The organism is Thalassobaculum sp. OXR-137, assembly GCF_034377285.1.
Taxonomy (GTDB): Bacteria; Pseudomonadota; Alphaproteobacteria; order Thalassobaculales; family Thalassobaculaceae; genus Thalassobaculum.
In genome coordinates this window covers 4,134,911-4,191,132 of the sequence record NZ_CP139715.1, presented here as the reverse complement: position 1 = coordinate 4,191,132, position 56,222 = coordinate 4,134,911, and the positions used below count along the sequence as shown (strand labels likewise).

The 56,222-nt window shown below is 67.4% G+C and carries 54 protein-coding genes (2 of these 54 running past the window's edge); 25 read left to right on the top strand and 29 right to left on the bottom strand.

The window, feature by feature from the left end; translation table 11 throughout:
• Window positions 1–942, bottom strand: the 5' portion of a protein-coding gene (locus T8K17_RS19625; RefSeq protein WP_322331416.1) for an acyclic terpene utilization AtuA family protein. The gene continues 438 nt to the left of window position 1, outside the view; 942 of the gene's 1,380 nt are visible here — the first part of the coding sequence; its start codon is at window positions 940–942; its stop codon lies off the left edge, out of view.
• 272 nt (window positions 943–1,214) lie between these two features.
• Here T8K17_RS19625 and T8K17_RS19620 point away from each other — a divergent pair, with 272 nt between their 5' ends.
• Window positions 1,215–1,799, top strand: a complete 585-nt coding sequence (locus tag T8K17_RS19620; protein ID WP_322331415.1) for a cysteine dioxygenase family protein — start codon at window positions 1,215–1,217, stop codon at window positions 1,797–1,799.
• Between the two features lie 199 nt (window positions 1,800–1,998).
• Here T8K17_RS19620 and T8K17_RS19615 read toward each other — a convergent pair whose 3' ends face one another.
• Entirely contained in the window at window positions 1,999–3,534 is a 1,536-nt protein-coding gene (locus T8K17_RS19615) for a long-chain fatty acid--CoA ligase (RefSeq protein WP_322334989.1), read from the bottom strand.
• A gap of 127 nt (window positions 3,535–3,661) precedes the next feature.
• Between T8K17_RS19615 and T8K17_RS19610 the strand changes: the two genes are divergently transcribed.
• Window positions 3,662–5,779, top strand: coding sequence for a 3-hydroxyacyl-CoA dehydrogenase NAD-binding domain-containing protein (locus tag T8K17_RS19610; RefSeq protein WP_322331414.1), 2,118 nt, complete (start codon window positions 3,662–3,664; stop codon window positions 5,777–5,779).
• A gap of 132 nt (window positions 5,780–5,911) precedes the next feature.
• Here the strand turns inward: T8K17_RS19610 and T8K17_RS19605 are convergent, their stop codons facing one another.
• Window positions 5,912–7,051, bottom strand: coding sequence for a 2-methylaconitate cis-trans isomerase PrpF family protein (locus T8K17_RS19605; protein ID WP_322331413.1), 1,140 nt, complete (start codon window positions 7,049–7,051; stop codon window positions 5,912–5,914).
• Window positions 7,052–7,183: 132 nt separating this feature from the next.
• Between T8K17_RS19605 and T8K17_RS19600 the strand changes: the two genes are divergently transcribed.
• From T8K17_RS19600 to T8K17_RS19570, 7 genes are all read left to right on the top strand, one after another.
• On the top strand, window positions 7,184–7,696 hold the full coding sequence (locus T8K17_RS19600; protein WP_322331412.1) for a PAS domain-containing protein: 513 nt from the start codon (window positions 7,184–7,186) through the stop codon (window positions 7,694–7,696).
• Between the two features lie 84 nt (window positions 7,697–7,780).
• Entirely contained in the window at window positions 7,781–8,995 is a 1,215-nt protein-coding gene (locus T8K17_RS19595; protein WP_322331411.1) for a CoA transferase, read from the top strand.
• Between the two features lie 80 nt (window positions 8,996–9,075).
• On the top strand, window positions 9,076–9,492 hold the full coding sequence (gene msrB, locus T8K17_RS19590) for a peptide-methionine (R)-S-oxide reductase MsrB (RefSeq protein ID WP_322331410.1): 417 nt from the start codon (window positions 9,076–9,078) through the stop codon (window positions 9,490–9,492).
• Between the two features lie 22 nt (window positions 9,493–9,514).
• Complete coding sequence (locus T8K17_RS19585; protein WP_322331409.1) at window positions 9,515–10,468, top strand: D-2-hydroxyacid dehydrogenase family protein; 954 nt, start codon at window positions 9,515–9,517, stop codon at window positions 10,466–10,468.
• Window positions 10,469–10,487: 19 nt separating this feature from the next.
• Window positions 10,488–11,699: an MFS transporter gene (locus T8K17_RS19580; protein WP_322331408.1), complete on the top strand. Its 1,212-nt coding sequence runs from the start codon at window positions 10,488–10,490 to the stop codon at window positions 11,697–11,699.
• Window positions 11,700–11,775: 76 nt separating this feature from the next.
• Entirely contained in the window at window positions 11,776–13,305 is a 1,530-nt protein-coding gene (locus T8K17_RS19575) for an amidohydrolase family protein (RefSeq protein ID WP_322331407.1), read from the top strand.
• Window positions 13,306–13,332: 27 nt separating this feature from the next.
• Window positions 13,333–14,055 (top strand): SDR family NAD(P)-dependent oxidoreductase, encoded by a 723-nt coding sequence (locus tag T8K17_RS19570; protein WP_322331406.1) that lies wholly within the window; start codon window positions 13,333–13,335, stop codon window positions 14,053–14,055.
• Window positions 14,056–14,236: 181 nt separating this feature from the next.
• On the opposite strand, the gene T8K17_RS19565 is transcribed toward T8K17_RS19570, so the two are convergent.
• The 3 genes from T8K17_RS19565 to arsC form a co-directional block, all read right to left on the bottom strand.
• Window positions 14,237–15,466: a hypothetical protein gene (locus T8K17_RS19565; protein ID WP_322331405.1), complete on the bottom strand. Its 1,230-nt coding sequence runs from the start codon at window positions 15,464–15,466 to the stop codon at window positions 14,237–14,239.
• 244 nt (window positions 15,467–15,710) lie between these two features.
• The gene (locus tag T8K17_RS19560) at window positions 15,711–16,718 is read right to left on the bottom strand and encodes a TauD/TfdA family dioxygenase (protein WP_322331404.1); all 1,008 of its coding nucleotides are present in this window, start codon (window positions 16,716–16,718) and stop codon (window positions 15,711–15,713) included.
• A gap of 253 nt (window positions 16,719–16,971) precedes the next feature.
• The gene (gene arsC, locus T8K17_RS19555) at window positions 16,972–17,319 is read right to left on the bottom strand and encodes an arsenate reductase (glutaredoxin) (RefSeq protein WP_322331403.1); all 348 of its coding nucleotides are present in this window, start codon (window positions 17,317–17,319) and stop codon (window positions 16,972–16,974) included.
• Window positions 17,320–17,385: 66 nt separating this feature from the next.
• On the opposite strand from arsC, the gene T8K17_RS19550 reads away from it, so the two are divergent.
• Window positions 17,386–17,964: a GNAT family N-acetyltransferase gene (locus tag T8K17_RS19550; protein WP_322331402.1), complete on the top strand. Its 579-nt coding sequence runs from the start codon at window positions 17,386–17,388 to the stop codon at window positions 17,962–17,964.
• Here the strand turns inward: T8K17_RS19550 and T8K17_RS19545 are convergent.
• The 5 genes from T8K17_RS19545 to T8K17_RS19525 form a co-directional block, all read right to left on the bottom strand.
• Window positions 17,951–18,751 carry an enoyl-CoA hydratase-related protein gene (locus T8K17_RS19545; protein ID WP_322331401.1) on the bottom strand — a complete coding sequence of 267 codons (801 nt, stop codon included), beginning with the start codon at window positions 18,749–18,751 and terminating at the stop codon, window positions 17,951–17,953. The genes T8K17_RS19550 and T8K17_RS19545 overlap by 14 nt on opposite strands.
• Window positions 18,752–18,827: 76 nt before the next feature.
• Window positions 18,828–19,460, bottom strand: a complete 633-nt coding sequence (locus T8K17_RS19540; protein ID WP_322331400.1) for a hypothetical protein — start codon at window positions 19,458–19,460, stop codon at window positions 18,828–18,830.
• A 12-nt stretch (window positions 19,461–19,472) separates the two neighbouring features.
• Window positions 19,473–20,903 carry a pentapeptide repeat-containing protein gene (locus T8K17_RS19535; RefSeq protein WP_322334988.1) on the bottom strand — a complete coding sequence of 477 codons (1,431 nt, stop codon included), beginning with the start codon at window positions 20,901–20,903 and terminating at the stop codon, window positions 19,473–19,475.
• 70 nt (window positions 20,904–20,973) lie between these two features.
• Window positions 20,974–21,600 (bottom strand): class I SAM-dependent methyltransferase, encoded by a 627-nt coding sequence (locus T8K17_RS19530; RefSeq protein WP_322331399.1) that lies wholly within the window; start codon window positions 21,598–21,600, stop codon window positions 20,974–20,976.
• Between the two features lie 4 nt (window positions 21,601–21,604).
• Window positions 21,605–22,333 carry a ribonuclease activity regulator RraA gene (locus T8K17_RS19525; protein ID WP_322331398.1) on the bottom strand — a complete coding sequence of 243 codons (729 nt, stop codon included), beginning with the start codon at window positions 22,331–22,333 and terminating at the stop codon, window positions 21,605–21,607.
• Between the two features lie 139 nt (window positions 22,334–22,472).
• On the opposite strand from T8K17_RS19525, the gene T8K17_RS19520 reads away from it, so the two are divergent.
• Both T8K17_RS19520 and T8K17_RS19515 read left to right on the top strand, forming a co-directional pair.
• Complete coding sequence (locus tag T8K17_RS19520) at window positions 22,473–23,483, top strand: aldo/keto reductase (protein WP_322331397.1); 1,011 nt, start codon at window positions 22,473–22,475, stop codon at window positions 23,481–23,483.
• An 84-nt stretch (window positions 23,484–23,567) separates the two neighbouring features.
• On the top strand, window positions 23,568–24,941 hold the full coding sequence (locus T8K17_RS19515) for a serine hydrolase domain-containing protein (protein ID WP_322331396.1): 1,374 nt from the start codon (window positions 23,568–23,570) through the stop codon (window positions 24,939–24,941).
• 102 nt (window positions 24,942–25,043) lie between these two features.
• Here the strand turns inward: T8K17_RS19515 and T8K17_RS19510 are convergent, their stop codons facing one another.
• Window positions 25,044–25,697 carry a TIGR02466 family protein gene (locus T8K17_RS19510; protein ID WP_322331395.1) on the bottom strand — a complete coding sequence of 218 codons (654 nt, stop codon included), beginning with the start codon at window positions 25,695–25,697 and terminating at the stop codon, window positions 25,044–25,046.
• A gap of 165 nt (window positions 25,698–25,862) precedes the next feature.
• Between T8K17_RS19510 and istA the strand changes: the two genes are divergently transcribed.
• Window positions 25,863–27,131, top strand: a complete 1,269-nt coding sequence (istA, locus tag T8K17_RS19505; RefSeq protein ID WP_028793183.1) for an IS21 family transposase — start codon at window positions 25,863–25,865, stop codon at window positions 27,129–27,131.
• On the top strand, window positions 27,128–28,000 hold the full coding sequence (gene istB / locus T8K17_RS19500; RefSeq protein WP_028793182.1) for an IS21-like element helper ATPase IstB: 873 nt from the start codon (window positions 27,128–27,130) through the stop codon (window positions 27,998–28,000). The genes istA and istB overlap by 4 nt, the downstream gene beginning before the upstream one ends.
• 171 nt (window positions 28,001–28,171) lie before the next feature.
• Here istB and typA read toward each other — a convergent pair whose 3' ends face one another.
• The 5 genes from typA to T8K17_RS19480 form a co-directional block, all read right to left on the bottom strand.
• Complete coding sequence (gene typA, locus T8K17_RS19495) at window positions 28,172–30,001, bottom strand: translational GTPase TypA (protein WP_322331394.1); 1,830 nt, start codon at window positions 29,999–30,001, stop codon at window positions 28,172–28,174.
• A 141-nt stretch (window positions 30,002–30,142) separates the two neighbouring features.
• Window positions 30,143–30,430, bottom strand: a complete 288-nt coding sequence (locus tag T8K17_RS19490) for a hypothetical protein (RefSeq protein ID WP_322331393.1) — start codon at window positions 30,428–30,430, stop codon at window positions 30,143–30,145.
• 2 nt (window positions 30,431–30,432) lie between these two features.
• Window positions 30,433–30,966, bottom strand: coding sequence for a DUF3990 domain-containing protein (locus T8K17_RS26305; protein ID WP_416153133.1), 534 nt, complete (start codon window positions 30,964–30,966; stop codon window positions 30,433–30,435).
• Between the two features lie 7 nt (window positions 30,967–30,973).
• Entirely contained in the window at window positions 30,974–32,152 is a 1,179-nt protein-coding gene (locus tag T8K17_RS19485; protein ID WP_322331392.1) for a M24 family metallopeptidase, read from the bottom strand.
• A 3-nt stretch (window positions 32,153–32,155) separates the two neighbouring features.
• Window positions 32,156–32,932, bottom strand: coding sequence for a 5-oxoprolinase subunit PxpA (locus T8K17_RS19480; protein WP_322331391.1), 777 nt, complete (start codon window positions 32,930–32,932; stop codon window positions 32,156–32,158).
• Between the two features lie 63 nt (window positions 32,933–32,995).
• Here T8K17_RS19480 and pxpB point away from each other — a divergent pair, with 63 nt between their 5' ends.
• On the top strand, window positions 32,996–33,763 hold the full coding sequence (gene pxpB, locus T8K17_RS19475) for a 5-oxoprolinase subunit PxpB (RefSeq protein ID WP_322331390.1): 768 nt from the start codon (window positions 32,996–32,998) through the stop codon (window positions 33,761–33,763).
• A complete protein-coding gene (locus T8K17_RS19470; protein WP_322331389.1) occupies window positions 33,760–34,785 on the top strand; it encodes a biotin-dependent carboxyltransferase family protein in 1,026 nt (341 codons plus the stop codon). Before pxpB ends, T8K17_RS19470 begins: the two co-directional genes overlap by 4 nt.
• Window positions 34,786–34,954: 169 nt before the next feature.
• On the opposite strand, the gene T8K17_RS19465 is transcribed toward T8K17_RS19470, so the two are convergent.
• The 11 genes from T8K17_RS19465 to phnG all read right to left on the bottom strand — a co-directional run bounded on the left by T8K17_RS19465 (window position 34,955) and on the right by phnG (window position 46,403).
• Complete coding sequence (locus tag T8K17_RS19465; protein ID WP_322331388.1) at window positions 34,955–37,816, bottom strand: phosphoenolpyruvate carboxylase; 2,862 nt, start codon at window positions 37,814–37,816, stop codon at window positions 34,955–34,957.
• 461 nt (window positions 37,817–38,277) lie between these two features.
• Window positions 38,278–39,312 carry an MBL fold metallo-hydrolase gene (locus tag T8K17_RS19460; RefSeq protein WP_322331387.1) on the bottom strand — a complete coding sequence of 345 codons (1,035 nt, stop codon included), beginning with the start codon at window positions 39,310–39,312 and terminating at the stop codon, window positions 38,278–38,280.
• Between the two features lie 59 nt (window positions 39,313–39,371).
• Window positions 39,372–39,950 carry a phosphonate metabolism protein/1,5-bisphosphokinase (PRPP-forming) PhnN gene (phnN, locus tag T8K17_RS19455; RefSeq protein ID WP_322331386.1) on the bottom strand — a complete coding sequence of 193 codons (579 nt, stop codon included), beginning with the start codon at window positions 39,948–39,950 and terminating at the stop codon, window positions 39,372–39,374.
• Between the two features lie 7 nt (window positions 39,951–39,957).
• Entirely contained in the window at window positions 39,958–40,593 is a 636-nt protein-coding gene (locus T8K17_RS19450) for a DapH/DapD/GlmU-related protein (protein WP_322331385.1), read from the bottom strand.
• Window positions 40,593–41,738: an alpha-D-ribose 1-methylphosphonate 5-triphosphate diphosphatase gene (locus T8K17_RS19445; RefSeq protein WP_322331384.1), complete on the bottom strand. Its 1,146-nt coding sequence runs from the start codon at window positions 41,736–41,738 to the stop codon at window positions 40,593–40,595. The genes T8K17_RS19450 and T8K17_RS19445 overlap by 1 nt, the downstream gene beginning before the upstream one ends.
• A complete protein-coding gene (gene phnL / locus T8K17_RS19440) occupies window positions 41,735–42,448 on the bottom strand; it encodes a phosphonate C-P lyase system protein PhnL (RefSeq protein ID WP_322331383.1) in 714 nt (237 codons plus the stop codon). The genes T8K17_RS19445 and phnL overlap by 4 nt, the downstream gene beginning before the upstream one ends.
• A 4-nt stretch (window positions 42,449–42,452) precedes the next feature.
• Window positions 42,453–43,250 carry a phosphonate C-P lyase system protein PhnK gene (gene phnK, locus T8K17_RS19435; RefSeq protein WP_416153132.1) on the bottom strand — a complete coding sequence of 266 codons (798 nt, stop codon included), beginning with the start codon at window positions 43,248–43,250 and terminating at the stop codon, window positions 42,453–42,455.
• Window positions 43,247–44,197, bottom strand: coding sequence for an alpha-D-ribose 1-methylphosphonate 5-phosphate C-P-lyase PhnJ (locus tag T8K17_RS19430; protein WP_322331382.1), 951 nt, complete (start codon window positions 44,195–44,197; stop codon window positions 43,247–43,249). The genes phnK and T8K17_RS19430 overlap by 4 nt, the downstream gene beginning before the upstream one ends.
• An 11-nt stretch (window positions 44,198–44,208) precedes the next feature.
• A complete protein-coding gene (locus T8K17_RS19425) occupies window positions 44,209–45,318 on the bottom strand; it encodes a carbon-phosphorus lyase complex subunit PhnI (RefSeq protein ID WP_322331381.1) in 1,110 nt (369 codons plus the stop codon).
• A gap of 3 nt (window positions 45,319–45,321) precedes the next feature.
• Window positions 45,322–45,918, bottom strand: a complete 597-nt coding sequence (phnH, locus tag T8K17_RS19420; RefSeq protein ID WP_322331380.1) for a phosphonate C-P lyase system protein PhnH — start codon at window positions 45,916–45,918, stop codon at window positions 45,322–45,324.
• A 2-nt stretch (window positions 45,919–45,920) separates the two neighbouring features.
• Window positions 45,921–46,403: a phosphonate C-P lyase system protein PhnG gene (gene phnG / locus T8K17_RS19415; protein WP_322331379.1), complete on the bottom strand. Its 483-nt coding sequence runs from the start codon at window positions 46,401–46,403 to the stop codon at window positions 45,921–45,923.
• A gap of 112 nt (window positions 46,404–46,515) precedes the next feature.
• Between phnG and phnF the strand changes: the two genes are divergently transcribed.
• Window positions 46,516–47,274, top strand: coding sequence for a phosphonate metabolism transcriptional regulator PhnF (phnF, locus tag T8K17_RS19410; protein ID WP_322331378.1), 759 nt, complete (start codon window positions 46,516–46,518; stop codon window positions 47,272–47,274).
• Window positions 47,275–47,394: 120 nt separating this feature from the next.
• The gene (locus T8K17_RS19405; RefSeq protein WP_322331377.1) at window positions 47,395–48,699 is read left to right on the top strand and encodes a pentapeptide repeat-containing protein; all 1,305 of its coding nucleotides are present in this window, start codon (window positions 47,395–47,397) and stop codon (window positions 48,697–48,699) included.
• Between the two features lie 60 nt (window positions 48,700–48,759).
• On the opposite strand, the gene T8K17_RS19400 is transcribed toward T8K17_RS19405, so the two are convergent.
• Window positions 48,760–50,193 carry an aldehyde dehydrogenase family protein gene (locus tag T8K17_RS19400; protein WP_322331376.1) on the bottom strand — a complete coding sequence of 478 codons (1,434 nt, stop codon included), beginning with the start codon at window positions 50,191–50,193 and terminating at the stop codon, window positions 48,760–48,762.
• Window positions 50,194–50,411: 218 nt separating this feature from the next.
• Between T8K17_RS19400 and T8K17_RS19395 the strand changes: the two genes are divergently transcribed.
• The 7 genes from T8K17_RS19395 to T8K17_RS19365 form a co-directional block, all read left to right on the top strand.
• The gene (locus tag T8K17_RS19395; protein ID WP_322331375.1) at window positions 50,412–51,719 is read left to right on the top strand and encodes an ABC transporter substrate-binding protein; all 1,308 of its coding nucleotides are present in this window, start codon (window positions 50,412–50,414) and stop codon (window positions 51,717–51,719) included.
• Window positions 51,720–51,844: 125 nt separating this feature from the next.
• A complete protein-coding gene (locus T8K17_RS19390; protein ID WP_322331374.1) occupies window positions 51,845–52,741 on the top strand; it encodes a branched-chain amino acid ABC transporter permease in 897 nt (298 codons plus the stop codon).
• Between the two features lie 21 nt (window positions 52,742–52,762).
• Entirely contained in the window at window positions 52,763–53,746 is a 984-nt protein-coding gene (locus tag T8K17_RS19385; protein WP_322331373.1) for a branched-chain amino acid ABC transporter permease, read from the top strand.
• Complete coding sequence (locus T8K17_RS19380) at window positions 53,743–54,561, top strand: ABC transporter ATP-binding protein (RefSeq protein ID WP_322331372.1); 819 nt, start codon at window positions 53,743–53,745, stop codon at window positions 54,559–54,561. Before T8K17_RS19385 ends, T8K17_RS19380 begins: the two co-directional genes overlap by 4 nt.
• Window positions 54,554–55,198 carry an ABC transporter ATP-binding protein gene (locus tag T8K17_RS19375; protein ID WP_322331371.1) on the top strand — a complete coding sequence of 215 codons (645 nt, stop codon included), beginning with the start codon at window positions 54,554–54,556 and terminating at the stop codon, window positions 55,196–55,198. Before T8K17_RS19380 ends, T8K17_RS19375 begins: the two co-directional genes overlap by 8 nt.
• 38 nt (window positions 55,199–55,236) lie before the next feature.
• Window positions 55,237–55,908 (top strand): hypothetical protein, encoded by a 672-nt coding sequence (locus tag T8K17_RS19370; protein WP_322331370.1) that lies wholly within the window; start codon window positions 55,237–55,239, stop codon window positions 55,906–55,908.
• On the top strand, window positions 55,883–56,222 hold the 5' end (the start) of the coding sequence (locus T8K17_RS19365) for a thiamine pyrophosphate-binding protein (protein ID WP_322331369.1). It continues 1,367 nt past the right edge of the window; only the first 340 of its 1,707 coding nucleotides appear in the window; its start codon is at window positions 55,883–55,885; its stop codon lies off the right edge, out of view. Before T8K17_RS19370 ends, T8K17_RS19365 begins: the two co-directional genes overlap by 26 nt.

The window sequence follows — 56,222 nt, the reverse complement described above, 5'->3', positions numbered from 1 at the left end:
GGTCGGCGGACGCTGCTTGCCCTTCGCCCCGGTGATCTTCACCCGGTCGGGGCCGACCTCCTCGATGGCCACGCCGGTGATGTCCAGCACCACGTCGGGGGTGAGGTAGTTGGCCGGGTCGTGCATCTCGTAAAGCAGCTGTTCCTTCACCGTGCGGTGGCTGACCAGCCCGCCGGTCTTGTCGGCCTTGGTTATGGTGACGGTGCCGTCGGCCTCCACCTCGGCGATCGGGAAGCCGACATGGCCGAAATCGGGGACGTCCTTGTAGCCGGGATCGGCGAAGTAGCCGCCGGTGACCTGGGCGCCGCATTCCAGCAGATGGCCGCACATGGTGCCGGCGGCGATGCGGTCGAGATCCTCCAGGCTCCAGCCGTGCTCGTGGATCAGAGGGCCCAGCGCCAGTGCCGGATCGGCGCAGCGGCCGACCACCACCACGTCGGCGCCCATGGCAAGCGCGTCCGCGATGGCCTGCGCTCCGAGATAGACGTTGGCGGCGACCAGCTTGCCCTCGGGCATCTCCAGTCCTTCCACCGCCTTGTGGCCGCGGATGTCGCCTTCGCTCATCACCGCGGTCAGGTCGTCGCCTTCCACGACGGCGACCTTGAGGCCGTCGATGCCTTCCTCCCTGGCCATCTCCAGGATGCGCTTCGCCCCGGCGCCCGGATTGGCGGCGCCGAAATTGGAGACGACCTTGATGCGGGCCGCCTTCGCCTTGGCCAGGACCGGGCGCAGGATGCGCTCCAGATACGGCGAGTAGCCCTTCGACGGGTCCTCGATCTTGGCCTGCTGGGCCAGCGCCAGGGTGCGCTCGGCCAGGGTCTCGTACATCAGGTAACGCGGCCCCTCGCGGGTGGCGAGCGTGGCGACGACGGGAACGGCGGCGTCCCAGCGGTCTCCGGCGAAGCCGGCTCCGCAGCCGATATGGACGGTCTTGCCCGACACGGTTTCCTCACTTGTGCTTGATGGATCCTTCTTGGTTGCCGAGAGGGTAGCCCCGGCGGGCGAGGGGCGTCGAGAGGCGGAAACTCGGTGCCCCGGTGTGCGGCGACGAACGGGCGACTCGTGACTGGATATGCAGTTTCCGATGGGGCGACAGGCGCCGGACGTCGCTGGGACTGGCGTTATGTATCTTTTTATCTGGTTTCAATCGATCCGGCCCCGCAATGACCTTGGTCGGCGTTTGCGGGTTTTGCCGGCCGGGTGCCGATGGGATGATGGCTGAAACCAAGAACGGAGTACCTGCGATGATCGAGACCCTGGTCGCCGATATCCGCCGCATCCTGGGCGAGGAGCCGGCGGGTGAGCCGATGCTGGCCGCCCTGACCGACCGGCTGGCGCCCCTGGCCCGCGACACCTCATGGATCGTCGACGAGCTGTACGAGACCGACGCCAATCAGGGCTTCGGTATCTCGGTCCTGCACGAGGAGGAGGATGACGGCTTCCTGCTGGAGACCGTGTGCTGGGAGCCGGGCCGGGGCGTGGCGCCGCACGACCACCAGACCTGGGGTGTGGTGATGGGGCTGGCGGGGGAGGAGATCAATGTCGACTGGCGGCGCCTCGACGACGGGGCGGAGCCGGGCAGGGCCTCCCTGGAGCAGGCGGGGGAGACTGTGGTAACCGGCGGCGTGGTGAAGACCTTCCGGCCGGACGACATCCACTCGATCCGCAACGATTCCGACCGGCCGTCCCTGTCGCTGCACCTCTACGGCCGCAGTCTCGCCAAGACCGACCGCAGCGAGTTCAACCCGCTGGCGGGAACGGTCGTTCCGTGTCCGAAACGGGTGCGACGGACGGGATAGGGGACCCGCTGACCCACCGAGGTGAGGTGAGGAATGAGGCGGAACAATATCCCTCCTCCGTCATCCCGGCGAACTCCGGGCTCGACCCGGAGATCGGCCGGGACCCAGCCCCGTCGCCTGGTCCAGGGTCCCGGCCCATCCCCGGATCAGGTCCGGGGCTGGCCGGGATGACGGCGAAAGGGGTATGGGCAGCCGGCCGCTAACTCAGCTCCCGCTTCAGGATCTTTCCCGTCGCGTTCATCGGCAGCGCATCCCGGAACTCCACGATGCGCGGATACTTGTGCGCCCCCATCTGGTCCCGCGCCCAGGCGATGAGGCTGCTTTCGCAGACCGCCGACCCGGGCGCCCGCACGGCGACCGCCTTGACCTCTTGGCCGTGCTCCTCATGCGGCACGCCGATCACCGCGACCAGGGAGATCTCCGGGTGGGAGATCAGGATCTCCTCCACCTCGCGCGGATAGACGTTCATCCCGTTGCGGATGATCATCTCCTTCTTGCGGTCGACGATGAACAGATAGCCGTCCGCATCCAGAAGGCCGATATCGCCGGTGTGGAACCAGCCGCCACGGAACGCCTCTGCCGTCGCCTCCGGGTCGTTCAGATACCCCTTCATCACGCAGTGGCCGCGCACGACCACCTCGCCGCGTTCGCCGGTCGGCATCGGGTTACCGTCATCGTCCACGATCCGCACCTGCACGCCCCAGAGCGGGGTTCCCACCGAGCCCGGCTTGCGCGGCATGCCCGGCGCATGGGTGGTGGCCGCCGGCGAGGTCTCGCTCAGCCCGTAGCCCTCGCGGATCTCGGTGCCGAAGCGGGCGTCGAACCGGCGCATGATATCCACCGGCATGGACGCCCCGCCCGAGGTCGCGCCCCGGATGCTGGCGAAGGCCTCGGCCCCGATGCCCTCCTTTTCGGCGTGGTTCAGCATCGCCCAGTACATGGTCGGCACGCCGGAGAACCGGGTGACACCCTCGCTCCGCATCAGCCGCAGGACCGTGGCGGCATCGAACTTCGGTACCAGCACCAGGGTCGCCCCGCCGGACAGTCCGGCCGCCATCTGGCAGATCTGGCCGAAGATGTGGAAGAGGGGCAGGGCCACCAGCAGCACCTCGTCGCTGTCCCAGGTTCCGTTGTTGCGGATCATCAGCGCGTGGATCAGCAGGTTGGAATGGGTCAGCTCCGCCCCCTTGGGCCGTCCAGTCGTGCCCGATGTGTAGACCACCACGGCGGTGTCGGCGGCCGAGCGGTTGACGGTGTCGAATGCGTCCACTTCGGCCGCGAGGTCGTCCAGGGACGGATGCCCGTCCACCGGCCGGGACCCGTCTTCCGCGGCGATCCAGGCGAAGTGCGCGCAACTCTGCGTCCGCTCGAACGCCGCCAGCCCCTCCCGGCCGATCTGCGCCGTCTCGGAGCCCACATGGCACAGCAAGGCGGCGGCTTTCGAATGGCCGAGCATGTAGGCGATCTCGTCGGCCTTCAGCAGCAGGCTGACCGGCAGCACGGTGGCGCCGGTCTTCAGGATGGCGAAATAGGCGATGGGGAAGGCGGGGAGGTTGGGGCAGGCCAGCGCCACGATGCTGCCCGGACCGATGCCGCGATCCGCCAATCCGGCGGCCAGCCGGCTCGCTGCGCGGTCGAGCTCCCGGTAGGTCAGTCGACGGGGGCCACAGACCACGGCCTCGCGCGCCGGATACAGCGCCGCCGAGGCCTCCAGCGCATGGGCCAGATTGACCATTGTCACGCCCGTCTCCTCCCGGTTGTATTTTTTCGATAGCGTCGCGGGCTTCGTGTCGTCTGGCAAGGTCCGGCGCAGCCTGATATCGAAGACGCAACGGAAAAGACCAAACCCGAGAGGAAACGAGATGAGCGCCGTGATCGAAGAGCGCCGTGGGCGTATCGCGCTGCTGCGGCTGAACAATCCGCCGGTGAACGGCCTGGGCTGGCCGGTGCGCGAAGGGCTGGACGCGGCGGTCGCCAGGCTAGGTGGCGATCCGGAGGTCGACGGGATCGTGCTGACCGGCGACGGGCGGATGTTCTGCGCCGGCGCCGACATCCGCGAGTTCGGCACCACCCCTCCGGAGCATGTGCGCCGTCTGACGCCGATCCTCGACGACATGGAAGGCCTCGACAAGCCGGTGGTCGCCGCCATTCACGGCGTGGCGGCCGGCGGCGGCATGGAGCTGGCGCTGGGTTGCCACTACCGGGTCTGCGGGCCGAAGACCAAGCTCGGCCTGCCCGAGGTCACCCTCGGCATCCTGCCGGGCGCCGGCGGAACCCAGCGCATGCCGCGGGTCGCCGGGGTGTCCAAGGCGCTGGAGCTGATCGTCTCCGGCCGGCTGATCTCCGAGAAGGAGGCCTATGAGGCCGGTATAGTCGACGAACTGGTGGACGGCGACGTCGCCGCGGTGATCGATGCGGCCGTCGCCGCCGCCGAACGGCTTGCCGCGTCGGACGCGCCGCTGCCCCGCTCGGGCCAGCGCACCGACAAGCTGCAGGAGGCCAAGGACAATCCGGGGCTGTTCGACGACTTCCGCAAATCCATGGCCAAGCGGGCGCGCGGCATGAACGCGCCCTATGCCTGTGTGCGCTGCGTGGAGGCCGCGACCCGTCTCGACCTCGCCGAGGGGCTGAAGTTCGAGCGCGCCGAGTTCGAGCAACTGGTCAACGCGGTGGAGGCGCAGTCCATGCGCCACGCCTTCTTCGCCGAGCGCGAGGTGGCCAAGATCCCCGACGTGCCCAAGGACACCCCGACCCGGCCGGTGCAGAAGGTCGGCGTCGTGGGCTGCGGCACCATGGGTGGGGGGATCGCCATGGTCTTCGCCAATGCCGGCCTGCCGGTGACGGTGGTCGAGAGTGAGCAGGCGGCTCTGGACGCGGGTATCGAGAAGATCAGGAAGAACTACGCCGCCACCGTCTCCAAGGGCCGGCTGGCCCAGGCGGCAATGGACAAACGCATGGGCCTGATCACCGGCACCACCGACATGGCGGCGCTGGCGGATGTCGACATGGTGGTGGAGGCCGTGTTCGAGGACATGGCCGTGAAGAAGCAGCTGTTCGCCAGGCTCGACGGCATCTGCAAGCCTGGCGCGATCCTGGCGACGAACACGTCGACGCTCGACGTGAACGAGATCGCCGCGGCCACCCAGCGGCCGCAGGACGTGATCGGGACCCACTTCTTCAGCCCGGCCAACGTCATGCGGCTGATGGAGAACGTGCGCGGCGAGAAGACCGCTGCCGACGTGATCGCCACGGTCATGGACCTGTCCAAGACCCTGGGCAAGGTCGGCGTGCTGGTCGGGGTCTGCCACGGCTTCGTCGGCAACCGGATGCTGCACCAGTATCTGCGCGAGGCGATGTTCCTGGTGGAGGAGGGCGCGCTGCCCCAGGACGTGGACCGGGTGCTGTACGATTTCGGCATGCCCATGGGACCGTTCGCCATGTGCGATCTGGCCGGCAACGATGTCGGCTGGCGGGTGCGTCAGGAGCAGATCAAGGCCAACGGCGGCAAGCCATCCAACGGGCGCTATTCCGGCACCGTCGCCGACAAGATCTGCGATCTCGGCCGGTTCGGACAGAAGACCGGCAAGGGCTGGTTCGCCTATGCCGACGGCCGGACGCCGCAGCCCGATCCCGAGGTCGAGGCGATCATCGTCGAGACGTCAAAGGAGCTGGGCATTGAGCGCCGATCGGTGTCCGACGAGGAGATCCTGGAGCGCTGCCTCTACCCGCTGGTGAACGAGGGCGCGAAGATCCTGGACGAGGGCATCGCCCTGCGGGCCAGCGACATCGATGCGGTGTGGATGCACGGCTACGGCTTCCCGCGCTACCGCGGCGGTCCGATGTTCTGGGCCGACAAGGTGGGGCTGAAGACCATCGCGGCGAAGCTCCAGGCCTTCGAAAAGGCCCACGGCCCCTGGATGGCCCCGAGCCCGCTGCTGCTGAAGCTGGCGGAAGAGGGCAAGGGGTTCGGGGACGTCTGATCCCGGTCCCCTTGCCCGCCCTCGTAAGGTACGCTCACTCCCCGGATTTATTCCGGGGCAACGCCTGAGCCGTGCGCGCAAGCTGAAGTCTTGCCCCGGAATAAATCCGGGGAGTGGGTTAGAGAAAACGGATCACCCGTGCGGCAGACGCACCCAGCCTTCCATCAGGCGCCGCTGGGTGCGTTCCACGGAGATGGCGCGCGCCTCCCAGGTGCCGTCCGCCGCCTGTCCCACATCGGCCGCCAGCTCCACGATCCCCGAGGGCGAGGCCAGCCGGACCTTCGGGTCGCTCCCCCGGCGCAGGCGATGCGGCACAGAGCCCACCACCCCGCAGGCCGCCGACAGGCACATCGCGCCCGTCCCGGTCACCGCCTTGTGGCATTTCTCCATCGAAAGGATGCGGATCAAGATGTCGTGGTCGGCGGCGGGGACCGGCTCCCCGGCGATGGTGGTGAAATCCGCCGGTCCGGCCAGGATGGCGATCTTCGGGTTGGACAGCGGCACGTCCTGGGGCCGTTCGGCCATGCCCATGGCGACACCCGCCTGACGCCGCAGGTCGTCCATCGCCGCCATGAAGGCCTTGTCCGCGTCCAGAGCGTCCGGGTGCTCCGTGCCGGTCTTGCCGAAGGCGGCGGCATCCACGAACACGACCGGGTTGGTCGCGTCCACCAGGGAGGATTCCACCCGCCCGATCCCCGCCACCTCGAAGCTGTCGACGGCGTTGCCCGTGGGCAGGAAGGCCCGGGTCATCGCCCCGCCCGGATGCACATAGTCGAGGCGCACCAGGGCGGCACTGCCCGACACCCCGGCCAGCACGTAGTCGCCGACCTCCACCGCCCGTCCGCCGCGCACCTCGAAATGGGCGTGGTAGATCTTCGAGGTGTTGGTGTTGAACACCCGCACCACCGTCGGCCCGTCGGGCACCGACACCAGCCCTTCGTCCACCGCGAAGGGGCCGACCGCGCTGGAGAGGTTGCCGCAGGTCTGGGCGTAGTCGACCAGCGGCTTGTCCACCACCACCTGGGCGAAGGTGAAGTCCACATCGGCGTCGTCGCGCTCCGACGGGGCGATGATCACCGCCTTGGAAACCGAGGAATAGCCGCCGCCCATCCCGTCCAACTGGCGGCCGTAAGGGTCCGGGCTGCCGATCACCGTCAGGAACAGGGCGTCCCGTGCCGCCTGGTCGGCGGGCAGGTCGCGGGCGTGGAAGAAGACGCCCTTGCTGGTACCGCCTCGGATGAAGACGGCGGGGATGCGATTCGGGTCGGTCATGGATGGGCCGTTCAGTCTTGGTCAGAGAAGGGCTAGCATTCGCCGGGAAGCGGTTTGAAGTCCATGGTTAACGGTGTAGGAGTCATCGATTGGGGTGAGACTGTCCGACATCTGCGAAAGCGTGACCCTGGCATGAAGGATCTGGAAGAGCGGGCGATCTGGTTGTCGTCGCAATCGGACGGCGCGTCCCTGGACAATCCGCAGCTTCTTCGGCTGTTCGACTACTGGAAGGCGGCCGCCCGGGGCGGACCGGCGCCCCGGCGCGACGATATCGACCCGCCGATCGACTTTCCGAGCTATCTGCCGACCACCATCATGTTCGATGTCGAGCGGCCGGAAGCGGGACCGCTGCAGTTCCGATACCGGCTCATGGGCACGCAACTGGTCGATTTCGCCGGCCGGGATCTCAAGGGGCTGACGCTGGAGGAAGCCTTCGGTGCGGATTCCACCCGTGACGTCGCGATCTACCGCCAGGTCGTTGAAACCTGCAGCTGCTACAGCGGCCAGCGGATCTCGATGATCGAAAGCCGGCAGATGTTCGAGCGCTACCGCCGGATCGTCATGCCGATCCTCGGCAACGAGTCCGGCCAGGTGGATCGGATCTGGACCTGGATCACCTACACGGAATTCTCCCCGGAACCGTGAGCAGAGACCCGACGGGTCTCGGCGTCTTCCGCTTTCGCCGCCCCGCCGTTAGGCTGCACCCGCTTACCCTTCGGGAGGATATCGGTGGCGAATGAGAAGACGTCCGGCGGCACACTCGCCGGGATCAAGGTTGTCGACTGCACCCGCGTGCTCGGCGGGCCGTACTGCACCCAGATGCTGGGCGACCACGGGGCCGAGATCATCAAGATCGAGCCGCCCCAGGGCGACGAGGTCCGCGACTGGGGCCCGCCGTTCGACGACGGCAAGGACGCCAGCTACTTTCTCGGCGTGAACCGCAACAAGCGGTCGCTCGCCCTCGACCTGTCCACCGACCGCGGCAAGGAGGTTCTGCTCCGCCTGCTGGAAGAGGCGGACGTCCTGGTCGAGAACTACAAGCCGGGCTCGATGGAAAAATGGGGCCTGGGCTACGAGGAGGTGCTGAAGGAGCGCTTCCCGAAGCTGGTCCACTGCCGGATCTCCGGCTTCGGTGCCGACGGGCCCTATGGCGGGTTCCCGGGCTATGACGGGATCATCCAGGCGATGGTCGGGCATTTCTCGATCAATGGCGCACCGGAGGCCGGCCCGGTCCGTCTGGGCATTCCGATGGTCGATATCGGCACCGGCCTGTACTCGTGCAACGCCATCCTGATGGCGCTGCTGGAGCGCGGGCGGTCCGGCCACGGCCAGTATATCGACATGACCCTGTACGATTGCGGTCTGGCGCTCATGCACCCGCATGTCGCCAACTACTCGCTGTCGGGCCGGGTGCCGAAGCTGACCGGCAACCAGCATCCGAACATCAGCCCCTACGACCTGTTCAAGACCGCCACCGTCGACATCTTCGTCGCCGGCGGCAACGACCGGGCGTTCAAGAAGCTCTGCAAGGAGCTGGGCAAGCCGGAGCTGGGCGACGATCCGCGTTACGCCACCAACGGCGACCGGCTGAACAATCAGGATTCCCTGCGCGCCGAACTGCAGGCTCTGCTGGCCGAAGTCGATGGCAACGAGCTGTGCGACCGCCTGCTGGCGGCCGGCCTGCCGGTCGGGCCGATGCGCAACACCGAGGAGGTGATGACCCATCCGCATACCCTCCACCGCGCCATGGCGGCGGAGAAGGACGGCTGGAAGGGCTGGGGCATCCCGATCAAGTTCTCCCGCACCCCCGGCGAGATCAAGCGCCGCCCGCCGCGTTTCGGCGAGCATGGCCGCGAGCTGCTGGAAGAGAACGGCTTCAGCGCCGAGGAGGTCGACGGCCTGATCGCCGACGGCACCGTACTCGAGGCGCGCCGCAAGTCGTGATCGACACCCGGCTCCGCTGACGGTGACGTCAGCGGGGTCGGGCACCATCTATATCGGGACCTGAGATTGAGGAGGATATGATGGCCGACAGGATCGAAAAGACCGATGCCGAGTGGAAGGCCCAGCTCACACCCGAGCAGTACAAGGTCGCGCGCAAGCACGGCACCGAGCGGCCCTTCGCCAACGCCTATCACGACAGCAAGACGCCCGGGACCTATGTCTGCGTGTGCTGCGGTCAGCCGCTGTTTGACAGCGAGACCAAGTACGACAGCGGCACCGGCTGGCCGAGTTTCTGGGCGCCGATCAGCGAGGAGGCGGTCGGCGTCAAGACCGACCGCTCGTTCTTCATGACCCGTACCGAGGTCCATTGCAGCCGGTGCGAGGCCCATCTGGGGCACATGTTCCCGGACGGCCCGGCCCCCACCGGCCAACGTTATTGCATGAATTCGGCCAGCATGGTTCTCCATGAAAAACAAAAGGATCAGGAAGCATCCTGATCCAATATCTGAGGAAACGCCCGTGCCCAAGATTGCGATCCTGGACGACTACGCCAACGCCGCCCTGACCAGCGCCGACTGGTCGAGCCTGCCCGACGGGTTCGAGCCGGTGGTCTTCACCGACAACCTGGTGGCGGTGGAGCCCCTGGTCGAGCGGCTGAAGGAGTTCGAGATCGTCTGCGCCATGCGGGAGCGCACGCCGTTTCCGGGCGAGGTGTTCCGGCGACTGCCGAACCTGAAGCTGTTCATCACCTCGGGCATGCGGAACAACGCGGTCGACTTCGCCTCGGCCAAGGAGATGGGCGTCGTCACCTGCGGCACGGACAGCCCCGGCTCCAGCACGGTGGAGCTCACCTGGGCGCTGATCCTGGGCACCATGCGCAACGTCGCCTTCGACCACCTGACCATGAAGCAGGGCGGCTGGCAGGAGCGCACCGGCACGGCCGTGTCGGGCAAGACGCTGGGCGTGGTCGGCCTCGGCAAGCTCGGCGGCGCGGTGGCGGATATCGCGCCGAAATTCGGCCTCGACGTCATCGCCTGGTCGCCGAACCTGAAGCAGGAGCGCTGCGACGAGCTGGGCGTGGAGAAGGTGTCGAAGGAGGAGCTGTTCAGCCGCGCCGACATCGTCACCATCCACATGATCCTGTCCGACCGCTCGCGCGGCCTGATCACGGCCGAGGATCTCGGCCGGATGAAGTCCTCGGCGATCCTGGTGAACACCTCGCGCGGACCGATCGTCGAGCAGCAGGCGCTGATCGACGCGCTGACCGGCGGCAAGATCCGGGCGGCAGCGGTCGATGTCTACGACCAGGAACCGCTGCCGGCGGATCACCCGTTCCGCAAGATCGACAACCTGCTCACCACGCCCCATGTCGGCTACGTGACCCAGGAATCCTACCGGACGTTCTACAGCCAGATGGTCGAGAACATTCAGGCCTGGGCCGACGGTGCGCCCAAGAGGGTCATCGGCGGCTGACGGCCGCCGGTTCCGGACCGTGCCGTTCCGCACCAAGGGAGCCTCGCTCGCCGTTCTCGCCTATGCCGAGGTGGCGGCCATGTCCCTGTGGTTCTCCGCCTCCGCCGTCATGCCGGCGCTGCGCGAGGAGGTGGCCCTTTCGGCCTTCCAGCAATCGGCCTTCACCAGCGCGGTGCAGGCCGGCTTCGTCGCCGGCAGTCTGACCAGCGCCTTCCTGGCGCTGGCCGACCGGATCGACCCGCGGCTGTTCTTCACAATCTCGGCCCTTGTGGCGGCGACGGCGAACGCGCTGATCCTGACGGTCGATCCTACGTCGCCGGTGGTGCTGGTGCTGCGCTTCATCACCGGCGCCTGCATCGCCGGCATCTACCCGGTCGGCATGAAGATCGCGGCGAGCTGGGCCAAGGGCGATCTCGGTCTGCTCGTCGGCCTGCTGGTGTCGGCCCTCACCTTCGGGTCGGCCATGCCGCATCTGGTGAACGGCCTGATCGTGGTCGACTGGCGCTGGACCATTGCCGTCACGTCGTTGCTGGCGGTCAGCTCGGCGGTGGCGATCCGGTCCGCCGGCAGCGGTCCGCTGATGACCGTGGGCGCCCGGTTCGATCCGGGGGCCGCACTCTGGGCCTGGAAGCTGCCGGCCCTGCGCCTGGCGAATTTCGGCTATTTCGGCCACATGTGGGAGCTCTATGCCGCCTGGGCCTGGCTCGGGGTGTTCCTGGACGCCAGCTTCCGGCTGGTGATGGACGAGGGGGCGGCGATCACCTGGGCTCGACTTGCCACCTTCGCCACCATCGCCGTGGGCTCGGCCGGCGCCTTCGCCGCCGGCGTGCTGGCGGACAAGGTCGGGCGGACCATGGTCACCTCCATCGCCATGGCGGTGAGCGGGATCTGCTCGCTCACGGTCGGCTTGTTTTTCGGCGGCCCGCCGCTGCTGCTGATCGCCGTCTGCCTGCTCTGGGGGGTGAGCATCATCGCCGACAGCGCCCAGTTCTCGGCCTCGGTGGCGGAGCTGTCGAACCGCTATCTGGTCGGCACCATGATCACCCTGCAGACCGCCATCGGCTTCCTGCTGACCCTGGTCAGCATCCATCTGATGCCGGTCTTCGTGGATCTGGTCGGCTGGACCTGGGCCTTCGCGCCGCTGGCTCTGGGCCCGGCCTTCGGGATCTGGGCGATGCTCAAGCTGCGGGCGCATCCGGATTCCGTCAAACTCGCCGGCGGGCGGCGGTGAACCGGACCAGAAGAACGGGTTCGCGCCCGCCTGCCGCGTCGTATCATCTGCCGTGTCCAATGGTTGGGAGGGTGCCATGCCGATCTTGATCCAGGCCCGTTGGGTCTTCGTCCAGGACGCGTCCGATCCCGCACCCAGGCGGGTGGACGATGCCGCCGTGCTGGTGCGTCACGGCGTGATCGTGGAGGTCGCGCCCGCCGCCGATCTGCGCGCCCGGTATCCGAACGCGCCGACATTCGGCGACGGGACCCAGGCGCTGCTGCCGGGCCTGATCAACGCCCACCACCACTCCAACGCCATCACCCATATCCAGCACGGCATCGAGGACGGGGTGCTGGAGCCCTGGATCCTGGGCAACCCGCGTATGCGCTGGACCGACCCGCGGCTGCGCACCCTGGTGGCGGCGGGACGGCTGCTGCAGACCGGCGTGACCGCGGTGGTCGATATGGCGTCCGTCGGCAACGCCTACCAGTCCGGCCATGACGATCTGTCGGCCCGGCTCGACGCCTATGAAGAGAGCGGCATCCGCGGCCATCTGGCGGGTGGGGTCAGCTTCTATAGCCGGCTGGTCCACCGCGAGGACGAGGCTTTCGTCGCCTCGCTGCCGGAGGAGCTCGCCCGGCGGGCACGGGCCCATTTCCTCGACGCGGACAAGGGCAGCGAGCAGGACTATCTCGCCCTGATGGAGAGCCTGATAGACCGGGCGAAGGGTATGAAGCGGGCGCGCGCCTGGTACGGCCCGCCCGGCCCGCAATGGGTCGGGGACGACCTGATGGTCGCCATCGCCGACGGGGCCGCCCGCCACGACACCGGCATCCAGACCCATGTGCAGGAAAGCCTGTACGAGCGACTGGAAGCCGAGCGGGCGCTGGGCAAGTCGATGACCGCGCATCTGAAGGATCTGGGCGTGCTGTCGCCGCGGATGTCCTTCGCCCATGCGGTCTGGTCGTCGCAGGCGGATATCGAGATCCTGGCGGAGACCGGGGCGGCGATCTCCCACAATCCGAGCTCCAATCTGCGCCTGCGCTCCGGCGTGGCGCCGCTGAACGGGTTGCTCGCCGGCGGCGTGACGACAGGCCTCGGCATGGACGGCACGACCATCGGCGACGACGAGGACATGTTCGCGGAGATCCGGCTGGCCCACCGGCTGCACCGCACGCCCCGGATCGGATCGCCGGCACCGACGCTCGCCCAGACCTTCGGGCTCGTCACCACGGGCGGGGCGAAGCTGCTGGGCCGGGAAGACGAGGTGGGGCGCATCGCTCCGGGCATGGCCGCCGATCTGGTGCTGGTCGATCTGGACCGCCTGAGCTGGCCCTATATCGCGCCGGAGGCCGATCCCTTCGCCGTTGTCCTGCAGCGGGCCAAGCAGGGCGACGTGGACACGGTGATCATCGACGGCGAGGTCGTGCTTGAGGGCGGCTTGCCCACCCGCTTCGACCTCAAGGCGGTCGCCGCAGAGCTGGCGGAGCAGGTCTCGGCGCTGCCCTACGACCAGGACTACGCCGATCTCTACGCCGCGCTGAAACCGCATATCGAAGCCTGGTACGCCGACTGGGAGGTCCCGGAGATGGACCCCTGGATCGCGCAGAATTCGCGAACCTGACCTGAAAAACCGAAAGGGAGAAGACGCATGGAACGGGCATTGGTGACCGGAGGGTCGCGTTCGATCGGCCGCGGGATCGTCGAGCGGCTGATCGAGGACGGCTACGAGGTCGTGATCCTCGACCGGGTGGAGCCCGATCCGCCGATCCAGACCCGCTGGGTCGAGGTCGACCTGTTGAACACCGACGCCATCCATGCAGCATTGGACGACGTGCTCAAGGACGGGCCGATCACCCGGGTCTGCCACAATGTCGGCCATGTGAAGCCGGCCGATCTGGATGGCACGACGCTGGAGGATTTCGACGCGGTCATGGGGCTGAACGTGAAGCCGATCCTGACCATCACCCAGCGGCTGGTCGAGGGTATGCGCTCGGAAGGCTTCGGGCGCATCGTCTCCATCTCCTCGCGCGCCGCCATGGGCAAGGAACTGCGCACCGCCTATGCGGCGTCTAAGTCGGCAATCCACGGCATGACCCGCACCTGGGCGCTGGAGCTGGCGCGCTCGGGCATCACCGTGAACGCAATCGGCCCGGGCAGCATCGAGACGCCGCTGTGGCACGCCGCCAACCCGGCCAGCGATCCGCGTACCCAGAAGATCATCGACGGCATCCCGGTCGGCCGCCTCGGCACCCCGGCGGACATCGCCAACGGGGTGAGCTTCTTCATGGACGGGCGCTCGGGCTTCGTGACCGGGCAGGTCATGTATATCTGCGGCGGCTTCACCGTGGGTTCGGCCGCTGCCGGTTCCTGACCGGCGGACCAGCGATAGGAAAACCCGATCGCTGTCATACGGCCCTTCGATTGGAAGCCGGGCGGAGGAGAGGCGATAACGGTCCGGCGACGGTCCGATCCTCCCTCCAGAGCCGGACCCGTCGTCGGAGCGGGGTCGCCTTCGGGCGGCCCCGTTTTCGTTGGCCTCAGGTGGTTCGGCCTCAGGTGGTTCGGCGCAGCGGCGACAGCGATGGTGTCGGCGCACGCGGGGCCGCGTCCGGCTTGCTCTGCGGAACGGCGGGAACGGCGTTGGACTGTCCCTGGTCGCGCCAGCTCGGCAGGGTCGTGGAGCGCCGCTCCAGCGGGCGCATGTCTTCGGCCGAGACCCAGAAGTACAGCAGCGCGACTTCCGGATAGGTCTCGAAATAGACCAGGTTGTCGATCGCCTTCTGCAGCATCATCTCGCCCCTGGTCTGCTGCCCCATGGCGTGTAGGAGGCCGGACATGTACCAGTAGGCAGCGGTCGAGGTCGGTTGCAGGTAGATCGCGTAGTCGAGATCGCTCCTGGCTTCCAGGAGATTGCCTCGGCCCCAATGGGCGACGGCGCGCAGCACGTGGGCGGCGGACAGCAGAACCGGATCGCCCGTCATCGGCCAATAGGCCGGATCGGCGATGAAGCTGGTCTGGACGATCGCCTCGTTGTAGCGGTCGAGCTGCACCAGGGCGAGCGCCAGATTCAGCCGCACCACGTGGAAATGCGGATCGTCCTTCAGCGCGGCCTGGAACCAGGTGACCGCGCCCTCCACGTCGTTGCGGTCCAGCGCGATGATGCCCTTGAGGTTCTGGAGCTGCGCCTTGGTGTCGGGGGTCGGCAGCGTCCGCACCCGGGCCAGGACCTCGTCGAGCTCCGCCTCGACCGCCGCCAGATCGTCGGGGTTGAGCGAGAAGCGCGACAGGATGGCGGTGTAGGGGTCGAGTTCGCGGAAGGTCCGGTAGGCGGCTTCCTCGATCATCTGATCGGTGTTCTTCTCCGTCCCGTCGACCGAGATCGAGAAGCGGCCGAACAGCGGCGAGCGGCCGGTCAGCTCCAGCGTATCGGTTTCGCCGTGCCGGACCGCGGCGGCATAGAGCTTGGGTGGGGCGAAGCCGACGAGCTGCTGCGCCGCCTCAAGCGAGGCCTGAAGGTTCACCACCGAGGCCAGGGCTGCGGAGATGGACGGCGTATCGCTGGATTTGATCACCGGCGCCTTCACCAGCGACTTGGTGTCGGCGATGATCGCGAGCTCGCTGATCAGATGCTGTTCCACCACTTCGGCGGAATAGCCGGCCTCTTCGAACTTGGCGGCGACATGGGAGTCGAGGAACAGCGTGTTGGCGTTCAGCACCGTGTCGACGGACACGAGGCCGATCGCCACAAGCAGGCCGTAGATAGTCGCCAGTGAGATCTCCAAGGCCCGCCCCCGCTTGCGTCGACGACCCGATACCGAGCGCCGATCCGTGCTCCACCCGGTGGATGGATAGTGCACGGCATTCTAGCGTTTGTCGTGGTCGGCGTTCAATCGGCGCGTCGCCCTTCGACACGTCGCTTCGCGCCTGCTCAGGATGAGGTCAAAAACAAATGACTCAGAAAATTGACCTCACCATGAGCGGCGCTCCCGGACTTGGCCCGGGAGCGCGTGTCGAAGGGCGTCGGGCTCAGGCGGCCGGAAGCCAGCTCGGTGCCTCGTCCGCATATTCGGGGCCGGGGTTGCCGCGGATGGTGGTGCGCCACATCACCCGGTCGGTCGCGTCGCCGTCGAACCAGGTGGCGCTGTGGATGGTGCAGCGGTTGTCGTAGATCACCAGATCGCCGGTCCGCCATTCCTGCACATAGGCGAAGGGCTCGCTGGTGAAGTGGCTCATCAGCTCGTAGACCAGCTTGGCGCCGTCGCCGTCCACGCCCTTTTCCATGCCGACGATCGGCCCCTCGATCCAGTCGAGCTGACCGCTCTCGCAGAGATACAGCGCCTTCTGCCCGGTGACCGGATGGACGCGCACGATCGGCTGGCGCTGGGGCTGCTGCAGGGGGCCCAGAGGCTTCACCGGTTCGCCGGCCTTCACCGCCAGTTCGGCGCGCCCGGTCCCCGGCTGTACGTGCAACGCCTCCACCCCCTCGATCCGTGCCTTCATCTCGTCCGACAGCGCCTCGTAGGCGGAGATGCCGTCGGCATAGAGGGTCTGCGCCTGGTCGATCGGGGCGGGGTGGACGCAGTAGAACAGCGAGATGTCCGGCGGCGGACGGCGGTAGCTCTGATCCGTATGCCATCCCCGGCGGTGCGGGAACTGCACCGGCAGCTTGCCGTCGGCGGTGAGGGCGGGTTCCGGCCGGGCCGGCGGTTTCTGGTTCATCGGTGCGGCGTTGGAGATCACCAGGATCTCCGGCACCTCCTTGTGCACCCGGTCCAGAATCATGCCGGTCTTGGTGTAGTCTTCCACTTCCGGGCCGAACAGCCGCGACAGGCGCACGAGCTGCGACGGGTCGCGGGCCATGCTGTGCAGGCCGGTCAGCAGCATGAAGCCGTGGCCGTCGTAGAAGGCCTTGAGCAGGGTGTCGGCCTCGGCCTCCAGCGCCTCGATCACCTCCGCATCGCCGTTGGCGCCGGTGACCCGGACATGACGGCCGAAACTGGCACCGGCAAGCGGCTGGAAATCGAGCTTGGACATGGCTGGGACCCGTTGCTGGGAGAGGAGACGGGTCATCTTAGGGCAGGGCGGCTGCCCTGTTCCAGATGGGAACGGCGGCTTGCTCCAGGCTCCTTCATTCCGCAATCCCGGCCCTTCGACACGTCCCCCGGCTGAAAGCCGGGGTCCTGCTCAGGGCGAGGTCAGAGTTGTGAAAAGTTGTTTGACCTCGCCCTGAGCAGCCCCGTTCCGGACTTGATCCGGGACGGGGCGTGTCGAAGGGCCGGGGGTGAGCCTACAGAATCCCCAGCACCGCCTCCGGCGGCCGGCCCATCGCCGCTTTTCCGTCCTTGGCGACGATCGGGCGTTCGATCAGGATCGGGTTCTTCACCATCGCCTCGATCAGCGCGGCCCGGTCCAGCGCCGGGTCATCCAGGCCCAACTCCTTATACGGCGCTTCCTTGCGGCGCATCGCCTCGCGGGGCTCCAGACCCATGGCGGTCAGCAGCCCGTCCAACTCGGCGGCACTCGGCGGGGTCTTCAGGTACTCCACCACCTCCGGCTCGATCCCCTTTTCCTGCAGCAGGGCCAGGGTCTGGCGCGACTTGGAGCAGCGCGGGTTGTGATAGATGCGAACGGTCATTTCCTTCTCCACAAGATCCGGCGCCTAAGGTAGTCCGGGGGCCGTTCCCACTCCAAGGGTGTTCCCATGTCTCCCACCGGCCTGCCGATCGAAACCGAGCGCCTGATCCTGCGGCCCTGGCGGGAGTCCGATTTCGCTTCCTTCGCCGCGCTGAACGCTGATCGGCAAGTGATGGAGCATTTCCCCGACACCCTGAACCGGGCGCAGAGCGACGCGCTGGCGCTGCGTATGAAGGAGCGGATCGAGACCGAGGGCCTCGGCTTCTTCGCCGTGGAGGTGAAGGGCGGTCCGGGTTTCATCGGCATGGTCGGGCCGAGCGTGCCGGCCTACGGTGCCGAACTGCCCTGCGGTCCCTGCACCGAGGTGGGGTGGCGCCTGAGCCGGGATGCCTGGGGCAAGGGCTACGCGAGCGAGGCGGCGGTGGCCTCGCTCGATTTCGCCTTCGGGGTGCTCGGCCGCGAGGAGGTGGTGGCCTTCACCGCCGTTCAGAACGCCCGCTCCCAGGCGGTGATGCGCCGCATCGGCATGACGCGGGACGAAAGCGGCGACTTCGACCACCCGCTGCTGCCGGCAGGGCACCGGCTGCTGCGCCACGTGCTCTACCGGATCTCGCGGAAGACCTGGGAGGAGCTCAGGTCCCGGTGAATTTGGGCTCCCGCTTCTCCAGGAAGGCCCGCACCCCCTCGGCATAGTCGTTGCCGAATCCGACCTCGCGCTGGATATCGCGCTCCAGGGCGAGCTGGGTGTCCAGGTCGTTCGACATGGCCGCCCGCATCACCCGGCGGGTGCGCTGGACGACACGGGGCGACAGCTTGGCGAGCTTGGCGGCCATAGCGACCGCCTCGTCCTGCAGCTTGTCGTCGTCATGGACCTTCCAGACCAGTCCCCATTTCTCCGCCGTCTCGGCGTCGAGCGGATCGGCGGTGAGTGCCAGGGCGAGCGCCCGGTTCTCGCCGATCAGGCGGGGCAGGTGGTGGGTGACGCCGGCATCGGGGATCAGCCCGACGCGGCAGAAGCTGACCACGATCTTCGCCGACCGGGCCGCCAGGATGATGTCGCCCGCCAGGGCCACGCCGACGCCGGCGCCGGCGGCGACGCCGTTCAGGGCGGTGACCACCGGCATCTCGATCTGGCGCAGGCGGCGGATCAGGGCGTTGTAGTACATCTCCAGCCCGGCCCCGAGATCGCGGGTCGGCGGGCCGCTCTCCGGCGGCATGCGGGCGGAGAGGTCCTGGCCCGAGCAGAAAGCGCGGTCGCCGGTCCCGGTCAGGATCAGCGCCTTGGCCTTGTCGCTGCCGCCGGTGATCTCGGCCACGGCGGCGCGCATCTCCTGGTGGACCTGTTCGTTGACGGCGTTGCGCTTCTCCGGCCGGTTGATCGACAGCCGGGCCACGTCGCCGATGCGCTCCAGGGTGATGGTCTCGAAAGTCATGGGTCCTCCCAGGGACGGTTCTTACCGGTTTTCCGGCAGCTTAGAGCCTGGGGCGCCGCGAGAGAACGGCGGAGTTTCAGGACGGGGCGAGAGCGTCACCACCGCCGCCGCTTCGGCCGTGGACGAGCTGCATCAGCCGCCGGGCGGCGTCGTAGGGGGCCATGTCGCGCAGCGCACCGAAATCGACGGCCACGGTCGCGTGGCCCTGGCCCTTGCGGGCGATCCAGATATCCACCAGCGCCTCGACCCCGCTGATGGCGCCCTCGAGCTGCGCCACCCGCGCATAGGCCGGATCAGCCGCGGCCATCTCATCGCGAAGCCGTTCCGCGAAGGCCTCCGAGGCGATGACGGCGTCGTAGACGAACTGGAACTTGGCCCGCGCCTGTCGCGCCTTCTGCGCCGCCCGCTCGATCTCCACGTCTTGGCGGCGGGCTTTTTCGTACATGCGGGCCGACGCGAAGTTCGTCGTCGTGTTGCGCGGCTCGTCGGCCTGACGGCGGGTGCGCTTGGCGGCTTCCTCCAGCCCGTGGCGCCGCTTCGCCAGCTCCTTCAGCTCGTCGCCGCCGACCTCCAGGGCGATGCGGCGCTCCGTCACCGGATCGATCTTCGTCGAGACCCCGGCCAGGGCGGACAGGCGGCGCTCCCGGAGTTCGGCGATCAGCCCGCGGGCGAACTCGACGGCTTCGTCGGTGGAGACGTTTTGAACCATGCGACCTGCCGTCTATTCGGTGGGTTCCGGCAGCCCCGCGGCATTGCGGGTGTCCGCCCCGTCTAGCTTCAGCGCCCCGCTGCTGCTCCCGGTGAAATCCGATCCCTTGAGATCCGCCTCGCTCATATCGGTATTCTTCAGGGACGTGTTGCGGAATTTCGCCTCCCCCAGCTTGGCCGCCCGCAGATTGGCTTCGTCCAGGATGGCGTCGTCGAAGGTCGCGTTGCTGGCATTGGTCGGCCATTTCTGCATGGCGAAGCCGGCGATATCCACCGGTTCCATGCGCACCCGCCGCATCCGGGCGTTTTTCAGCCGGGCGCGGTGGAGGTTGGCTCCGCGCAGATCGGCGAAGGACAGGTCCGCGCCGGTCAGGTCGGCGAAGGCCATATCCGCCATGATCAGGGTCGCCCGGCTCAGTTTGGCGCCGCGCAGCACCGCGTAGCGCAGGTTGCCGGCGACCAGGGTGACCCGCTCCAGTTCCTTGTGGGACAGGTCGACCCGCTCCAGATCGGCCCGCACGCCCTCGCGCCCGCCCGTGTGGTAGAATCGCAGATGCAGCTCGAGGATCTCGCGCAGGGATTTGTCGAGGGATTCCAGCGTACGGGGCAGGGTGGCATTGGCGATGGAGGAGGCGTCCATGTCCACCGCGTCGATCAGCGCACCGGACAGGTCGGCGTCGGTCAGGTTCGCGTGGCTCAGGATCACGTCCGCCAGCATCGCCCCGTTGAGCTTTGCCCCCGTCAGGTTCGCCTCGCTGAGGTCGGAACCGCCGAGATCGACCCCGGTCAGGTCCGCATGGCTGAGGTCGGCCCGGTTGAGCTTCACGTTCCGCAGGATCGAATCCGTGAAGTCGGTCTGCTGGACGAAGGCGTTGGAGAGCTTGGCGTCGGTGAGGTCGGCGTTGCGGATGATGGCGCTGCTGGCGTTGTTCGCGTCGGTCTCGTGGGTCCAGGCGGTCAGGTTGCCGCTGCGGTCCCAATGGAACAGCGTGCCCTCGCGGAAATCGGCGTCGATCATGCTCGCGCCGCTGAGATTGGCGCCGCGCAGGCAGGATCCCCGCAGGTCGGCCCGGTCGAGCTGGGCGCTGACCAGCTTGGCGCCGCGCAGATCGGCGCAGAAGACGGTCGCCGCCCGCAGGTTCGCGCCGGACAGGCTGGCCCCGCGCAGCCGGGCGGCGGTCAGCTCCACGTGACGGAGATCGCGGCCGGACAGGTCGCGGTCGCTGAGGTTCTTGAAGGACAGGTTGGCGCGGGCGCCGCCGTTGCGGCCGTTGACGTATTTCTGGTGCGCCGCGAGCACCGCGTCGAGCTCCCGGTCGGAAATCTCCTCAAGCCGGTCCTCCATGGTGGGAGGACCTTCCTCGCGCAGTCGCGTCTTCTTCGGCGTGGCGCTCTGTTCGGTGGCCGCGTCCGGATCCGCCCCAGGGGGGAAATCGTCGTCCATCTCTGTCACGGGGGATCCTGAATCGCGGGCGCTATCCCATAACCGTAACAGATACGCGGATAATAAATGATTACGGTTTGCGCAGGACCAGTCGGACGAAGCCGGCATCCGAGCCGCCCCCGCCGCCATGCTCGGAGCGTTCCAATTCCTCGAAGCCGGCCGCGCGGAAATCGGCGGAAATCGGCTCCGGCAGCACCTCGTACATCGGCCGGTCCGCCGGGGGCGGGCCCTGGCGCAGGGCGAGGGAGACGATGCCGCCCGGCGTCAGAAGATCGGCCACGGCGGCCACGGCGGTGCCGCGGTCGGCCGGCGGGACGTGCATCCACACCGCGTTGATCAGGATGAACGCAAACCGTTCGCCCCGCGCCCGCACCACGGCGAGGTCGGGCAGCCGGTCGTCGATCCATTCGGCGTCCATGTCCGGGAACAGGGTCAGCGCCTGCGCCCGCATCCCGGCCGACGGCTCGACCGCGACCACCCGGTAGCCTGCGGCCTCGAAAGCGACCGCGTGGGCACCGCTGCCGGCGCCGATATCCAGCACCGGCCCCGGCGGCTTCGGCAGGATCGCCGCGTGCCGCTTGACCAGGCGCTCGGCGGCACCGGAGCCGGCATAGCGGGGGGCGAGGGTCCCCGCCAACCGGTCGTAATCGGCGATGGCGTCGTCGATGCTGGGCGAGGGAGTGGTCTCGGTGCTCACCGGATCAGCCGTCCCGCTTCTTGCGCCACTCGGCATAGCGCGCCTTGGCGGCCTCGTCCGGCGGGTAGGTGCCGCGCAGCGGCTTGCCGCCGGCCACTTCGGAATAGATGAACTCCTCGTGGATCTCCTGCTCGGCGGCGTCCTTCGCGACCTCGTCGGCCAGGTGGCGTGGGATGACGACCACGCCGTCGAGGTCGCCGACCAGGATGTCGCCCGGATAGACCGCGACCCCGCCGCAGGCGATCGGCTCGTTCAGGGTCTCCACCGCGTGGTGTTTGATCAGGTTGGTCGGCGGCGAGGGGTGCGAGTGATAGGAGGGGATGTCGTACTCGGCGATCTGATAGCTGTCGCGCAGGCCGCCATCCGTCACGACTCCGGCCGCGCCGCGCTTCATCAACCGGGTGATCAGGATGTTGCCGGCCGAGGCGGCGGAGGCGTCGCCGCGGCTGTCCATCACCAGCACGTGGCCTTCCGGGCAGGTCTCGATCGCCTTGCGCTGCGGGTGGTCGTAGTCCTGGAAGACCGACAGGTCGTCTAGATCCTCGCGCGCCGGGATGTAGCGCAGGGTGAAGGCGGGGCCGACCATGTTGCGGTCATGGGCGGTCGTCAGCCGTCCGACGCCCTGCATGAAGACGTTACGGAAGCCGCGCTTGTACATCTGGGTGGTCAGCGTCGCGGTGCTGACCGTCGACAGCTTCTCGCGGGTCTCGTCAGACAGGGTGTCGGTGCTCATGGTGCCCCTCCCTCGGGCGGATGGTCTTGTTGGCGCGATGCCACCACGCGGGGGCGCGGGAGGCAAGGGATCAGTCACCGGCTGGACGTGCTCTATCCGCTGCGCGAGACTGCCGCCCCGATCCGAACCGGAGGATGTCATGGATTACCGCACGATGGGCCGTTCGGGCCTGAAGGTCTCGCCGCTCTGCCTGGGGGCGATGATGTTCGGCGGGCCGACCCCGGAGGCGGAGAGCAAGGAGATCATCGCCGCCGCGCGCGATGCCGGGATCAACTTCATCGACACCGCCGACGCCTATAACGGCGGCGAGAGCGAGGCGGTGGTCGGCCGGGCGATCGCGCAAGGACGGGACTACTGGGTGCTGGCGACCAAGCTCGCCAACCCGCTGGGCGGCGATCCGAACCGGGGCGGGCTGTCGCGGCGCTGGGTCCACATGGCCTGCGACGCCTCGCTGAAGCGGCTCGGCACCGACGTGATCGACATCTACTACCTCCACAAGGAGGACCATGCGACCGACCTGCGCGAGACGGTCACGGCGCTGGGCGATCTGATGAAGGCCGGCAAGATCCGCTATTTCGGCGTGTCCAACTACCGGTCCTGGCGGGTGGCGGAGATCTGCCGGCTCTGCGACGAGATCGGCATCGACCGGCCGGTGGTGAGCCAGCCCTATTACAACGCCCTGAACCGCATGCCGGAAGTGGAACACCTGCCCGCCTGCAGCTATTACGGCCTGGGCGTCGTCCCCTACAGCCCGCTGGCCCGCGGGATCCTCACCGGGAAATACGCGCCGAACGTCACGCCGGAGGAGGGCAGCCGGGCGGCCCGCCAGGACAAGCGGATGATGCAGACCGAGTGGCGCCACGAGAGCCTGGAGATCGCGCAGAAGATCAAGGCGCATGCCGAGGCCAAGGGGGCCACGCCGATCGACCTGGCGGTGCGGTGGGTGCTGAACAACAAGCTGGTCACCGCGACCCTGGCCGGTCCGCGGACCATGGAGCATTTCCAAGGCTATCTGAAGGCGCTGGACTACGCCTTCACCGCCGAGGACGAGGCGCTGATCGACGCCCTGGTGGTGCCGGGCCACCCCTCGACCCCGGGTTACAACGATCCGCAGTATCCGATCGAGGGACGGGTCAGCCGGGTGGGGTGAGGGCGGCCAGGCCGCGGATGCGCGCTGACTTCGACCTCGAATAGAGTACCGTCCTCGGACTTTCCTCCAATAAAAGGCTCGACCATGAAGAGCTGGCTGACGGCGGCGTTGGACTACGTGCCGCGGTGGATCGACTACCAGATGCGGCTATCGGAACAGCCGGGCTGCTCGATCTCGATCGCCCATCGGGGCAAGGTGGTCCTGGAGCAGGCGTTCGGTCACGCCAGCCTGGCGAGCGGCGAAGCCCTGACCCCGCGCCATCGGCTGCGCGTCGCATCGCATTCCAAGACCTTTACGGCGGCCGGCATCATGAAGCTGCGCGAGGCGGACAAGGTCCGTCTCGACGATCCGGTCGGCCGCTACGTCGACGGGCTGCACCCGAAAATCGCCCGGGCGACCATTGGGCAATTGCTGTCGCACAGCGCCGGCATCATTCGAGACGGTCTGGATGCGGGCCAGTGGCAGGACCGGCGTCCCTATCTCGATGAGGCGGAACTGCGCGCCGCGCTGACCGAAGCGCCGATCATCCCCGCCAGCACGCGCTTCAAATACTCGAACCATGGCTTCGGCCTGCTCGGGCTGGTGATCGAAGCGGTCACCGGCATGCCGTACCGGGAATGGATCAGGCGGACCATCGTGGTCCCCTCGAAGCTCGCCGAGACTGAGCCCGACATGCCTTTGCCCGAAGGGGCGGTGATGGGGCGGGGCCATTCCGGCAAGCTGCCGCTCGGACGCCGGGTTGTCGTACCGGGGACCAACGACACCCGAGCGCTCAGCGCCGCCACCGGTTTCGTGTCGACCGCCAGCGATCTCGCCCGCTTCTTCGCAAGCCTGGACCCGGCGGCCAAGCGCAGCGTCCTGTCGCCGGAGAGCCGGCGGGAAATGATCCGGCGGCAGTGGAGCGACGCGCATTCGAGCCTCGCCCGCCACTACGGTCTCGGTGTGATTCTCGGCAATACCGGCGACTCGGAGTGGTTCGGCCACAGCGGCGGCTTCCAGAGCTGCATCAGCCGCACGACCGTAATCCCCGGCAAGGACCTGACGGTATCGATCCTGACCAATGCGGTCGACGGGTATGCCCAGCCCTGGTCCGACGGTGTGCTGCAAATCCTGCGCGGCTACGAGAGCCGCGGGGCACCGACCACGCGGACCGAGGATTGGCGCGGGCGCTGGTGGACACTCTGGGGGCCTATCGATCTCGTTCCGATGAAGGACCGTGTCCTGCTGTGCGCGCCGGGCTTGATGAACCCGTTGATGGACGCGGGCGAGATTGAGGTGACCGGTGACGATACCGGTACGATCCGGCTTGCCGGCGGCTTCGCCAATCACGGCGAGCAGGCGAAGCTGGTCCGTGGCGCGGACGGGAAGGTGGTCGAACTCGTGCTCGGCGGAAGCAGTCTGCTGCCGGAGCAGGCGATAGCGGCAGAGCTCGAAGGTCGGTACGGCAAGAACGCTTGAAGGCTGTTCAAGGGCTCCGAGGCGATAACGACGCCTGCCTCTCGACGCCCTGATCTCTCGCCAAGGGCGCGACGCCGATCGACGACCTGGTGGTGCCGGGCGTCAGCGCGTCGCCGGCCCGCCTTTCCCGATCCGCAGGATCACGTTGAAGGCGATGGTGATGCGCTCGCCCGACCCGTGGAACGGGTTGACGTAGTGGTAGAGCCAGCTCGGGAACACAAGCATCAGCCCGGGTTCCGGCTCGACCACGTGCTTGCCGGCGAAGGGCATGCCCGGCAGCTCGGCGAAGTCGACGCCCATGCGCGGGTCGAGGAACTCGATCTGCCCGTTGCCCGGAATGTCGCCCCGGCGTTCGCCCAGGCTCACGTAATAGACGCCCGACCAGGAACAGCCCGGGTGGTTGTGGATCTTGTTGTAGCCGCCGTCGCGCAGCACGTTGGCCCAGGCGCCGCCGTCGAGCTGGACGTTCAGGCCCTGCTGCTGCTTGCCGGCGGTAACCTCTGTCATGCGCTGGATGGCGCGGCCGATCCAGCTCTTCAGCGCGCCGACCTCGGGCCCCGGCCAGTCGAGCAGGTCGTCGTTGGAATGCCAGCCGCCGACATTGGAGCGGACCTGGCCGGGCTCGCTTCGTTCGCGGTCGAGGATCTGGGAGCGTAGGCCAGGATTGATCTGGGCGGCTTCGGGCACGCGGATCTTGAGGATCGGCGTGGGGAAGGCCATCACGAGGTCCTGGGCGACCTGGAATTCGAGGGGCATGGGGGGACCCGTCCGTTCAGCCTGTTGATACCGGAGTGAATCTCCCCAGAACCGCCGTTTGAAAATTCCCCAGTTGGCGTGTCGCCGGTCATCCGGGGCGCGCCCCGGATGACCGGCGGCGGCGAGTTGCCGATGCTCCTCTCGGTCGGCGAGAGGAGTTCGGCGGTGATCAAACTGGGAGAGATGCTCATGATCTTGGAACTGCATCGGCAGGGGCTGTCTATATCGGCGATCGCACGGGAGAGCGGGTTCGACCGCAAGACCGTTCGTCGCTACATCGAGCGCGGCCTGGAGCCACCGAGCTATGGCCCACGCAGGCCACGGTCACGTCTGCTGGATCCGTACACCCCCTATCTGCGCGAACGCGTGATGACGTGGCCTGGCCTGACCGGCGCCCGGCTGCTGCGAGAATTGCGGGACCTCGGCTATAGCGGCGGCTATACGGCGGTGACGGATTATCTGCGTGATATCCGTCCCGCGCCGACACCGGGTTATGAGATCCGCTTCGAGACACCTCCCGGTCAGCAAGGACAGGTCGACTTTGCTCAGTTCCAGGTGGTGTTCACCGATGAGCCGGAACAGCCGCGGATCGTGTGGCTGTTCTCGCTGGTCCTGGGGCATAGCCGCCTGATCTGGGCACGGTTCGTCGCCCATCAGGACCTAGCGACAGTGCTGCGCTGCCACGTCGCCGCCTTCGACGCGATCGGCGGCGTGCCACGCGAGCTTCTCTACGACCGCATGAAGACGGCGGTGATCGGCGAAGCTGCTGACGGGGAGCCGCGCGGCATCGTCTACAACAGGGCCCTTGTGGATCTGGCCCGCCACTATGGCTTCCACCCGCGCGCGTGCCAGCCCTACCGGGCCAAGACCAAGGGCAAGGTCGAGCGGCCGTTCCGATACATCCGCGAGGACTTCTTCTTGGCCCGTTCGTTCCGCAACCTGGACGATCTGAACGAGCAGCTGCGGCGCTGGCTGGACAGTGTCGCCAATCCCAGGGTGCATGCCACAACCCGGCGGGTCGTGAACGAGGCGTTCGCCGAGGAGAAGCCGCACCTGCTGGTTCTGCCTCTGGCGCCGTTCCGCTCCGTACTACGTCTGGAGCGACGGATCTCCCGGGAAGGGATGGTAAGCGTCGGTGGCAACTTCTACAGCGTTCCGGATGCCACCCGGCGGCGCACGGTCGAGGTGCACACGCTCGCCCAGGAGATCAGGATCTTCGAGGACGGCACGTTGATCGCGACCCATCCGGTCCTGGAAGGCCGCCACCAGCGCCGGGTGGCTCCTGGACACCGAAAAGGAGGGGGCTCCACAGGACGAAGACGTGGAGCCGACGGAGATGTGGTCGTCAGCCGAACCGGCGACGTGGTCGCTCAGCGCTCCCTGGAGTTCTACGACGCTGTCGCTCGCCGTCTTGCCCGGGAGTGCCGGTCATGAGCGCTCCAGGTGATCTGACCCCGTCGACCCTGGAGCGGATCCGCCACGATCTGGTCGGTCTGAAAATGCCACGCGCCCTGGAAGCCCTCGATCAGGTCGTGCGCCGCCTCGAGCACGGGGAGATCGGTGCTCTGGAGGCCATCGACATGCTGCTCGCCGAGGAACTGACCCTGCGCGAGAACAGCCGCATCAAGACGGCCCTGCGCATGGGCCGACTGGCGACCATCAAGACGCTCTCAGGGTTCGACTTCTCCTTCCAGCCGTCGCTCGACCGCGATCGTATCCTCACCCTCGCACAACTCGGCTTTATCGGTCGCTGCGAGGTCGTCCACTTCCTCGGCCCGCCCGGCACCGGCAAGAGCCATCTGGCCATCGCCCTCGGCGTCGAGGCGGTGAAGGCAGGGCGCAGTGTCTACTTTTGCACACTCGCCGACCTGCTCGGGCAACTCGCCCGCGCCGAGCGCGAGGGACGGCTGACGGAACGCATACGCTTCTTCTGTCGACCGGCTCTGCTGATCGTTGACGAGATCGGCTACCTGCCCGTCGTTCCTGGGGGTGGCAACCTGTTCTTCCAGCTGGTCAACGCCCGATACGAGCGTGGTGCGATGGTCCTGACCTCCAACCGCGGCTTTGCCGAATGGGGCGAGGTGTTCGGAGACCCGGTCGTCGCCACCGCACTCCTCGACCGCCTGCTGCATCATGCTCTGGTCATCCAGATCGAAGGCTCCAGCTACCGGTTGCGCCAGCACGCCGACCTCATGCCCGAGCACGTCCGCTCCAAGGCTACCATCACACCGCCGACCCCAGCACCGCTACGACGGCCAAGGGGACGGCCGCCCAAAAACGACCACATCACCGCGACAACCTGACCGGCGAAACTGGGGAAATTTACTTCGGCGCTTCTGGGGAAATTACGGGCGGCATTGACACAGCCTGCGCGAGACCCGGCAGATATCAGGTGCCGGTCGGCGCGTCGACCACCTAAAGAAGCAGGGGACAGGATTGGAGGGGCGCCCGAACCGGTCGGACGCCCCGTTATCTCAGGCGCTCTGCTGGACGCTCTTCTTGAGCATGCGCTTGCGCTCGTTCGGATCCAGATAACGCTTGCGCAGGCGGATGCTCTGCGGCGTCACCTCGACCAGCTCGTCGTCCTCGATATAGGCGATCGCCTTCTCCAGGGTCATCCGGATCGGCGGGGTCAGGTCGACGTTCTCGTCCTTGCCGGACGCACGGAAGTTGGTGAGCTGCTTCGACTTCAGCGGGTTCACTTCCAGGTCCTGGCCCTTGTTGTTCTCGCCCAGGATCATGCCGGAATAGACCTTGTCGCCCGGCGACACCATCAGCGGGCCGCGCTCTTCCAGGTTCTGCAGGGCATAGGCCATGGCCTCGCCCTGTTCCATGGAGACCATGACGCCGGCGCGGCGGCCGGGGATCGGCCCCTTGTAGGGAGCGTAGCCCTGGAACACCCGGTTCATGATGCCGGTGCCGCGCGTGGCGGTCAGGAAATCGCCGTGATAGCCGATCAGGCCACGGGACGGCGCGTTGAACACCAGACGCTGCTTGCCGCCGCCCGACGGCTTCATCTCCAGCAGTTCGCCCTTGCGCATGGTGATCGCCTCGATCACCGCGCCGGAGAACTCCTCGTCCACGTCGACATAAACCTCGTCGATCGGCTCCTGGCGCTGGCCGGTCTCGGGATCGGTCTTCAGCAGCACGCGGGGCCGGCTGATCGACAGCTCGAAGCCTTCCCGGCGCATCTGCTCGATCAGCACGGCGAGCTGGAGCTCGCCCCGACCGGAGACCTCGTAGGCGTCCTTGTCTTCGGTTTCCTTGACCCGGATGGCGACGTTGCCCTCGGCCTCGCGGAACAGACGGTCGCGGATCAGGCGCGAGGTGACCTTGTCGCCCTCGCGGCCGGACAACGGGCTGTCGTTCACCGCGAAGGTCACGGCGATGGTCGACGGATCGATCGGGTTGGCGGGCAGGGGCACCGCCACTTCCGGCGCGCAGAGCGTGTCGGCGACGGTGGCCTCGGAGAAGCCGGCCAGCGCGACGATGTCGCCGGCCGACGCCTCTTCGAGCGGGGTGCGCTCCAGGCCACGGAAGGCCAGGATCTTGGACACGCGGGCGCGCTCCAGTTCCTTGCCGGTGCGCGACAGGGCCTTCAGGCTGGTGTTCGGCTTGATCCGGCCGGACTGGATGCGGCCGGTCAGGATGCGGCCGAGATACGGATCGGCCTCCACCGTGGTCGCCAGCATGGAGAACGGCTCGTCCGGCTGAACGGTCGGCTCCGGCACATGGGCGACGATCCGCTCGAACAGCACCGCCATGTCGGTGCCCTTCTCGTCCGGGGTCTCTGATGCCCAGCCCATCTTCGCGGAAGCGAAGATCGTCGGGAAGTCGAGCTGCTTCTCGTCGGCACCGAGCGCGCCGAACAGGTCGAAGACCTCGTCCTGCACCTCGTAGGCGCGCTGCTCCGGCTTATCGACCTTGTTGACCACGACGATCGGACGCAGGCCCAGGGCCAGCGCCTTGCCGAGCACGAACTTGGTCTGCGGCATCGGACCTTCCGACGCGTCCACCAGGAGGAGGGCGCCGTCGACCATGGTCAGGATGCGCTCGACCTCGCCGCCGAAATCGGCGTGGCCCGGCGTGTCGACGATGTTGACCCGCGTGCCCTTCCAGTCGACGGAGGTGCACTTGGCGAGAATGGTGATGCCACGCTCGCGTTCGATGTCGTTGCTGTCCATCATCCGCTCAGCGGTCTGCTGGTTTTCGCGGAAGGTACCGGACTGCTTCAGCAGGACATCCACGAGGGTTGTCTTGCCATGATCGACGTGCGCGATGATCGCGATATTGCGGAGCGACATTTTGGGGGCCACCAACGTTGGGATGGCCGGAAAATAGCGATCTTTTGTTGCACTGCAAGATTTACTGACGACTATATGAAAGAATTAGCTGCTGTGTGTCGTCCAGGCACGCCTGCGAGAGCAGTTTGTTAAAGCCGTGAATTAGGAATAGCCCATTGGCGGGCCGTCGAGTTCCAGATCTGGCTGATGCTTTTCTGCCATCGTTTCGGCCATCCACCGCGCCACTTCCTCCGGGCCATCGTGGAGGAGGGCCAAAACCACGCCAGGCGGCATCCGGTGCCTCGTCTCTTCCACGAAGGCCCTGTAGGTCATGCGCTGCTGGCCATGGGTATCAATGTCGACTTCTGACGCTGCCTGCCACGCCTGCAATAAGACCATCTCACCCAGGTGAGTAAGGTCCTGTATGTCCTTCTCAGAGATCTGCGCCATAGCTAAAGGTTCACATATCGCGAGAGTGAAGGAAACGATAACACATCTATGATTTTGGGTGACATTGCCTGGGATGCAACGTGTCCGGCGTTCGGTGTGTGGAAACTGATCTGGTCCACATTGGCGATCGTATGCTTCTGGCGCCAAAGAGATACGGGCCCCATCACCACATCATAGTAAGATTGGTGTGGACGGCCGTGGCCCCGAATCCCGGCGCGGCAATGGGCGACAAAGTCCCAATAGTCGCTATCGGGATCTTCCATCACGAAAACCAAACCGTCCAACGCGGCAAGCTTCTCCCGATCTATTTCAAAATAGACCAGAGCCGGCCTCCTCGACGGTCGAACATGAGGATAGTTTGCCTTCCGCAGGGCCCAATTCATTGCCTGTTGGAGCGAGGTTGTGACGTAGAAGCCTTGTCCGAAATCGGTAGTGGGCCGACCCTTGGTAGGGTCGACCCCGTTTGCCACGATGGCCGACGCAGAGGCAGCGTCCGTGCCGTGGAATGCCTTCAGAGGGCCATTGGTCCACGGCATGGCGCTTCTAGTCCTTCACCACCATCGGCCGCGGGAAGTCGTAGAAGCATTCCGCGCCTTTCTCGGTGATCAGGAAGCATTCCGAGATCTCGATGCCGCAATCGTCGAGCATCAGGCCGGGAATCATGTGGAACGTCATGTTCGGCTGGATCACGGTCTTGTCGCCCGGGCGCAGGCTCATGGTGTGCTCGCCCCAGTCCGGCGGATAGTTCAGCCCGACCGAGTAGCCGATCCGGCTTTCCTTCTCGAACCCGGACTTGGCCAGTTCGCGGCGCCAGGCCGCTTCCACCTCCTCGCAGGTCGCGCCGGGCTTGGCGGCGTCCAGGGCCGCGGCGATGCCGTCGCAGATCACCGCACTGGCATCGGCCAGCTTCTGCGGCGGCTTGCCGAGCGAGACGGTGCGGGCCATCGGGCAGTGATAGCGCCGGCGCACCCCTGCCAGTTCCAGGATCGTCGCCTCGCCGGATTTGAACGGCGCGTCTGACCAGGTCAGGTGCGGGGTCGAAGCGCCGATGCCCGAGGGCAGCATCGGCACGATCGCGGGATAGTCGCCGCCGATCCCGTCCACGCCGCGGATCGCGGTGTCGTAGATCTTTGCCACCGCATCGCATTGCCGCACGCCAGGCTGAACCGCCTCGATGCCGACCCGCATGGTCTCGGCGATGATCTTGGCGGCCTCGCGCATATAGGCGAGTTCGGCCGGCGATTTGATCGAGCGCACCCAGTTCACGACGTTGTTGCCGTTGGCGATCTTGGCGTTCGGCAGACCCTTCTTGATGTGCTCGTAGGCCATCGGGGAGAAGTAGTAGCTGTCCATCTCCAGACCGACGGTGCCGCCGTCGATGCCGCGGCGCCCCATCTCCTCGGCCACCCAGTCCATCGGGTGGCGGTCCGGCTGCTGCACGTAGTGGTCCGGGAAGCCCAGGATGTTCTCGTGCCGGAGATGGGTGGTGACCTTGCCGGCATTGGCGTCCATGCCGCGCACGATCAGTACCGGCTCGTCCAGTTTCAACGCCACCAGCAGGCATTGCGGCGTGTAGAACGACCAGCCGTCATAGCCGGTCAGGTAGCACATGTTCGCCGGTTCGGTGACGACCAGGGTATCGATGCCCGCCTTCTCCATGGAGCGCCGAACGGCGTCCTGACGGGCGGTGTATTCGGCGTGGGAGAAGGCGGGTGAGGTCATGGGTCAGCCAAGCTCCATCTCGGGAAGGGGAACGATGTCGATGCCGGCGGCTTCGATGCCGGCGCGGACCTTGGTCGCGACGGCGACCGCGGTCGGCCCGTCGCCATGCACGCAGATGCTGTGCACCACCGCCGGCACATGCTTGCCGGAGGTCGAGACGATCTCCTGGTTCTGGATCATGTGAATGACCCGCTCCGCCGCCTCGTCCGGGTCGTGAACCATGGCGTTGGGCTGGCTGCGCGGGGTCAGGTTGCCGTCGTCGTCATAGGTGCGGTCGGCGAAGACCTCCGAGGCGAAGGTCAGGCCCATGTCCTGGGCGACCTCGATCATCTTGCAACCGGTCGGTGCGAGGAAGATCAGCGACGGGTCGACCGCCTTGATCGCCCGGCCGATGGCCTGGGCCCAGTCGAGCTCGACGGCGCAGATGTTGCCGAGCGCGCCGTGGGTCTTCACATGGGTGACCTTCATGCCGTTGGCCGCCGCCATCGCCTGCAGGGCGCCGATCTGGTAGCAGACCATCCGCTCCACATCGTCGGTCGCCATCTGGATCTTGCGGCGCCCGAAGCCCCAGAGATCGTTGAAGCCCGGATGGGCGCCGACGGACACGCCGCGCTCCTTGGACTGCTTGCAGACCCGGTCCATCACGTTCCAGTCGCCGCCGTGGAAGCCGCAGGCAACATTGGCCGATTTGATGATCTTCAGCATCTCGGTGTCGTTGCCGATGTCGTAATCGCCGAAACCTTCACCCATATCGGCGTTCAAATTGACCTTGCGAGCCATTGCGACTTCATCCTACGGAGGTGGGAACTGCTCTGAGTAAACACCTCACGAACGGACAGGTCCATGCCTCCAGCCACGGCAGACGAAACGTCAACGGCCCCGCGCTTCCTGGCGGCGGGCGATACGGCCGTGGTGGTCGAGTTCGGCACCGTCGTCGACCGGGCGGTGAACCGGCGGGTGACGAGCCTCGGCCGGGCGCTGCGGGAAGCGGAAATGGCGGGGATCGTCGACCTGGTCCCGACCTTCCGCTCGCTGATGGTGCATTACGATCCGACCGTGATCCGCCGGGCCGAGATCGAGGAGAAGGTCAACGCCCTGCTGCCCGATCTCAGCGACGAGGCCACCGGCGGCCGGCTCTGGCGGGTGCCCACGCTCTATGGCGGGGACTACGGCCCGGATCTGGAGGAGGTCGCCGAGCGGACGGGCATGAGTCCGCAGAAGGTCGTGGAGATCCATTCCGGCGGCACCTACGAGTGCTACATGATGGGGTTCATGCCGGGGCTGGGCTATCTCGGCACGCTGCCGGACGAACTCGCCCTGCCGCGCCGCACCGAGCCGCGGGTGCGGGTGCCGGGCGGTTCGGTGGCCATCGCCACCAACCTGACCAACATCTACACCAAGGAATCGCCCGGCGGCTGGCACCTGCTGGGCCGCACGCCGATCGAGCTGTTCGACCTGCGCCGCGACGAGCCGATCCTGCTGAATGCCGGCGACAGCGTGCAGTTCTACGAGATCGACGAGGCCACCTATAAAGAGATGCGGGCCCGGGCCGACGAGGGCGATCCGGTCATCGAACCCCAGGAAATCGACCAGGCGGGAGACGGCGCATGAGCGGGCTTCGCGTCGTCAATGCCGGTTTCGCGCCGACGATCCAGGATCTCGGTCGTCCCCATGTGCAGCATCTGGGCGTGCCGCCCTCGGGCGCGCTGGATCCGGTGGCGCTGGCCATCGCCAACGCGCTGGTCGGCAACGAACCGGGTGCCGCCGCGCTGGAACTGCGGGTGATGGGGCCGACCCTGGAGGTTGAGGCGGAGTCCGTGCGCGTCGCCCTGGTCGGCACCGTGGCTGCCCTGGAGGTGCAGGGCGAGCGGGGCGGGCCGGTGGACGCCAACCGCTCGGTGCGCTTCGGCCGCGGCACCAAGTTCCGGATCGGCGGGCTATCCGACACCGGGGTCGCCTATCTCGCCGTGGAGGGCGGGATCGACGTGCCGGAGATCTACGGCTCGCGCGCCACCTATACCCGCTCGCAGATCGGCGGGATCGAAGGCCGCGCGGTGAAGGACGGCGACTTGCTGCCGCTGGCCCAGGACAGCGTCGGCGAGCGCAGCGAGATCAAATGTCCCAATCTCGACTGGGCGCGGGTGAGCGGCCCGATCAGGGTGGTGCTGGGACCGCAGGACGATTTCTTCTCAGAGGAGAGCATCGCCGGGCTGTTCGCCGAGACCTATACCTGCACGCGCGAGGCCGACCGCATGGGCATCCGGCTCGACGGGCCGGCGCTTTCCCATGTGAAGGGCCACGACATCGTGTCGGACGGCATCGTCACCGGTGCCATCCAGGTGCCGGGCAACGGCATGCCGATCCTGCTGCTGGCGGATCACCAGACCACCGGCGGCTACCCGAAGGTCGGCACGGTGATCTCCGCCGACGTGCCGCGGCTCGGCCGGCTGCGGCCGGGCGACGAGATCCGGTTCGAAGAGATTTCCGTGGAAGAGGCCCAGGCCGCCCGCGCGGAGCTGGAGGCGGCGACGGCCAAGGTGATCGACCGCTTCGAGCGCGCCGGCGCCTGGCTCGACGAGGCGGCACTCTACCGCGAGAACCTGGTCAGCGGCGTGGTCGGCCCGATGGATTGAGGGGGCGGGGGCGTTCTCGCCTGACGCCCCCCACGTCTCTTTCAGCACTCCCCGGATTTATTCCGGGGTGAGGCCTCCGATGCGCGAATCTTGGGCGGCCTGATTCGGCTCCATCCGCTTGCCCCGGAATAGATCCGGGGAGTGAGCGGAGGGGAAAATGGAAGAGCGCTCACCCATATGCCCCATAGAAATGCGCGATCCCCACGCTGATCTCCTTGATCGCGCCGTCGATCCAGCGCAGCGGGTCGGCGATGCCGCGCTTCACTTCCGGATAGCCCGCCTGCTCGGCGGCGATGTCGCTCGGCTCGGTCAGGGCAGAGAACGCCTCCGCCGCCTCCGTTCCCGTGGGGAAGATCGTCTCGATCGTCTCCGCCACCTCGGCGAAGCGCAGATCCAGCGCCATGTCGATCAGCACCGCATGGGTCAGGTCGTGGCGGTGGGAGAATCCCGGCGTCGACGCGGTCAGCGAAAACGCCTGCATCACCAGCACCAGCCGCACCGCGTGCAGCACGTAGAGCTCGCGCGGGAAGCTGCGGTCGCCGATCCCGTCGCTCGCCATGTCGCCGCAGACCGTGTCGAGCTGGCGGCGGTCGCGGGACAGCAGGTTGGCCAGCCTCTGGATCGCGTGGTCGTGGTCGCGCCGGCTCAGCCGGTCGGCGATGCGGTAGGCCACCTTGGCGGCATCCTCGCTGTCGGTGCGCGACGCCTGGATGGTCCAGAAGCTCGGGCTGTAGAGATCTGCATAGGTCCGCAGCACCGCCATGCTGGTCAGCCGGCGCGCCCGCATCACCATCGCCATCAGCCGCGAGAACCGGGGCGAACCCTCGATCAGCGCCAGGAACCGTTCCGGCTCCCGCCGGGCCGCCGACCCGAGCCCGCCCATCACGTTGGCCGGGGCGGCGAGCTGCTGCAGGGCGGCGTTGTGCGGGATCGCCCGCATGCCGCGCGCGCCAGCTCCCTTCGAGGTGCCGCTCTGCCGCCGAGTCTTGCGCGAGCCGGTGGCCGGCAGCAGGTTCGGCGGGAAGGCGCCGAGCACGTCCTGGTAATGCTCGTCCTCGAACAGCGCCTCCTGCCAGGATTTCACCGCCCGGTAGAGGTCCCAGGAAAAGTCGATATCGCCGTAGAACGCGTCGTCCTCCGGCTTCTCGATGCCCGGCGGGGCGAAGGCCCAGCGGGCGATGCCGCAGGCGGTCGCCTCGGCCAGGGCGGGGGTGGCGAAATACAGATAGCCGTCGCCGCCCTGGAAGCTTATCTCCGCCAGCGCCCGCAGGCCCTTCTGGGCGTAGCGCGCCCGCGCCCAGGGGGTGAACAGGTGGTCGAACCGGTCGGCAAGCGTGCCGGGGAAGCCGCCGCGGCCCATGGATTCCCCGTGGGTGTTGAACAGCAGGACCTCCACATCGTCGATCCCGCGCGCCGCCATGGCGCGGGCGACCTGGATCTGCAGCCGCTCGATCGCCAGATTGGCGCCGATCTGGCCCATGAACCGGCCGCTGTCTGAGAAACCGAACTGCAGGCTGACCCGGCCGCGGCCGCGGATATAGGCGACGTACTCCTCCTCGTCGAACAGGCGCTCCATGAAGCGGGCGCCGCGCTCGATCACCGGTGGGGTCTCGAACAGCGGCGAGATGTCGAGCCGGTCGGCGATGCCGTAATGCCGGGCGAGATAGACGGCACCCATGATGGTGGCCGGCGCCTCGACCTCGGCGATGAGGAAGCGGATCGGCGCGTCGGCGTCGATATGCTTCAGGATCTGGGCGCAGAGCATCATCTGGCGCCGCGCCGTCATGCTCTCCTGGAAGACCGCGCCGAAATTCACGTTGGCGGCGGTGGCCTCGGCGGATTTCTCGGCGGCGGCGGCCAGCGCGCGCCGGTCGTGGAACTCGGCCAGGCCCGACAGGTCGAGATCGGCCTGCACGGCGGAGCGGACCTGGGCGGCATTGACCCGCAGGTGGATCTTGGCGATGCCGAGCCCGCAGGCCTCCATCTCGGCGGCGAGCACGCAGAGCGCCTTGCGCCGGGCGCTGTCGCTCTCCTGGGCGATGAGGGCGTCGATCGCCTCCAGGATCGGGGCGAGGGAGGTGAGGCGGCCCGGCCCCTCGGCGGTCAGCCGGTTGGCGGCGGCCACCACCACGTCCGGGTCCTCCAGGTCGCCGGCGAACTGGGCGGCCTGGGCGGCGGTCTCGGCCTCGGCGGCGGCCAGCCGGTCGATCAGCGGCTGCACCCCGTCGCCGCCGATCTCCGCCAGGGTGTCGCGGTAGCGGGCGAGCTGCAGCGCCTTCTCCTCCAGCCGGAAGCGCAGGGTCTCGGCCCAATGGATGTCGGTGCGGCCGTCCAGGTCGTAGCCGACCCAGGTGGCGAGCTGCAGCGGTGCCGGGCGGATGCTCCACCACTTGTTGGGGACGTGGGTCTCAAGCCAGTTGAGGATGGCGCCGTTCAGCTTGCGCAGGGCGTCCTGGGCGTTCAGCAGCGCGGCGCGCACGTCGGCGTGCTCGGCACCGAGGGTGATCGCCGGATCCGGCGCGTGGGGGACGTCGCCGAGCTGGGCAGAGGCATCGGCGTCTCCGCTGGCGATGCCGGCCAGGATGGCGCGCATGCGGCGGGACAGGGCGAAGGTCGGGTGGGCGGTGAACACCACGCCGGCGCGGGTGGTCTCCACTGCGGCGCGGATCTCTGCCAACCCGGACTCTTCGAGTGGCGCCAGGGCGGCGGCGACGGTGGCCGTCCAATCGGCCGGCGGGCACTGCTCGCGCAGGCGGCCGGCGCGCTCGATCAGGGCGCGGTCGCTGATCTGGCGCACCACCGAATGCAGGGCGGACAGGTCGAGGCTGCCCTCTTCCAGATGCTCCAGCAAGTCGATGGCCAGGCTGCGCACGCCGGTGGCGAGCGGGTCGTGCTGGGCGATGGCATCGTGATGGTTCAGCCGATCCAGGCACCAGGCCACCAGGTCGTGCGGGGCGGGGTGCAGCGGGTGGACGGCCGCGTCGGCGGGCGCCTTGGGCTGGTCGTCGCGGGAGATTTCGGCCTGGGACACGGGAAAAACCCTCCTGTCACCGCGCCCGAGCGGGTGGTTCGCTGTCGTCCGGGGTGTTCCTCCCAAACCGGGGACGGTTTTCCGCTCCTCCGGGCGCGGTCCGATCGGAATCGGTGCCGCTAACGGTCAGTATTCCACGAATCCGGGTGCCGGTTCGAGGGGCTTCTGTGGCGGTACTTTTTGCCTTGGCGTCTTCCCGGCCTTGCGCCGGGATCGAGGATGGGAGGCGCTGGAGCGTTCGGAAGGATTCCGGAGCAAGGCTGGGGAGACATTCTTCCTGTCCTTTCAGCCACCCTTCACTCACTCCCCGGATTCAGTCCGGGGCAGGGCCAAGGCACGCTTCGTCGTTGGAGCATTGGTTCTCGGCGCCAACCATGCGGACCTCTTGCCCCGGAACAAAGTCCGGGGAGTGAGTGAAAGAGACGGGAGTGTGCGAGGGAGGAAGAGGAGCGGAAAACTCCTCACGCCTCCGCCCGGTAGCGCCACACCCCATTCTCATCCAGGCTGCGCTCGAGCTGGCCGTCTTCCACCAGGTAGTTCAGATGGGCCAGCGCCTCGCCGATGGCGAAGCGGCTCTGGTGGGCGTCGAGCTGGCGTTTGAACATCGTGTACATGACATCCGCCGCCGTGGACGGCTCGGCACAGACCTCCAGCGCCAGATCGAACCGCTCCTCGTGGTGGGCGATCAGGTCGGCGCGGCGCTCGTGCAGGCCGCGATAGGGCCGGTCGTGGGACGGCAACACCAGGATGTCGTCCTCCATGTAATCCAGGTTCTGCAGGAACCGGATGTAGTCGGCCAGCGGGTTGCCCTCCGGCTCGTTCCACCAGACCGACACGTTGGGCGAGATCCGCGGCAGTAGGAAGTCTCCCCCCAGCACCATGTTGTCGTCCGGGCAGTACAGGCAGATATGCTCCGGAGAGTGGCCGCCGGACAGGATCGGAACCCAGGTCCGGCCGCCGATCTCCAGCGCCGTCTCCTCGCTGATCCGCCGGTAGATCGGCGGCACCGGCGAGACCAGGCTGTGGAAGTGGTTGCCGAGGTCGCGCAGCTCGGCGACCAGCAGGTCGGAGAGCCCGGCGCGGCTGTAGAAATCCGGCGCGTATTGCTGGAACTGCTCCGGCGGCTCGGCGCGGTTGACCCGGGCGGACAGCCATTCGGTGCGGCTCATCCACAACGGCGCGCCGGTGCGCTCCTGCAGCCAGCCGGCATTGCCGACGTGGTCCGGGTGGAAATGGGTGACGATGATCTGCGTGATCGGCTTGCCCTGGAGCTCGTTCGCCAGCACCAGTTCCCACAGGTCCTGGGTCGGCTTCAGCGCGGCACCGGTATCCACCAGAACCCAGCCGTCCTCGCCGTCATCCAGCAGGAACAGGTTCACGTGGTCGAGGGCGAAGGGCAGGGGCATCCGGATCCAGCGGATTCCGGGAGCGACTTCCATGGCCGTGCCCGGCTCGGGCAGGGTCTCGCCGAAAATGTAATCAACGTCTGTTTTCATGGGGCGCGACGGTAACCGGATTCTTGCCCGGCGCAAGATGCGGTGTGGTCCGCTTCCGCCTATTGCTGAAGCTCGGCGGCGTCGTGCAGGGCTGCGAGGAACCGGGCGACCGCCGTCTCCACCGTGTCGTCGTTGACCACCTCGAACACGTTCGGTCCGGAGACCGGTACCGCGGCGGCGCGGGCGACCCGGGCTTCGATCTGCTCCGCACTCTCCCGGCCCCGGGAGGTCAGGCGCCGGCGCAGGACGTCTTCGGGGACCGACAGGCTGACCACGGCGGTCGGCGGGAAGGTCTCGCGGGCCTGGTCGATCACCGAGCGGGACACGTTCACCACCACCGACACCCCGGCGGCCAGACAGTCGGCGATGGCGGCCGGCACGCCGTAGAACAGTTCGTGGGCGCCCCAGCACAAAGCATAGGCGCCGTCGGCCTTGCGGGACTCGAAGGTGGCGGCATCGACCGGATTGTGGTCCTCGCCGCCGGCCTCGGCCGGGCGGGTGATGTCGCGCCGGGGGAAGTGGAAGCGGGGATCGTCCGCCAGCGCGGCTTTTGCGGCGTCGATCAGGGTGTCTTTGCCGGCCCCGGACGGTCCGACCACCAGGATGAGGGTGCCCCGCCCCCCAGTATGTTTGGTCATCTGCCGGTCAGTCCGCGTATTTTTCGGCGAAGGCCTCGGCCTCCAGGGAGCGGAAGTCCTCCATGCGCTCGCGCAGCAGGTCGTGGCTCCAGTCCCACCAGGCGATCCGGCGCAACTTCTCTTCCACCGCCTCGGAGACCCGGCGGCGCAGCACCCGGCCCGGATTGCCGACCACGATCGTGTAGGCCGGCACGTCCTTGGTGACGATCGCGCCGGAGCCGATGATGGCGCCGTCGCCGACGCTCACCCCGCCCATGATCACCGCGCCGTGGCCGATCCAGGTGTCGTGGCCGATGGTGCAGTGATGGTCGCGGCGCCAGTCGAAGAACGCGCCGTCATCCTCGCCCAGGTCGTAGGAGGCCGAGCGGTACATGAAATGGTGCAGGCTGGCGCGCCAGTGGGGGTGGTTGCCCGGGTTGATCCGGGTGTGGGAGGCGATGTTCGCGAACTTGCCGACCGTCGTGTAGATGATCTGGCTGTCGGAGACGACGTAGCTGTAGTCGCCGAAGCTGCTCTCCACAACGCTGGTGCGCGCGCCGACCTCGGTCCAGGCGCCGAAGGTGCTGTCCTGCACATGGGCGTCCGGATGGATCAGCGGGCCGTCCGCCTTCAGCTTCTTCGGGTTCGATTTCAGGCCGTCCATCACAGCACCCGCATCCCTTCGCGCCACACCCGCCGGACCGCCGGCACCCCGTCCGGCAGCGGCCGGAACCGCACCAGATCGGCCCGCCGTCCGGTCTCGATCTTTCCGCGGTCGTCCATGCCGACCATCGCCGCCGGGTTGCTGGTGACGGTCGCCAGCGCCTTCGGCAGGGCGATGCCGTGCTGGCTGTTCAGCAGCAGCGCGCCGTGCAGCAGGCTCGCCGGCACGTAGTCGCTGGACAGGCAGTCGAGGACGCCGGCCTCGGCCAGTTCGCCGGCCGAGACGTTGCCGGAATGGGAGCCGCCGCGGACCACGTTCGGCCCGCCCATGATGGTGCGCAGCCCCTTGTCGTGGGCGGCCTTCGCGGCCTCCAGGGTCGTGGGAAACTCGCTGATGGTCAGGCCCAGCTCGGCGGCCTCGTCCACATGCTCGACGGTGGCGTCGTCATGGCTGGCGAGGGGATAGCCGGCCTCGTGCGCCATCTCGACCAGGATCCGGCGGTGCTTGTCCGAATAGAGGACCTGCGCCTCCTTGCGGTCGATGATCATCTGCTCGAAGGCGGCATCGTCCAGGTGGTGGCGGCCCTTGTAGTAGACCCGCAGCTTCTCAAGGTTCACGAACTGTCGCTGCCCCGGGGTGTGGTCCATGAGCGAGACCAGCTTCACCAGCGGGTCGTTCTTGAACGGCTCGAACAGGGTCAGCACGTCCTTATGCGCCACCTCGCAGCGCATGTGCAGGTGGTGGTCGGCGCGCAGCAGGCCGTCGGCCCGGAAGGCGTGGATCGCCTCGGAGGATTCCCGCACCAGATAGTCGCGCACATCCTCGCTCAGGGTGCCGCCCACGGCGATGGCGTCGAGCACCGTCGTGATCCCGGAGGCGACCACCTGGGCGTCATGGGCGAGCAGCGCCGAGGAGGTCGGCCACTTCACCTTCGGGCGCGGCTGGACGTGCTTCTCCAGATTGTCGGTATGCAGCTCCACCAGGCCGGGGCAGAGATAGTCGCCCTCCAGGTCGTCGGCCGCGGTCACGCCGGTGCCGCCGCTGCTGACATCGGCGATGCGTCCGTTCTCGATCCGCAGGGTGCCGAGGACGATCTCGTCGTCGAGGACGATCTGCGCGTTGGTCAGGGTGACGGTGTGGTTCATGCGGCCTGTCTCGCTTCGGTGACGTCGTAGGACCGGGTGCCGACGGCCTCGCGCACCTCGGCATCGTGGAAGATTCCGATGATCGCCGCGCCACGGGCCTTGGCTTCGTTGATCAGGGCGATGACGGTCTCGCGGTTGTCCTTGTCCAGCGAGGCGGTCGGCTCGTCCAGCAGCAGGATCGGATAGTCCTGCACGAAGGTCATGGCGATGTTCACGCGCTGCTGCTCGCCGCCGGAGAAGGTCGACGGTGGCAGCGACCAGAGCGCTTCGGGAATGCGCAGGCGGGCGAGGATCGTCGACGCCCGCTCCTTTGCGCCCTCGGCACTGAGACCCTGGCCGATCAGCGGCTCGCAGACGAGGTCCAGGGTCGCCACACGCGGGATTACCCGCAGGAATTGGCTGACATAGCCGAGCGTGTCGCGGCGGATCTCCATGATCTGGAACGGCCGGGCGGCGCAGAGATCGACCCAGGCCTCGCCGTGGCGGACATAGATTGATCCGGCCTGCGGCTTGTAGTTGGCGTAGAGCGAGCGCAGCAGGGTGGATTTGCCGGAGCCGGACGGGCCGGCCAGGATCACGCATTCGCCCTGGCGGGCGGTGAACTCCACCTTCTCGAACACGTCGATCTTCACCCCGCCCTGGTTGTGCAGGATGAAGTGCTTGGAGAGCCCCTGGGCGTGGAGCATCACGGTGTCGTCGAGCTGGGTCATGGCATCACACCGGAAGGATCGAGGAGACGAGAAGCTGGGTGTAGGGGTGCTGCGGGTCGTCGAGCACCTGATCGGTCAGGCCGCTCTCCACCACGTTGCCGCCCTTCATCACCATCAGCCGGTGCGACAGCAGCCGGACCACGCCAAGATCGTGGGTCACGATCACGCAGGCGATGCCCAGCGTCCGAACCAGGCCGCGCACCAAGTCGAGCAGGCGGGCCTGCACCGACACGTCCAGGCCGGAGGTCGGCTCGTCCATGAACACCAGCCGCGGCTTGGTGACCAGATTACGGGCGATCTGCAGGCGCTGCTGCATGCCGCCGGAGAAGGTGTGCGGCATGTCGTCGATGCGGCCGATATCCATCTCCACCCGTTCCAGCCAGTCGACCGCCTCGGAGCGGATATGGCCGTAATGCCGGTCGCCGATCGCCATCAGCCGTTCGCCCACATTGGCGCCGGCGGAGACCCGCATACGCAGGCCGTCGCGCGGGTTCTGGTAGACGATGCCCCAGTCGGTGCGCATCAGCAGCCGGCGGCGCGCCTCGCTCATCGCGAACAGGTCGATCAGGCCGGCGTCGCGGGTCTCGTATTCGACGGAACCTTCCGTCGGCTCCATCTGGCCGGAGATGCATTTCAGCAGCGTGGTCTTGCCCGAACCGGACTCGCCGACGATGCCGAGGACCTCGCCCGGATACAGGTCGAAGGACACGTCGCGGCAGCCGATATGCGGGCCGTAGCGGTGGGTCAGGCCCCGCACCTGCAGCAGCGGGTCGGGCATTCGGAAAGCGGGTTCGGCGCTCATTGCTCGTCTCCTGCCGGGGTCTTGTCGCGGGTGGCATAGGCGCTGTCGCCGCCATCGCCCACATGGCCCGCCTCGCGGCGCTGCTCGCAGTAGTCGCTGTCGGAGCAGACGTACATCTTGCCGCCCTTGTCGTCGGTCACGACCTCGTCGAGATAGCTGTCGCCGGCGCCGCAGAGCGCGCAGCACTCGTCCCAGGTCTCGATGGCGAAGGGGTGATCCTCGAAATCGAGCGACTTCACCTCGGTATAGGGCGGCACGGCGTAGATCCGCTTCTCGCGCCCGGCGCCGAAGAGCTGGAGGGCCGCCATGCGGTCCATCTTCGGGTTGTCGAATTTCGGAATCGGGCTCGGCGACATCACGTAGCGACCGTTCACCCGGACCGGGTAGTTGTACGACTTGGTGATGCGGCCGAATTTGGCGATGTCCTCGTAGAGGCTCACATGCATCGCGCCGTATTCCTCCAGCGCATGCATCTTGCGGGTCTCGGTCTCGCGCGGCTCCAGCCAGCGCAGGGGCTCGGGGATCGGCACCTGATAGACCAGGATCTGGTCCTCGCTCAGCGGCGTCTCCGGGATGCGGTGGCGGGTCTGGATCACCGAGGCCTCCACCGTCTTCTCCGTCGTCGCCACGCCGGCGGTCTTGGCGAAGAAGCTGCGGATGTTGACGGCGTTGGTGGTGTCGTCGGCCCCCTGGTCGATGACCTTCAGGGTGTCGTCGGGGCCGATGACGGCGGCGGTCACCTGGATGCCGCCGGTGCCCCAGCCATAGGGCAGCGGCATCTCGCGGGACCCGAAGGGCACCTGGTAGCCGGGGACGGCGACGCCCTTGAGGATCGCGCGGCGGATCATCCGCTTCGTCTGCTCGTCCAGATAGGCGAAGTTGTAGCCGGTCGCGGCGCGCTTCTCGGCGGCGGCGGTGCGGCTCGGGTGGTCGATCACGTCAGCCATTCCTCAGTTCCTCATTCCGCCGCGTCGGAGACGGTCTCGGCGTCTTCGGCACGCTGTTCGAACGCCTTGCGCAGGGCCCGCACTGTGACCAGTTCGGCCTGGAAGTCGACGTAGTGCGGCAGCTTCAGGTGCTGCACGAAGCCGGACGCCTCCACATTGTCGGAATGGGCCATGACGAATTCCTCGTCCTGGGCCGGGGCGTCGATCGGCTCGTCGAACTCGCGCGCCCGCAGCGCCCGGTCGACCAGCGCCATGGACATCGCCTTGCGCTCGCAATGGCCGAAGGTCAGGCCGTAGCCCTGGGTGAATTGCGGCGGCTGGGTGGCTGAGCCCTTGAACTGGTTGATCATCTGGCACTCGGTCACGGTGATCTCGCCGATTTCGATGGGGAAGCCGAGCTCCTCCGGCGCGAATTCGACCGCGACCTCGCCCATGCGGATCTCGCCGGCGAAGGGGTGGTTGTTGCCGTAGCCGCGCTGGGTCGAGTAGCCGAGCGCCAGCAGGAAGCCCTCGTCGCCGCGCGCCAGGTTCTGCAGCCGGGCGGCGCGCTCCGCCGGATAGCGCGGGGAGTTGCGGGTCAAATCAAACACCGGGTCGTTCGGATTGTCCGGCTGCTCGGTCTCGATCAGGCCCTCGTAGTTCAGGATCTCGGTCACCCGCGGCATGCCGCCTTCCACCGGGGCGGCGGCGATCTCGGCGGCCGGCCGGTTGTCGCCGGCGGCCAGCGCGAAATCGAGCAGCCGGTGAGTGTAGTCGAAACTCGGGCCGAGCACCTGGCCGCCGGGCAGATCCTTGTAGGTGGCGGAGATCCGGCGCCGGACGTTCATCTCGGCGGTGTCGATCGGCTCGCCATCGCCGAAGCGGGGCAGGGTGGTGCGGTAGGCGCGCAGCAGGAAGATCGCCTCCTGCAGGTCGCCGCGCGCCTGCTTGATCGCCAGCGCGGCCAGCTCGGGGTCGTAGAGCGAGCCCTCGGTCATCACCCGGTCGACGGCGAGGCTCATCTGCTCGCGGATCTGGTCGAGGCTGAGCTCGGGCACCTTAGGGTCGCCCCGGCGCTCCTCGGCGAGCAGCTTCTGGGAGTTCTCGATGGCCTTCTCGCCACCCTTGACGGCGACATACATGGCTCAGGCCTCCGTGACTTTGGTGGTGCGGGGCAGGGCGGCGAGCGTGGCGCCGTCCGCCAGGATCAGGTCGATGCCGCAGGGGAACAGCACGCCGTTCTCCATCCACTCGCGCCACACGCCGGAGCGCAGGCCGGTGACGGCGAGGCGGTGGACGTCCTTGATTCCCGGCCCACTCAGGGTCAGGCCACCCTCGGCGCTCAGCCCTCCGGTCTGGACAATCACCGTGGTGGAGGTCTCCGGATAGGCGTCGTCGCCGATGGCGAAGCCGTCCAGCGCCGGCAGCTTCGCGCCCGAGGCGATGGCGAAGGCGGCTTTGGCGCGGTCGTCGACGATCGGGCAGCCGCAATGGAATTTCAGAAAGGTCTCCGCCGCCTGGGAGCGCAGGTCCGGCGCGATCCACAGGGGCGTGTCCTGATCCACCAGGGCGAGGCAGACCGCGGCGGTGGCGGGCGCCAGCGGGGCCGGGGGCTCGTCGAGCAGGGCGACGGTCTGCAGCCGGCCGGGCCGGGCCATGGCGTCGAGCACGGCGCGGAACACCGCCTGGGAGTCGAGCACCGGATCGCGGAAGCCCGGCTTGATGTCGGTCATCGGCGCCATGGTCAGCTCTCCCGCACGAGGGTGAAGAAATCGACTTTGGTGGAGGCCGCCTTCTGGCCGCGCTCCCGTTTCGCCGCGTCCTGGCGCAGCGCCAGCGGAGCGATCACCGCCCGCTCCAGCGCCTCGCGGCGCGACGGGGTCTGCATGATCGCGTCGACCACCGCCGCCAGCTCGGCATGGCGTTTGTTGCGGCCCATCACGTAGCCGAAGCCGACAGCCCCGTAGTCGAGCTGCACGGCGCAGCGGGTGACGGTCACCTCGCCGATGTTGAACCGGGCGCCGGTACCGCCGGCGCGGCCGCGGGCCATGACCATGCCGACCTCCGGTGCGCGGATGATGGTCCAGGCCGGCTTGGACGGCAGGTTGTTCCAGAGCGAGTCGAGATCGCTGAACTCGGCCTTGGCCAGGGCGGACATCCAGCGCTGGCGGGCGCGGCGTTCCGCACTCTGTTCGGGGGAGCAGGCTGTGGGGCGTTTCGAGGTCATCGACGAATTTCCAATTTGTCTAGACATCCAGACTTATCGAGGGCAATATGATCAAGATTTCTGCGGCTGTAAAGCCGTCGATGATGAACGTTTCGTGACTGGAGAAGCGCGCGTGTCGGGGATCGATCGGGAGTCCGGGCTGGCGGTATGGCGGCAGATCGAGGAGACGCTGGCCGAGGAAATTCGCAGCCGCCGGTGGGAGGAGGGACAGAAGCTGCCGACCGAGGCGGATCTGTCCCGGCGCTTCGCCGTGAACCGCCACACCCTGCGCCGGGCGGTCTCAGCCCTGGTCGACCGGGGCCTGGTGCGCGTTGAGCAGGGGCGCGGCGCCTTCGTGCGCGAGAACGTGCTGGAATATCTGGTCGGACAGCGCACCCGCTTCACCGAGAACGTGCGCCGCGCCAACCGGACCGGCGCCGGGCGGCTCGTCTCCTTCAAGCGGCTACGGGCCTCCAAGGAGGTGGCGACGGTGCTGCGGCTGGCTGTCGGAACCGCCGTGCTTCAGGTCGAAACGGTGGGCGAGGTCGACGGCCGGCCGATGTCCTACGGCACCAACTGGTTTCCGGCGAAGCGCTTCCCTGATTTTCAGGAGGTCTACAACGCCACCCACTCGATCACCCGGGTGATGGAGCATCACGGTATTCCCAACTACGCCCGTGCCGTCACCAAGGTGACCGCGCGGATGCCGGATGTGTCGGAGGCCGAGTTGCTGGGGCAGCCACGCAACCGGCCGGTGCTGTACGTCGAGGCGGTCAACGTCGATCCCGACGGCGTGCCGGTTCAGTTCTCCCATGTGAGATATGCCGCAGACCGCTTCCAAATGGTGTTCGAAACTCTTGCGGACGGGGCGAAATACCTGGAAGGGTTATGACTCTGTCCGCCGGGACGGTTTTCGGCGTACAATGAGTAGTAGCGAAGTCCACGAAGGTTTACCGACATTGCGTCGGTCCGGGGGCGCCCGGAGGATTGTGGGGATCCAAGGAGAGGACGCTTGGCATTCGATCCAAGCAATGTCGACTGGAAGTTGGCGGACACCATCAGGAAGCATGTGAACTTCCTGAACAACTACAGCGACGGCAAGCGGGCGGACCTGCGCGGCCAGCAGCACAAGGGCGCGCTTCTGAACGGAGTCGACCTGCGGCGGGCGCTGATCACCAATGCGGACTTCCGCGGCGCCCAGTTCGTCGGCGCCAATCTGTCGGAAGCGTCCGTGTCGGGCACCCAGCTCCGCGCGGCGGACTTCACCGGCGCCAAGCTGATCAAGACCGACTTCCGCGGCGCCGACCTGGAGCAGGCGCGGCTGGCCTCGGCGGACCTGACCGATGCGGATTTCCGCGCCACCAAGGTGGGGGCCCGCAAGGGCGACGAGACGGTCACCAACCTGGGCGGGGCCGATCTGGACAACGCCAAGGCGGTGCGCACCAATCTCGGCCGCGCCAACATGATGGGGGTGACGGCGCGCGGCGCGCATTTCGACGGCTGCGCCATGGACGCCACCAACCTGAAGGGCGCCATCCTGATCGGCGCCACCCTGGAGAATTCGAGCCTGCGCGGCGCCAACCTGCAGGACGTGAACTTCGCCGACGCCCGGCTGGCGAATACCGACCTGACCGGCGCCGATCTGCGCTCGTGTCATCTCGACGGCGCAGACATGTCCGGGGCCGACCTGTCCGACTGCGTCATCGCCTCGGACATGGAGGCTTTGGAGGCGGATGTGCGCGAGCTCCTGGTCCGGCATTTCGCCTGGATCAGTTCCGGCGGCCGCCGGGGCGCGCCGGCCGACTTCTCCGGCCGCAATCTGGAAGGGGTGAACTTCTCCGGCGCCGACCTGTCCGCCGCGGATTTCACCGGCGCCAACCTGAACGGCGCCAACCTGCGGCGCTGTTCCTTCCGCTTCACCAAATTCACCACCGCCAGCCTCGCCGGCGCGCAGATGCAGCGCAGCGACCTGCGCGGGGCGAACTTCCGCAACGCCATTCTGGACGAAGCCAATTTCCAGGCCAGCATCCTCACGCCCATGCGGGTGGTCGACCCGCGCACGGGCGAGGAGAAGGGGATCTGGGCGGCGGATCTGGCCGGGGCGAAGGCGGCCGGGGCGAATTTCCAGCGGGTGGATTTCACCAGCGCCAACCTGTCCGGCGCCGTGCTGGACGGCAGCGACCTGTCGCATGCGCAGCTGGCCGACTGCACGATCGACGGGACGAGCTTCGAGAACACCAATCTCGACAAGACCCGCATGCCCTCATCGCAGGGCGCGGAGGCGGGTCAGGATACGGCTGCGGCCGACGCCCACTGACGCCGGCCGCACCGGAAGAGTACCGCAGGAGAGGCCGCCGGGTTCCGGCGGCCTTTCGTTTTACGGCTGGATGTAGGTGGTCTTCACCGTGGTGTAGAACTCGGCGGCATAGCGACCCTGCTCGCGCGGGCCGTAGCTGGAGCCCTTCCGGCCGCCGAACGGCACGTGATAGTCGACGCCCGCCGTCGGCAGGTTGACCATCACCATGCCGGCCTCGGCATTGCGCTTGAAGTCGGACGCGTATTTCAGCGAGGTCGTGGCGATGCCGGAGGACAGGCCGAAATTGGTGTCGTTGGCGACGGCCAGGGCCTCGTCGTAATCCTTCACCCGGATGACCGACGCCACCGGACCGAAGATTTCCTCGCGGTTGATCCGCATGTCGTTCGTGGTCTCGGTGAACAGCGCCGGCTTCATGTAGTAGCCGTCCTTCGAGAGCTTCAGACGGTCGCCGCCGATCAGCTTGGCGCCTTCCTTCTTGCCGATCTCGAGGTAGTCCATGTCCTGCTTGAGCTGGTTTTCATCGACCACCGGACCGATCTCGGTGCCCTGAGCCAGGGCGTCGTCGACCTTCAGGGTCTCGATGCGGTCGGACATCGCCTTGACGAACTTGTCGTGGATGCCTTCGGTGACGATCAGCCGCGAGGACGCGGTGCAGCGCTGGCCGGTGGAGAAGAAGGCGCTGTTGACGGCGCAGTTGACCGCGGTGGCGATGTCGGCGTCGTCGAGCACGACGAACGGGTTCTTGCCGCCCATCTCGAGCTGGACCTTGGCCAGACGGCCGGCGCAGGTCGCTGCCACGTGCTTGCCGGTGTCCACCGAACCGGTGAAGCTGATGGCGCCGAGCGCGTCGGCGTTGAGGATCGCCTCGCCGACGACGGAGCCGCGGCCCATCACCAGGTTGAACACGCCCTCAGGCAGGCCGGCGCGCGACAGGATCTCGGCCAGCGCCCAGGCGCAGCCCGGCACCAGATCGGCCGGCTTGAACACCACGCAGTTGCCGTAGGCCAGGGCCGGGGCGATCTTCCAGGCCGGGATGGCGATCGGGAAGTTCCACGGGGTGATGATGCCGACGATGCCGACTGGCTCGCGGGTGATCTCCACTTCGACGCCCGGCCGCACGCTGGCCAGCTTCTCGCCCTGGATGCGCAGGGCCTCGCCGGCGAAGAACTTGAAGATCTGCGCCGCGCGGGTGGCCTCGCCGATGCCTTCCGGCAGGGTCTTGCCTTCCTCGCGGGAGAGCAGGCGGCCGAGTTCCTCGCGCCGGGCCATGATCTCGTTGCCGGCGAACTCCAGCACGTCGTAGCGCTGCTGCGGCGTGGAGCGGTTCCAGCCATGGGCCGCAGCCTTGGCGGCGTCGACGGCGGCCTCAACGCCCGAGGCGTCGGCCTGCGCGTAGCTGCCGATGACGTCGGTCAGATCGGACGGGTTGACGTTGTCCTTGGCGGTGGCGCCGTCAGTCCACTTGCCGCCGATATAGTTCTGTTGCACGCCCATGTGCTTTCTCCCTACAGGGTTCAGAAGCATTTTGGAGACTGAGGTAACGCTCCGGCCGGGTGCATGCAAGCGGTCCTCTTCGTTGCATCGCAGCGAAGAGAGTGGTTACCCTTGCACGAACCGCCGCAGTGCGGAGTGCAGAAGATCGGCCGGACAAGGTCGCCTCCGCTACACCGGTCACGGGACGGGCTTCACCGTTTGAGAGAGGGAAATAGCAAATGAAATCATTGAGATATGCTGGTGTTCTTGGCGCCGGCCTGGCCGGCGTGATTGCTCTTGCCGCGCCGATGCCGGTAGCGGCGAAAGACACGGTATCGCTCGGGATCGTTGCGTTTCTGTCCGGCCCGGCGGCGGGGCCGTACGGCGTTCCCGGTCGCAACGGTGCCGAGATGGTGATCGATGCGATCAACAAGGGCACGCTGCCGGCTCCCTACGGCACCAAGGGATTCGCCGGCGCCACGGTGGCCGCGGAGTACATCGACGAATCCGGTGGCAACACCAAGCAGGTCTCCGAGTACCGCAACCTGGTTCAGAAGCGGGGGGTCGACGCGATCATCGGCTACGTCTCCTCCGGCTCCTGTGCTGCCGTAGCACCGGTGGCCGAGGAGCTGCAGACGCTGACGGTCATGTCGGTCTGCGGCACGCCGCGGATTTTCGAGGAAGCGCCCCGCGAGTACGTCTTCCGCACGATGAGCCACGCGACGGCCGACAACATCGCCGCCGCGCATTACGTGAAGGAGATGATGCCGGACGTGAAGTCCTATACCGGCATCAACCAGAACTACGCCTGGGGCCAGGACAGCTGGCGCGATTTCTCGCTGGCCATGACCGGCCTCATGCCGGATGCCAAGGTGTCCGACAAGCCGCAGTTCCCGAAGATTTTCGCCGGCCAGTATGGCTCCGAGATCTCGGCGCTGTCGCTGGACGACGCCGAACTGGTGCATTCCTCGTTCTGGGGCGGCGATTTCGAAGCCTTCATCCTGCAGGCGACCCCGCGCGGGTTCTTCAGCCAGAAGAAGGTCGTGCTGACCGTCGGGGGCGTCAGCGCCTACCGCCTTGGCAAGCGTCTGCCGGACGGCGTGGCGATCGGCAGCCGGGGCCCGTACGGGATCCTGGTCCGCGACCGCGATACCCCGCTGAACACCTGGTTCATCAAGACCTATCGCGACACCTACGGCGAGTATCCGTCGGGCGCGGCCTACCAGTATGCCCAGGCGATCCTCGCCACCAAGATCGCCTACGACAAGGCGGCCGAGGCGGCCGGCTCCTTCCCGAACGAGAAGCAGGTGCGCGAGGCGCTGACCGGTCTCGAGTTCGAGAGCTTCGCCGCGCCGGTGAAGATGGCGCTGGGCAACGGGCACCAGGCGGTCACCGAGCACATGTACGGCATCGTCCAGTGGGACGAGGCCGCCGGCGAGCTCGGGCTGCGCGACGTGAAGGTCTACCCGGCGGAATGCGTCATGCCTCCGGCCGACACGACCAGCGTCGAGTGGATCGAGGCCGGGATGCCGGGCGCCAAGTGCTGAGCGTCTGATACAGCCGCAAATACACCGCGAGTGACGGCGCCCGGCGCCGTCACTCTTTCGTTGGATCCTTCCTCTCATCGCCGGCGGCTTCCGACTCCGCGGCAGCGCCGACTGGGTATCGATTTATGGACCTGGCACTGACAATTCTTGTCGAGGGACTGGGCTACGCGTCCTATCTGTTCATCGTCTCTCTCGGCCTGACGATCATCTTCGGGGTGCTCAAGATCCTGAACGTGGCCCATGGCGCGTTCTACGCCTGGGGGGCGTATGCCTGCGCCTTCCTGATCGGCGAGTTCTCGACCATGGGGGTGTCGGATCTCGGCACCATGGTCGCGATCCCGATCGCCGCCCTGGCGGTGGGCCTCGTCCTGGGCTCCGCCATCGAGCGCACCATCATCCGCAACCTCTACGGCCGCGACGAGGTGATCATCGTCCTGGCGACCTTCGGGCTGTTTCTGGTGCTGGAGGACGTCATCCTGCTGGTGTTCGGCGTCGATCCCTATTTCGCCTTCCAGCCGACCCTTGCGATCCCCGGCGTGCAGATCGGCGGCATCTATCAGGACGGCTACAAGCTGACGATGATCGCCCTCAGTCTCGCGATCGGCCTGGTCTCCTGGTTCGTGCTCAACCGCACCCATTGGGGCAAGCTGGTCTCCGCGATCATCTTCGACAGCGACCTGGCCGTGGCCATGGGCGTCAACGTGCGCCGCGTGTTCTACGTCGTGTTCGTCGTCGGCGCGGTGCTCGGCGCTCTGGGCGGCGCCTATATCGCGCCGACCATCTCGGTGTCTCCCGGCTTCGGCGTGGAGGTCATCGTGCTGTCCTTCGCGGTGGTGGTGATCGGCGGCATGGGCAGCATCGGCGGTGCGGCCATCGGCGCGCTTCTGGTCGGCCTGCTGCGCGCCTACGCCGTGCTGCAATGGCCCGAGATCGAGCTGTTCGTGGTCTATGCGGTCATGGCCGCGGTGCTGATCTTCCGTCCCGAGGGCCTCTTCGCGCCCGCCAAAGCCCGCAAGATCTGAGGTCCGGCGATGAAACACTTCATGGACCGGACCGTTATCGGCCTCACCGTCGGCTTCGCGCTCGTCGCGCTGCTCGGCGTTTTCGTTCTTCCCGACTGGCTGATGAGCCAGATCCTGATCGCGTTCTCCCGGGCGCTCGCGGTGCTCGGGCTGCTGGTCCTGTGGCGCACCGGGCTGATCTCCTTCGGTCACGCCCTGTATTTCGGGCTGGGCGCCTATACCGTGGCGATGCTGGGCAAGGATCTCGGCATCACCGAGGTGCTGATCACCCTGCCGGCCGCCGGGCTGGTGGCAGCACTCGTGGGGTTCGCGCTCGGCTTCATCATCCGCAAATACCGGGAGATCTTCTTCGCCATGCTGAACCTGGCCTTCTCCATGGTGCTGTTCGGCATCCTGGTGAAGACCGAAGCGCTCGGATCGACGGACGGGTTCAGCGTCGAGCAGCCGACCCTGTTCGGCATCGGGACCGATGACTCCACCACCAAGCTGACGGCCCTGTTCCTCGGCATCTGCGTCATCGGCTGGCTGGCCGCGATCTTCGTCCACCGGTACCTGCGCTCGATCCTCGGCAATCTGACGACCGCCGTGCGCGACAACGAGATCCGGGTCGAATATCTTGGCTACTCGGTGGCCGAGGCGATCCACGGCAAATACGTGATGTCGGCTGCGCTCGCCGGCCTGGCCGGCGGCTTCATGGCGCTGGCCTTGGGACAGGTCGATCCGGAGTCGATGGTGAACTGGACCGTCTCCGGCGAACTGGTCTTCGTCACCGTGCTGGCCGGGCCCGGCAGCGTGGCGGCGCCGTTCATCGGGTCGCTGGTCTTCGAGCTGCTGCGGACCTACGCCTTCGAGCTGGTGCCCTATGCCTGGCAGCTCATCGTCGGCGGCACGCTGCTGGCGGTGATCTTCTTCCTGCCCGGCGGGCTGTGGTCGGTGATCTCCAAGCTCGGCGGCCGGAGCCGACCGAGCGACCCGCCTGCCAACCGGGAGGAGGCCGGACGATGACCGCCATTCTGGAGGCCACCAACCTCAACAAGACCTTCGGCGCGGTGACCGCGGCCAAGGACGTCAACGTCGCCGTCGCCCCGCATGAGATCGTCGGCATCATCGGCGCCAACGGGGCCGGCAAGACCACCTTCGTCAACATGGTCACCGGCTGGCTGCCGCCGACCTCCGGCACCATCCGGTTCGACGGCAGGGACATCACCGGCCTGGCCCCGCGCAAGATCACCCGGCTGGGCATCTGCCGGTCGTTCCAGGTCGCCCAGGTGTTCATGACCGCCACGGTGTTCGACAACCTGCTGATCGCGCTCGGCATCGCCGACAGCCACGGCTTCAGTGTCCTGCAACTGCTGCGGTCGGAGGAGCGCGCGGCCCGGGCGGACGCGATCCTGCGGCGCTATCGGATCCACGAATATCGCGACCAGGTCGCCAGCACGCTGCCCCAGGGCATCCGCAAGCTTCTGGACATCGCCATGGCCATGGTGGCGGAGCCGAAGATCCTCCTGCTGGACGAGCCGACCTCCGGCATCTCGGTGGAGGAGAAGTTCGGCCTGATGGACATCGTCATGTCGGCGCTGAAGGAGGACGGGGTGACCGTGCTCTTCGTCGAGCACGACATGGAGATCGTGGAACGCTACGTGAGCCGGGTCCTGGCCTTCTATCAGGGCGAGATCATCTGCGACGCGCCGCCGGCGGAGGCTCTGGTCGATCCCAAGGTCATCGAATTCGTCATCGGCGACGAGCCGCAGGGACAGATGATGCGCGAGCGGGCGGGCCTGGCCCCGGCGACATCCGTGGGGGAGGGCAGCGATGCTTGACGTTCAGGGGCTCGACGTCGATATCGGGCCGATTCCGATCCTGCGGCAGGTCTCGCTGCAGGTCCCGACCGGTGCGATGTGCGGCCTGATCGGCCGCAACGGCGCCGGCAAGACCACCTTCATGCGCAGCGTGATGGGCCTGTTGGCCGCCTCGGCCGGCAGCATCGGCTTCGACCACCACGATCTGGTGAAGGTCGCCGGCTTCAAGCGTGCGCATTTGGGAATTGGTTACATGCCGGAGGACCGCAAGCTGGTTCCGTCCATGACGGCGGAGCAGAACATCCTGCTGCCGGTCTGGTCCACCGACATTCCAGACGCCGAGGACCGGCTGGCCTGGGTCTACAAGCTGATGCCGGAAGTGGCGGATTTCCGCGCCCGGGCTTCCACCAGCCTGTCCGGCGGGCAGCAGAAGCTGGTGGCCCTGGCCCGCGCCCTGATGGTCGGCGAGCGGCTGCTGCTGCTGGACGAGCCGACCGAGGGCATTGCCCCCGTCCTGGCGCGGCGAATTGTCGAGGTTCTATCCGATTTGAAACAAGAGGGGTTGTCGGTCCTGATCGCCGAGTCCAACGATACGCATCTGCGCGGTCTTCTCGACCGGACCTACGTGATCGAGCGGGGAAGCGTGCAGGCGCAATGATGGACAATGAAGACCGCAATGGTCTCAGGGAGGTAGCGATGTCGGAAACGGGGTACAAACTCCGCCACATCGTCGATCGTCTGGCTGCGGGGGCAGCCTATTTCGAGCCGCTGCCGGCACTCAACCGGGTGCTCTACTGCCACGAGGGGTCGTTCGTGGTGGCCGGCAAGGAGGAGGATACGATCGGCGAGGACCGGGCCTGGTTCGGGGCGGGCGCCGTGACGGTACGTGCCGGCGACGACGGGGCGGTGATCTGGCGCTATGAGCTGGCGGCGGCCGACTCGCCGGCGAAAATGGCCGCCGGAACCGGTGTGTCCTCGGTGCTGACCCTGGAAACCGAGATCGACGGGCCGGATCCCTCCGGCGACTGGATCCTGCGCTGCGACGGGGTGAAGTTCCCGATGGGCGGAAAGGCCTTCGCCCATATCCACCAAGGCCCCGGCATCCGCTGTCTGCGCGAAGGCAAGATCCGCATCGAGACGGCCGGCAAGGCCAAGGAATACACACCCGGCGAATCCTGGTTCGAGCCCGGCCCGGAGCCGGTCGTCGCCCAGGCCTGCACCGAGCGGTGCACCTCGTTCGTCCGGGTCATGGTGCTGCCCGTGGAGCTGCGTGGTAAGAGCTCCATCCAGTACGTCAATCCGGACGATATCGATAAACCTAAGTCACAGCGGTACCAGCATTATGTCGACGAACCCATCGAGCACTGACCAACGACGCAACGCCGGCAAGATCGGCGGTCACATCCTGGTGGAGAGCCTGCGCGCCCATGGCGCCGATCTCGCCTTCGCGGTCCCGGGCGAGAGCTACCTCGCCGTGCTCGACGGTCTGGTCGACGCGCCGGAGATCAAGACCATCGTCTGCCGCCAGGAAGGCGGTGCCGCGATGATGGCCGAGGCCTATGGCAAGCTGACCGGTAAGCCGGGCATCTGCATGGTCACCCGCGGGCCGGGCGCGACCAATGCCAGCGCCGGCGTGCATATCGCCATGCAGGACAGCACCCCGATGATCCTGCTGGTCGGCC

Bases quoted from the DNA above. Each gene is read 5' to 3' on its own strand.
- T8K17_RS19620 (WP_322331415.1), top strand. From the start codon at position 1,215: ATGGCTGAAACCAAGAACGGAGTACCTGCGATGATCGAGACCCTGGTC.
- T8K17_RS19615 (WP_322334989.1), bottom strand. From the start codon at position 3,534: ATGGTCAATCTGGCCCATGCGCTGGAGGCCTCGGCGGCGCTGTATCCG.
- T8K17_RS19610 (WP_322331414.1), top strand. From the start codon at position 3,662: ATGAGCGCCGTGATCGAAGAGCGCCGTGGGCGTATCGCGCTGCTGCGG.
- T8K17_RS19605 (WP_322331413.1), bottom strand. From the start codon at position 7,051: ATGACCGACCCGAATCGCATCCCCGCCGTCTTCATCCGAGGCGGTACC.
- T8K17_RS19600 (WP_322331412.1), top strand. From the start codon at position 7,184: ATGAAGGATCTGGAAGAGCGGGCGATCTGGTTGTCGTCGCAATCGGAC.
- msrB (WP_322331410.1), top strand. From the start codon at position 9,076: ATGGCCGACAGGATCGAAAAGACCGATGCCGAGTGGAAGGCCCAGCTC.
- T8K17_RS19575 (WP_322331407.1), top strand. From the start codon at position 11,776: ATGCCGATCTTGATCCAGGCCCGTTGGGTCTTCGTCCAGGACGCGTCC.
- T8K17_RS19570 (WP_322331406.1), top strand. From the start codon at position 13,333: ATGGAACGGGCATTGGTGACCGGAGGGTCGCGTTCGATCGGCCGCGGG.
- T8K17_RS19560 (WP_322331404.1), bottom strand. From the start codon at position 16,718: ATGTCCAAGCTCGATTTCCAGCCGCTTGCCGGTGCCAGTTTCGGCCGT.
- arsC (WP_322331403.1), bottom strand. From the start codon at position 17,319: ATGACCGTTCGCATCTATCACAACCCGCGCTGCTCCAAGTCGCGCCAG.
- T8K17_RS19550 (WP_322331402.1), top strand. From the start codon at position 17,386: ATGTCTCCCACCGGCCTGCCGATCGAAACCGAGCGCCTGATCCTGCGG.
- T8K17_RS19545 (WP_322331401.1), bottom strand. From the start codon at position 18,751: ATGACTTTCGAGACCATCACCCTGGAGCGCATCGGCGACGTGGCCCGG.
- T8K17_RS19540 (WP_322331400.1), bottom strand. From the start codon at position 19,460: ATGGTTCAAAACGTCTCCACCGACGAAGCCGTCGAGTTCGCCCGCGGG.
- T8K17_RS19535 (WP_322334988.1), bottom strand. From the start codon at position 20,903: ATGGACGACGATTTCCCCCCTGGGGCGGATCCGGACGCGGCCACCGAA.
- T8K17_RS19525 (WP_322331398.1), bottom strand. From the start codon at position 22,333: ATGAGCACCGACACCCTGTCTGACGAGACCCGCGAGAAGCTGTCGACG.
- T8K17_RS19520 (WP_322331397.1), top strand. From the start codon at position 22,473: ATGGATTACCGCACGATGGGCCGTTCGGGCCTGAAGGTCTCGCCGCTC.
- T8K17_RS19515 (WP_322331396.1), top strand. From the start codon at position 23,568: ATGAAGAGCTGGCTGACGGCGGCGTTGGACTACGTGCCGCGGTGGATC.
- T8K17_RS19510 (WP_322331395.1), bottom strand. From the start codon at position 25,697: ATGCCCCTCGAATTCCAGGTCGCCCAGGACCTCGTGATGGCCTTCCCC.
- istB (WP_028793182.1), top strand. From the start codon at position 27,128: ATGAGCGCTCCAGGTGATCTGACCCCGTCGACCCTGGAGCGGATCCGC.
- typA (WP_322331394.1), bottom strand. From the start codon at position 30,001: ATGTCGCTCCGCAATATCGCGATCATCGCGCACGTCGATCATGGCAAG.
- T8K17_RS19490 (WP_322331393.1), bottom strand. From the start codon at position 30,430: ATGGCGCAGATCTCTGAGAAGGACATACAGGACCTTACTCACCTGGGT.
- T8K17_RS26305 (WP_416153133.1), bottom strand. From the start codon at position 30,966: ATGCCGTGGACCAATGGCCCTCTGAAGGCATTCCACGGCACGGACGCT.
- T8K17_RS19485 (WP_322331392.1), bottom strand. From the start codon at position 32,152: ATGACCTCACCCGCCTTCTCCCACGCCGAATACACCGCCCGTCAGGAC.
- T8K17_RS19480 (WP_322331391.1), bottom strand. From the start codon at position 32,932: ATGGCTCGCAAGGTCAATTTGAACGCCGATATGGGTGAAGGTTTCGGC.
- pxpB (WP_322331390.1), top strand. From the start codon at position 32,996: ATGCCTCCAGCCACGGCAGACGAAACGTCAACGGCCCCGCGCTTCCTG.
- T8K17_RS19470 (WP_322331389.1), top strand. From the start codon at position 33,760: ATGAGCGGGCTTCGCGTCGTCAATGCCGGTTTCGCGCCGACGATCCAG.
- T8K17_RS19460 (WP_322331387.1), bottom strand. From the start codon at position 39,312: ATGAAAACAGACGTTGATTACATTTTCGGCGAGACCCTGCCCGAGCCG.
- phnN (WP_322331386.1), bottom strand. From the start codon at position 39,950: ATGACCAAACATACTGGGGGGCGGGGCACCCTCATCCTGGTGGTCGGA.
- T8K17_RS19450 (WP_322331385.1), bottom strand. From the start codon at position 40,593: ATGGACGGCCTGAAATCGAACCCGAAGAAGCTGAAGGCGGACGGCCCG.
- T8K17_RS19445 (WP_322331384.1), bottom strand. From the start codon at position 41,738: ATGAACCACACCGTCACCCTGACCAACGCGCAGATCGTCCTCGACGAC.
- phnL (WP_322331383.1), bottom strand. From the start codon at position 42,448: ATGACCCAGCTCGACGACACCGTGATGCTCCACGCCCAGGGGCTCTCC.
- phnK (WP_416153132.1), bottom strand. From the start codon at position 43,250: ATGAGCGCCGAACCCGCTTTCCGAATGCCCGACCCGCTGCTGCAGGTG.
- T8K17_RS19430 (WP_322331382.1), bottom strand. From the start codon at position 44,197: ATGGCTGACGTGATCGACCACCCGAGCCGCACCGCCGCCGCCGAGAAG.
- T8K17_RS19425 (WP_322331381.1), bottom strand. From the start codon at position 45,318: ATGTATGTCGCCGTCAAGGGTGGCGAGAAGGCCATCGAGAACTCCCAG.
- phnH (WP_322331380.1), bottom strand. From the start codon at position 45,918: ATGGCGCCGATGACCGACATCAAGCCGGGCTTCCGCGATCCGGTGCTC.
- phnG (WP_322331379.1), bottom strand. From the start codon at position 46,403: ATGACCTCGAAACGCCCCACAGCCTGCTCCCCCGAACAGAGTGCGGAA.
- T8K17_RS19400 (WP_322331376.1), bottom strand. From the start codon at position 50,193: ATGGGCGTGCAACAGAACTATATCGGCGGCAAGTGGACTGACGGCGCC.
- T8K17_RS19395 (WP_322331375.1), top strand. From the start codon at position 50,412: ATGAAATCATTGAGATATGCTGGTGTTCTTGGCGCCGGCCTGGCCGGC.
- T8K17_RS19390 (WP_322331374.1), top strand. From the start codon at position 51,845: ATGGACCTGGCACTGACAATTCTTGTCGAGGGACTGGGCTACGCGTCC.
- T8K17_RS19385 (WP_322331373.1), top strand. From the start codon at position 52,763: ATGGACCGGACCGTTATCGGCCTCACCGTCGGCTTCGCGCTCGTCGCG.
- T8K17_RS19380 (WP_322331372.1), top strand. From the start codon at position 53,743: ATGACCGCCATTCTGGAGGCCACCAACCTCAACAAGACCTTCGGCGCG.
- T8K17_RS19375 (WP_322331371.1), top strand. From the start codon at position 54,554: ATGCTTGACGTTCAGGGGCTCGACGTCGATATCGGGCCGATTCCGATC.
- T8K17_RS19370 (WP_322331370.1), top strand. From the start codon at position 55,237: ATGTCGGAAACGGGGTACAAACTCCGCCACATCGTCGATCGTCTGGCT.